This is a genomic window from Bacteroides sp. NSJ-48, assembly GCF_014287405.1.
GTDB classification, from domain to species: domain Bacteria; phylum Bacteroidota; class Bacteroidia; order Bacteroidales; family Bacteroidaceae; genus Bacteroides; species Bacteroides stercoris.
In genome coordinates, this window is sequence record NZ_JACOOD010000006.1 from 1 (window position 1) to 57,671 (window position 57,671).

At 46.0% G+C, this 57,671-nt stretch carries 41 protein-coding genes (1 of these 41 running past the window's edge); 12 read left to right on the forward strand and 29 right to left on the reverse strand.

Annotated elements, in window-relative coordinates:
* The 13 genes from H8S52_RS04205 to H8S52_RS04265 all read right to left on the reverse strand — a co-directional run.
* Positions 1-380, reverse strand: a 380-nt coding sequence (locus tag H8S52_RS04205) for an SDR family NAD(P)-dependent oxidoreductase (RefSeq protein WP_186909347.1), incomplete at its 3' end; no start/stop codon positions are given.
* Positions 381-491: 111 nt separating this feature from the next.
* The gene (locus H8S52_RS04210; RefSeq protein WP_186909348.1) at positions 492-1,148 is read right to left on the reverse strand and encodes a WbqC family protein; all 657 of its coding nucleotides are present in this window, start codon (positions 1,146-1,148) and stop codon (positions 492-494) included.
* A gap of 88 nt (positions 1,149-1,236) precedes the next feature.
* Complete coding sequence (gene lepB / locus H8S52_RS04215) at positions 1,237-2,175, reverse strand: signal peptidase I (protein WP_186909349.1); 939 nt, start codon at positions 2,173-2,175, stop codon at positions 1,237-1,239.
* 34 nt (positions 2,176-2,209) lie between these two features.
* A complete protein-coding gene (locus tag H8S52_RS04220) occupies positions 2,210-3,694 on the reverse strand; it encodes a S26 family signal peptidase (RefSeq protein ID WP_186909350.1) in 1,485 nt (494 codons plus the stop codon).
* 6 nt (positions 3,695-3,700) lie between these two features.
* The gene (gene dapB / locus H8S52_RS04225; protein ID WP_186909351.1) at positions 3,701-4,465 is read right to left on the reverse strand and encodes a 4-hydroxy-tetrahydrodipicolinate reductase; all 765 of its coding nucleotides are present in this window, start codon (positions 4,463-4,465) and stop codon (positions 3,701-3,703) included.
* A 453-nt stretch (positions 4,466-4,918) separates the two neighbouring features.
* Positions 4,919-6,994 (reverse strand): BACON domain-containing protein, encoded by a 2,076-nt coding sequence (locus tag H8S52_RS04230; protein ID WP_186909352.1) that lies wholly within the window; start codon positions 6,992-6,994, stop codon positions 4,919-4,921.
* 16 nt (positions 6,995-7,010) lie between these two features.
* Positions 7,011-7,724, reverse strand: a complete 714-nt coding sequence (locus H8S52_RS04235; protein ID WP_186909353.1) for a hypothetical protein — start codon at positions 7,722-7,724, stop codon at positions 7,011-7,013.
* A gap of 452 nt (positions 7,725-8,176) precedes the next feature.
* Positions 8,177-9,544, reverse strand: coding sequence for a MobV family relaxase (mobV, locus tag H8S52_RS04240; protein WP_186909354.1), 1,368 nt, complete (start codon positions 9,542-9,544; stop codon positions 8,177-8,179).
* Positions 9,545-9,731: 187 nt separating this feature from the next.
* A complete protein-coding gene (locus tag H8S52_RS04245; RefSeq protein ID WP_122115295.1) occupies positions 9,732-10,694 on the reverse strand; it encodes a toprim domain-containing protein in 963 nt (320 codons plus the stop codon).
* Between the two features lie 209 nt (positions 10,695-10,903).
* The gene (locus H8S52_RS04250; protein WP_186909355.1) at positions 10,904-11,980 is read right to left on the reverse strand and encodes an AAA family ATPase; all 1,077 of its coding nucleotides are present in this window, start codon (positions 11,978-11,980) and stop codon (positions 10,904-10,906) included.
* Positions 11,970-12,323, reverse strand: coding sequence for a helix-turn-helix domain-containing protein (locus H8S52_RS04255; RefSeq protein ID WP_186909356.1), 354 nt, complete (start codon positions 12,321-12,323; stop codon positions 11,970-11,972). The genes H8S52_RS04250 and H8S52_RS04255 overlap by 11 nt, the downstream gene beginning before the upstream one ends.
* 256 nt (positions 12,324-12,579) lie before the next feature.
* Entirely contained in the window at positions 12,580-12,984 is a 405-nt protein-coding gene (locus H8S52_RS04260; protein ID WP_057281875.1) for a hypothetical protein, read from the reverse strand.
* A gap of 2 nt (positions 12,985-12,986) precedes the next feature.
* Positions 12,987-14,219: a site-specific integrase gene (locus tag H8S52_RS04265; protein WP_122115298.1), complete on the reverse strand. Its 1,233-nt coding sequence runs from the start codon at positions 14,217-14,219 to the stop codon at positions 12,987-12,989.
* Positions 14,220-14,427: 208 nt separating this feature from the next.
* Here H8S52_RS04265 and H8S52_RS04270 point away from each other — a divergent pair, with 208 nt between their 5' ends.
* From H8S52_RS04270 to H8S52_RS04285, 4 genes are all read left to right on the forward strand, one after another.
* Positions 14,428-15,702 carry a DUF2851 family protein gene (locus tag H8S52_RS04270; RefSeq protein ID WP_117954277.1) on the forward strand — a complete coding sequence of 425 codons (1,275 nt, stop codon included), beginning with the start codon at positions 14,428-14,430 and terminating at the stop codon, positions 15,700-15,702.
* 86 nt (positions 15,703-15,788) lie between these two features.
* Positions 15,789-16,298: a DUF4348 domain-containing protein gene (locus tag H8S52_RS04275; RefSeq protein ID WP_117954279.1), complete on the forward strand. Its 510-nt coding sequence runs from the start codon at positions 15,789-15,791 to the stop codon at positions 16,296-16,298.
* Positions 16,299-16,651: 353 nt separating this feature from the next.
* Positions 16,652-19,738: a chondroitinase family polysaccharide lyase gene (locus H8S52_RS04280; protein WP_186909357.1), complete on the forward strand. Its 3,087-nt coding sequence runs from the start codon at positions 16,652-16,654 to the stop codon at positions 19,736-19,738.
* 23 nt (positions 19,739-19,761) lie between these two features.
* A complete protein-coding gene (locus H8S52_RS04285; RefSeq protein WP_186909358.1) occupies positions 19,762-21,120 on the forward strand; it encodes a sulfatase in 1,359 nt (452 codons plus the stop codon).
* Positions 21,121-21,275: 155 nt separating this feature from the next.
* Here H8S52_RS04285 and H8S52_RS04290 read toward each other — a convergent pair whose 3' ends face one another.
* The 6 genes from H8S52_RS04290 to H8S52_RS04315 all read right to left on the reverse strand — a co-directional run bounded on the left by H8S52_RS04290 (position 21,276) and on the right by H8S52_RS04315 (position 34,100).
* On the reverse strand, positions 21,276-22,229 hold the full coding sequence (locus tag H8S52_RS04290) for a tRNA-dihydrouridine synthase family protein (protein ID WP_117985562.1): 954 nt from the start codon (positions 22,227-22,229) through the stop codon (positions 21,276-21,278).
* An 18-nt stretch (positions 22,230-22,247) separates the two neighbouring features.
* The gene (locus tag H8S52_RS04295; protein WP_117985561.1) at positions 22,248-23,381 is read right to left on the reverse strand and encodes a glycoside hydrolase family protein; all 1,134 of its coding nucleotides are present in this window, start codon (positions 23,379-23,381) and stop codon (positions 22,248-22,250) included.
* A gap of 188 nt (positions 23,382-23,569) precedes the next feature.
* Positions 23,570-25,075, reverse strand: a complete 1,506-nt coding sequence (locus H8S52_RS04300) for a RagB/SusD family nutrient uptake outer membrane protein (RefSeq protein WP_186909359.1) — start codon at positions 25,073-25,075, stop codon at positions 23,570-23,572.
* A 27-nt stretch (positions 25,076-25,102) separates the two neighbouring features.
* Positions 25,103-28,195, reverse strand: coding sequence for a TonB-dependent receptor (locus H8S52_RS04305; RefSeq protein ID WP_117985560.1), 3,093 nt, complete (start codon positions 28,193-28,195; stop codon positions 25,103-25,105).
* Positions 28,196-28,369: 174 nt separating this feature from the next.
* A complete protein-coding gene (locus H8S52_RS04310) occupies positions 28,370-29,917 on the reverse strand; it encodes an arylsulfatase (RefSeq protein WP_117954288.1) in 1,548 nt (515 codons plus the stop codon).
* 112 nt (positions 29,918-30,029) lie between these two features.
* Positions 30,030-34,100: a two-component regulator propeller domain-containing protein gene (locus tag H8S52_RS04315; protein WP_186909360.1), complete on the reverse strand. Its 4,071-nt coding sequence runs from the start codon at positions 34,098-34,100 to the stop codon at positions 30,030-30,032.
* Positions 34,101-34,288: 188 nt separating this feature from the next.
* On the opposite strand from H8S52_RS04315, the gene H8S52_RS04320 reads away from it, so the two are divergent.
* Together H8S52_RS04320 and H8S52_RS04325 are read left to right on the forward strand one after the other, a co-directional pair.
* Positions 34,289-35,371 carry a phosphotransferase enzyme family protein gene (locus H8S52_RS04320; protein ID WP_005655911.1) on the forward strand — a complete coding sequence of 361 codons (1,083 nt, stop codon included), beginning with the start codon at positions 34,289-34,291 and terminating at the stop codon, positions 35,369-35,371.
* A gap of 23 nt (positions 35,372-35,394) precedes the next feature.
* The gene (locus tag H8S52_RS04325; protein ID WP_175455998.1) at positions 35,395-36,096 is read left to right on the forward strand and encodes a carbohydrate-binding family 9-like protein; all 702 of its coding nucleotides are present in this window, start codon (positions 35,395-35,397) and stop codon (positions 36,094-36,096) included.
* Between the two features lie 112 nt (positions 36,097-36,208).
* Here the strand turns inward: H8S52_RS04325 and lpxA are convergent, their stop codons facing one another.
* The 4 genes from lpxA to H8S52_RS04345 form a co-directional block, all read right to left on the reverse strand.
* A complete protein-coding gene (gene lpxA / locus H8S52_RS04330; RefSeq protein WP_005655915.1) occupies positions 36,209-36,976 on the reverse strand; it encodes an acyl-ACP--UDP-N-acetylglucosamine O-acyltransferase in 768 nt (255 codons plus the stop codon).
* 91 nt (positions 36,977-37,067) lie between these two features.
* Positions 37,068-38,447: a TolC family protein gene (locus tag H8S52_RS04335; RefSeq protein ID WP_005655916.1), complete on the reverse strand. Its 1,380-nt coding sequence runs from the start codon at positions 38,445-38,447 to the stop codon at positions 37,068-37,070.
* A gap of 94 nt (positions 38,448-38,541) precedes the next feature.
* Positions 38,542-41,958: an efflux RND transporter permease subunit gene (locus H8S52_RS04340; protein WP_022103940.1), complete on the reverse strand. Its 3,417-nt coding sequence runs from the start codon at positions 41,956-41,958 to the stop codon at positions 38,542-38,544.
* Positions 41,959-41,986: 28 nt separating this feature from the next.
* Positions 41,987-43,162: an efflux RND transporter periplasmic adaptor subunit gene (locus H8S52_RS04345; RefSeq protein WP_186909361.1), complete on the reverse strand. Its 1,176-nt coding sequence runs from the start codon at positions 43,160-43,162 to the stop codon at positions 41,987-41,989.
* A 257-nt stretch (positions 43,163-43,419) separates the two neighbouring features.
* Between H8S52_RS04345 and H8S52_RS04350 the strand changes: the two genes are divergently transcribed.
* Positions 43,420-45,384, forward strand: a complete 1,965-nt coding sequence (locus H8S52_RS04350) for an Ig-like domain-containing protein (RefSeq protein WP_186909362.1) — start codon at positions 43,420-43,422, stop codon at positions 45,382-45,384.
* Complete coding sequence (locus tag H8S52_RS04355) at positions 45,305-46,213, forward strand: DUF3108 domain-containing protein (RefSeq protein ID WP_117906517.1); 909 nt, start codon at positions 45,305-45,307, stop codon at positions 46,211-46,213. The genes H8S52_RS04350 and H8S52_RS04355 overlap by 80 nt, the downstream gene beginning before the upstream one ends.
* On the opposite strand, the gene H8S52_RS04360 is transcribed toward H8S52_RS04355, so the two are convergent.
* Positions 46,203-46,607: a PaaI family thioesterase gene (locus tag H8S52_RS04360; RefSeq protein WP_186909363.1), complete on the reverse strand. Its 405-nt coding sequence runs from the start codon at positions 46,605-46,607 to the stop codon at positions 46,203-46,205. The genes H8S52_RS04355 and H8S52_RS04360 overlap by 11 nt on opposite strands.
* A gap of 165 nt (positions 46,608-46,772) precedes the next feature.
* Here H8S52_RS04360 and H8S52_RS04365 point away from each other — a divergent pair, with 165 nt between their 5' ends.
* Complete coding sequence (locus H8S52_RS04365; RefSeq protein ID WP_016661046.1) at positions 46,773-47,972, forward strand: glycoside hydrolase family 88 protein; 1,200 nt, start codon at positions 46,773-46,775, stop codon at positions 47,970-47,972.
* Positions 47,969-49,519, forward strand: coding sequence for a sulfatase (locus tag H8S52_RS04370; protein ID WP_186909364.1), 1,551 nt, complete (start codon positions 47,969-47,971; stop codon positions 49,517-49,519). Before H8S52_RS04365 ends, H8S52_RS04370 begins: the two co-directional genes overlap by 4 nt.
* A 121-nt stretch (positions 49,520-49,640) precedes the next feature.
* On the opposite strand, the gene cysS is transcribed toward H8S52_RS04370, so the two are convergent.
* Positions 49,641-51,116 carry a cysteine--tRNA ligase gene (gene cysS, locus H8S52_RS04375; protein ID WP_186909365.1) on the reverse strand — a complete coding sequence of 492 codons (1,476 nt, stop codon included), beginning with the start codon at positions 51,114-51,116 and terminating at the stop codon, positions 49,641-49,643.
* Positions 51,117-51,187: 71 nt separating this feature from the next.
* Positions 51,188-52,009, reverse strand: coding sequence for a Cof-type HAD-IIB family hydrolase (locus H8S52_RS04380; protein ID WP_186909366.1), 822 nt, complete (start codon positions 52,007-52,009; stop codon positions 51,188-51,190).
* A 73-nt stretch (positions 52,010-52,082) separates the two neighbouring features.
* Here H8S52_RS04380 and mnmA point away from each other — a divergent pair, with 73 nt between their 5' ends.
* Positions 52,083-53,135, forward strand: a complete 1,053-nt coding sequence (gene mnmA, locus H8S52_RS04385) for a tRNA 2-thiouridine(34) synthase MnmA (RefSeq protein ID WP_186909367.1) — start codon at positions 52,083-52,085, stop codon at positions 53,133-53,135.
* On the opposite strand, the gene H8S52_RS04390 is transcribed toward mnmA, so the two are convergent.
* Positions 53,125-54,642: a GH3 auxin-responsive promoter family protein gene (locus H8S52_RS04390; protein WP_016661050.1), complete on the reverse strand. Its 1,518-nt coding sequence runs from the start codon at positions 54,640-54,642 to the stop codon at positions 53,125-53,127. The genes mnmA and H8S52_RS04390 overlap by 11 nt on opposite strands.
* A 129-nt stretch (positions 54,643-54,771) precedes the next feature.
* Between H8S52_RS04390 and H8S52_RS04395 the strand changes: the two genes are divergently transcribed.
* Positions 54,772-55,782, forward strand: coding sequence for an ATP-dependent 6-phosphofructokinase (locus tag H8S52_RS04395; protein ID WP_005655933.1), 1,011 nt, complete (start codon positions 54,772-54,774; stop codon positions 55,780-55,782).
* Here the strand turns inward: H8S52_RS04395 and rnc are convergent.
* Together rnc and fabF are read right to left on the reverse strand one after the other, a co-directional pair.
* Positions 55,741-56,688 carry a ribonuclease III gene (rnc, locus tag H8S52_RS04400; RefSeq protein ID WP_117954303.1) on the reverse strand — a complete coding sequence of 316 codons (948 nt, stop codon included), beginning with the start codon at positions 56,686-56,688 and terminating at the stop codon, positions 55,741-55,743. The genes H8S52_RS04395 and rnc overlap by 42 nt on opposite strands.
* 7 nt (positions 56,689-56,695) lie before the next feature.
* Positions 56,696-57,671, reverse strand: partial view of a beta-ketoacyl-ACP synthase II gene (fabF, locus tag H8S52_RS04405; RefSeq protein ID WP_117906511.1) — the 3' portion only. Its footprint extends 287 nt past the window's final position; only the last 976 of its 1,263 coding nucleotides appear in the window; its start codon lies off the right edge, out of view; the stop codon is at positions 56,696-56,698.

The window sequence follows — 57,671 nt, forward strand, 5'->3', positions numbered from 1 at the left end:
GTACCGAAGAGGTTCAGGTCTACCACTTTGCGGAATGCGTCCACATCGAGGTCGAGCACGGTCTTGTCCGGAGCGATGGTAGCGCCCGGCATGTTGCCGCCTGCGGCGTTCAGCAGCACGTCGATAGTGCCGAAGCGTTTGAGGATGGCTTTCTTGTTTTCTTCCAGCACTTCCTTGTTCAGTACGTCGGTTACGAGAAACAGGGCTTCGGACTTTCGGTTAAGCTCGGCTTCCAGTTCCCTGCCTGCTTCTTCCACACGGTCCAGAATTACGATTTTAGCTCCTTGCTCGGCCAGATAGTTGGCGATGTTTTTTCCTAAAATGCCACAACCGCCTGTTATGACGATTACTTTGTCTTTAATGTCGAATAAGTTTTTCATGATTTATGTATTTAGTTATACAGATGTGTATTCTTTAGGTTTGTATGGCAAAGATATGGAATTAATACTTCTCTTATTGTTAGAAAAGTCTCAGAATTTATATAATTTGTATCAGGTGATGGGATTGGAATGAACAGATGAATTGCTTTGTTGCAATATCAATAAGCTTTCCGGTCCCATATTGAACAGCAAATCGATAATGCTGAGGTTGGGCAGGAAGCCGAGTTTTTCGTGAAATACCTGGTAGTAGGGTTGCGGAAAAAAATCCGTATCTTCCAAGCGGAAGTCCTTCTTAGGATGAATGCGTTCACGAAAATCTACTTCGTTGGGTGTAAATATAGCTTTGTACTCTGAGGTACGTTCTATAGTTGGCTGTATGTCTATCAGGGAGCAGACGAGGTGGCAAAGTTCTTCGTTGAAATCGGCTAAAAACTCATATTTCTTTTCATAAAAAGGGCGGAAATCATCTTTGTAATATTCAAAGAAAGGTGTATGGTTGTATGCCGATTCAATGGCATTCCAGTGCAGATGACGCCAGTTGCCGTGGTCGGAGATACGGATATCACGCATCGGGCATTTCGGCGTGTCGGGCTTGACTGTGGGAATGGAAAGGGCAAGTTCGCCGTCGGGCGCAGCAATGGTGCAACGGTTACGATACGTCTGTTTGGTATAATGGTCGTGCTGTTCGATATATATTTGGTCGTATGCCAACAGTTTGGTATAGTATTCAACCGGAGCCAGATAGGCGGAAGAAAGATAGACGGTCATTTGAATTGAGCATTTAAGAATTAAAAATTAAAAAATAAGAACCGGCAGGAGTTACTGCCTGGTACTTTATCATTTGGTTGTTTGATTATCACTTTATTCTTCTCCATATCCTGTCCCAGCGATACCCGTTGAAAAATCCCGTATCCTGCTCCTTTGAGAACCAGATGACGGCGGCCTTTCCGATGACATGGTCTTTGGGGACAAGTCCGAACAAGCGGGAGTCTGACAGGTTTATCGAGTTGTTGGCACCCACCCAATAGTAATCTTTCATAAAGTAACAATGCTGTACAGGTTTTCCTTCTATGTATAGTGTATCATTTTTGATGTCTGCCCGTTTCCTTTCATGCAACACCAATGTGTTGCGCAGCAGTGTCATGTTCCAGGGATATACACGTACGGCTTTCCCTTTGCCGGGGATGATGAGAGGTTTCGGTACGTCAACCGAGTCTTCTTTATCGGCAGGCTCTATCCAGTTGTTTGTTCCTAAAGCCTGTTCCAACAGATAATACTCGTACCTGCTGAAGCTGCGTACGTTTTTTGCCGTATCCTGTCCCAATAATACGTTGGGGCGGATAGAAAGGATAGTGAGCAGTGAGTCTAACTGCTTCTCTTTCTTCCGGGGATATGTATAAAGGAACTTCTGGTCGGGAGCGTTTTTTTCCGAAGGAATTACGGAGAAAAGAGAATCTACCCACAAAGTATCTCCCGGTACTCCCAGGCAACGGCCGATGTATACTTCTCTCTGGTCGATTGCTGTTTGTGAGAGGTTGGCTGGGTTATTGAATACAAGAATGTCATCCTTACGTACTGGTTTGTCGCCCCAACGGTGATACCCCCATAAGCTTATGAAAGGCAACCGTAGTCCGTAGCTCCATTTGTTTACCAGAATACGTTCACCGCGGTACAGTGAGTTTTCCATTCCTGTGGAAGGAATCAGATAGGAAGTTGCAACGCAACTCCGGAGCAATATCACTGTAAGTATTACTCCGGTCAGGGTAGCTGCAATCTTCCAATTCCTTCTCCGCATAGTGTGTATTGATCGCTAACTTCCGGTCACTGTATTAATGTACCCACTTGAAGATGCGGTTCCAACGGATTTTTCCATCAAACCAACCACGGTCTTTATCTAATGAGAGCCAGACAACGATAGGCTTACCTACTACGTGGTCTTCCGGTACGAAGCCCCAGTAGCGGGAGTCAAGGGAATTATGGCGGTTGTCGCCCATCATCCAATAGTAGTCCAGCTTGAAGGTGTAGGTGTCTGTTTTCTGTTCGTTGATGTAGATGCCGTCCGGTTTTTGTTCCAGTGTATTGCCTTCATAAGCTACGATGCAACGTTCGTAAATGGGCAGGTTATCTTTGTTCAGGGTAATGGTCGCACCTTTTTCCGGTATCCAGACTGGACCGTAATTATCCCGTGTCCACTTTGTATAGAGGTTTTGCGGATACATTTGTCCTGAAAGGTTTTCCGGTTCCATGACGATGCGGCTGACCAGTTTTTTATTGCCGGCGAGCGTATCGTACATTTTTTGGGTGAGGGGCAGGTGATACACCGGAGTCAGTCTGCCTTGAGCATCGCGGCGGTCCAATCCCATCTGCATAAGTCCTTCTTCATAAGTGAAGTCATCGGTCATCAGTATCTGGTCGTCGTTACTGATGCCCAATTCGCGAAACATCTCTTCCGGTATGTACGGGCCGGTGGTCTGTACGAAATAGTTGAGCTGCATCTCCTCCGGATTCTCGATGGCTTTTCCATCGATGTACACTTGTGTATCTTTGATTTGCAGGGTATCTCCCGGCAGGCCGACGCAGCGTTTTACATAGTTCTCGCGGCGGTCGACCGGACGTACCACAATATCACCGTACATTTGCGGATTGGTACGAATCAGATTACGGCCGGCATTGTAATAAAGGTCGTAGACGGTACGCTGCTGGTCGCGCGTCAGACTGTCCATATTGATTTTATTGGGATATACGCGCTGTCCTTCCCTGTAAGCCAGGTTGTAAAAATCTTCTTGCTGTCTGTTAAGCGCTACCGTATCACCCGCAGGAAAGTTGAACACGACAATGTCATTCAGTTTTACTTTTCCGAAACCCGGTACGCGTTTGTATTTCCATTGCGGCCATTCAATGTACGATTTGGTGTTGAATATCGGCAAAGTGTGTTGTGCCAACGGCATGGAAAGCGGTGTGTTCGGTACACGCGGACCGTAGCTCATTTTACTTACATACAGAAAGTCACCCACCAGCAATGATTTTTCCAGCGAAGACGAAGGTATCTGATAGTTCTGGAATATGTAGATATTCACAAAATAAACAGCCACCAAGGCGAATACAATGGCGTCTACCCAACTCATAATGCCACGTACAGCCGGATTCTTGGATTTTTTCCAGAAACTCCAAGGTATCTTCTTGCTGATGTAGATGTCAAATATGAAAGGAAGAACAATCAGTCCCCACCAACTTTTCACCCAGACAAGGAACATCAGGTAAAGCAGGGTAACTATGCCGAATTTGACCCATTGGGCACGTGTTGCTTTTCTCATAATACTTTAGTCTTTTAAAAATGGAAATAAATCGCTCATGCCTAAGAAACCTTGTTTGTCGGCTGTATATTCTGCTGCCAACACAGCTCCCAAAGCAAAGCCGCTGCGGGTCTTGGCGTCATGGGTAATGGTGATGCTGTCTGCCTCTGAATCGTAGCGGATGCTGTGAATGCCCAGTACTTCTCCCTCGCGGATAGAGCTGACCGGCAGTTCGTTGGCAGCGCATTCGACAGAGCCTGACACGGTTCCATCCGGTGCTTGCAAGGTACCTTTTACCCAGCGGCTTTTGCGGTCGAGATTATCCAGAATACCTTCGGCCAGGGTAATGGCAGTGCCGCTTGGAGCATCCAGCTTGTGTATATGGTGAGTTTCGCTCATTGCTACGTCGTAAGCAGGGAATTGGTTCATGATCTTCGCCAGATATTTGTTGACGGCCGAGAATATGGCTACTCCCAGACTGAAATTAGATGACCAGAACAGGGTTTTTCCACCTTCGGAACAAAGCTTTCTTACCTCTTCACCATGTTCTTCCAGCCAGCCTGTACTGCCCGAAACCAATTTTACGTCTGCTTTGAAAGCTTTCATATAATTGTTGTAGGCTGCCGTCGGATTGGTAAATTCTATGGCGACATCGGCACTTTTGAATGCGGCCGATTCAAAATCCTCTTGGTTATTCACATCGATGATGCTGACAATTTCGTGTCCGCGGCTTAAGGCAATCTTTTCAATTTCCTTACCCATTTTTCCGTAACCGATTAATGCGATTTTCATTGTTTCTTTGGTTTTTATTCAGTTTATCAACGAACTATATGTCGCAAAGGTAATCTTTTTCTTACATTTGCGCACAACATTAACGATAAGTTAATATATTGTAGTCCTTTATGTTTTACTTAATTATCTGATTTACTTTATTTTACCATTTAAAAGATAGGATAATATAAATAATAGAACATACAATTTACATACAAATGGTGTATCTAAAAGAAAATAGGAATAAATATTTGCATTATAAAAGTGGATGTTTAGTAAATGCTCCTAAAAAATAAGATAACATATAAAGATACAAAAAAGCCAACTAATTTACAATACTTTAAGTATTAATTAGTTGGCTTTTTATACTATTTACCGAATATCTATAAAAACGAAACAAAATAAGGTGTTATTCTCTTTTACCTTCCAATATATTTTCTTTTCCGTCTGACAAACTTTAATCATTAGAAAAATCTAGTGTCTTATATGTTCATACTCTCCGTCTTGCTGGATAATTGTACAGGTCTGCATCACATTTCCTTTCGTGTCTTTCAGGTATAGGTGGGCAGTGCGGTCCGTACTGGTAGTGTTTTCGGCTATTGGGATGCTTATCTTCCATTGGTATACAGTGACGTGGTTGCCGCTGTATTGCTCGTTTTTTTCTCCCTGTTCGATTTTTTCCACCGTCATCCAGTTACAGTCGGTCGATATAATTGGTTGGTGATTGGCATAGATAATGAATACTGCTTCAGGATGCCTACCGGATGACATAGAGTGACCGTAGCCATCCGCATCGTTCCAGCCTCCCGAATTTCCGTTGAGTTCCATCCTCAAGTAGTCGTAATAAAACACCTCGTCTGGGTCGTTGTGGCTGTAGACGATTTCATGGCAGGCTATGTAGAAATTGCGCTCCATAAAGCGCGACTTGCACTCGTAGGTGTATTGAATGCCCATCCCGTGTCCGGAGGATTCAGGCACTTCTTTCACGAACACGTTCCATATATTTTCCGGCAGGTGGGCTAGGAAATCAATTCTCTTGCCGTCTATCACGAGAAACTGATCGTAGAAACGTGCTTTGAGTGTCAATCTTGCCACCCAGCCTTCTGCCGATGATTCTACCAATTTTCTCTTTTGGTGAGTAGTGTCTATAAAGTACCATCCGGTGGGCAGAGATGTCTTTTCCCATTGGTCTTGAATGGCCTTGGCCTCTGGGTTATTGACGTTATCATCGTATAGTTTACTGACAACATAGTTCTCCCACTCTCCCGGGGCTGAACCAGTATAGCCATCATCGAACTCTTCTCCCCAGTGCAACGTGGAGACATCCGGTATGGTAGTAGTATGGTAAAATACCCAAAGGCTGTCGTTCACGTTTTGCGTATATTCGTCCCAAAAGATATTTCCCCAATCCGCTTTGCCCGGATAGAGGTCTACCGGATCAATAAATGCAGATGATTCCACTGTATGTCCTAAATCCACAAATCTGTCTGTATAGACTTTCCCATTGGTATAATGTCTTTCCCGTTCCACATAGGCATAGTAAAGTAATGGCAGATTGTCATGTGCTTCCTCCCATATATATCCCGTGCGGTAAATTACCGTATCAAGTACCGGAACGTAGGCGGTCTGCCTTACCAGTATGTCTTGCGATATTCCCGTGTCCTTTCCTTTGATGGTGATGGTTGCCTCCCGTCCGACTGAGTCGCTCTCATTGGGGGAGATGTCAAAAAACAAGTCCTTTTCCACCAGTCCGCGGGTACGCCCTTGCACCTGCTTTATCCAGTCGGCGGAAACCGTCACCTCCAAATCAAGATTGGTCTGCACCTTGAAATCCAGCGCACCGCCTACGGCATCCACTTCGTATTCATTCTTCGCCACCACAATCGCACCCTTATAGGCCTGATACACCTTCACTGTGTCTGCCAGTGTAGCGTCCGTCTTTCCACGGAATACAACTTCCGTCTGCCTCGGGTCATAACTGCTGTTGGCCGCAATGGTAAGCATATGGCTGTGGGTGGTGACGGCACGTGTGTTTCCTCCGTCCGTTATCCAGTCTACGCTGTCGGGTATCAGCACTTCGTATTCCATGGTGCTCGTGATGTCAAGCGTGACGGTCTGTTCTTCCGAACCTGCCACAATCTCCCTTTGCTCAAGCGTGATGAAGTTGGAATAGTCCTGCGTGACGGTAACCGTTTCCGTTTGGCTGCCGCTTCTGATGGTTACTTCGGCGGTTCTTGTCTCTCCGGTGGCGTTCGGTTCTGCGGTGATGGTTATTGTCGCATCCCCTGCAGCACCGCTTGTCGGATGCACTTTCAGCCATGAGGCGGAACGGGCTGCTGTCGTTTCCGTAACGGACACGCTCCATGCCTGAGGAGCGTTGAAAGAAAAAGTGGTGCTGCCTCCGTCTTTTTGTAACGTAGGCTGTGTGTCCTCGGTGGAAGGAATAGTGATGGGCATGTCGGATTCCTTGTCATCGCTACATCCCTGCCCGAACAGCAGGTATGCGACAAGCCCGGAACAGATGAATAATTTTGATTTTAAATTTCCCATATCCTTTTATTTTAAGTTAGTTATATCGTGAATATACACTATCGCTGATGTATTTTCGGCACAGACTCGGGCCCAGTCGGTTGATGACTGTGCGGTATTCCTCTTTCTTGTACATATCATCAAAGAAACCGCATTCTTTCAGCCAGTCTATATATTCTTGCCCTCTGTTTGAATGTTCCATGTGGAAGAATATTATCTGGTTAATTAGATAGGAAAATAACTGGCTGTCGTTCATGCTACACTGTATGATTTTAGTATACTCCATTTTTTTACTTTTACATAAATCTTTCTGTAGTAGGATGGTCTGCATTTCATGATAAAGGTACTTGAAGCATCTGTTAAAGTTCTCGAAGTCTTTTATCTGTCTTTGAAACCTTTGCCATATATGTTCATTAAGACGGCACGGAGATATAGGATGCATGCTGCTGAACCGCCCTGTATTATGGTCAAAGAAATGGAAGAAATTCGTGAACACATCTTCATCCTTTTTTATGTCTGACAACCATGCTTCAAAGCGGTTATTTACCCGTGTCTTGCTCAGGTTGTTGCCGAACAGGGAGAGCTGATTGCTCATGAGTTGTGCGAATAGTGAATCAAAAGATGTAATTCTTTTTAGTTCATGAGATTGCCGATAGGCTTTATATGCCATACGGAATGCTTTCCAGGTGGCAAGAGCTGTTATGGCAGTGGCAAAAGTATTGATAATGCTAATGATATCAATCGTTGGCATATGGAACTTCGTTTAATAAAATGACAAAGGTTGAATATAAAGGCAAGTGAAACGGGTCGTTTCCTTTAGGAAATAGTCGGACAAAGAAGCCGGATGCCGCAAGATATACATACTGTGAGTCCTCCATGCTCTTCCCAGTCCCTTGGAAGATTTCTATTTAAACGTGAAGCGTGGAACTGCATGCCACGTCTTAAATTGGAGGTCCTGAGAAAACCTTTGATGACAGATATGGTTATAGCAGCCCACGCTATATGCGTGAGAACCACTATGCCGTTCTTGTCATCTTTGAAAATTTCTCAGGTTTCCAATTACAAGATAAGCATAACGCTTCTTCAAATTCTAAAATGTCTTGGAGGGAGTTTTCTCTCTCCAAATGCAAAAATATGAAAAATGCAGGAAGTGCAATAATATTTCCTGCATTTTTTATGTTGGCACATAAGTATTTATAATCGTTACAGTTTGAATCCCTTGTTTTTCCGTTGCGGTTGCTGTATCGTTGGCCGTATCCGTCGGAGCAGCCTCTCGAACTGCTCCCTGAACCAGTCGAGGATATTCTTCCCGTTGATGCGCAGGACAAAGCGTTTCCCTCTCTCTCCCTGCTCTATTCCCATCTGCGCAGTGGCACCTGTCACGGAGAGGGCTCTCTTGTGTTCCTCGGAGTAAAGGTTCCCGCTGTACTCCAACGGCTGGAACGTGAAAAGCCGGTCCGTCTGCTCGGGCGTGAAGCCTGCCGAACGGCAGTACCTCTCCATGCGCATCGCGTCGGCGAAAAGAGGAAACCAGCCGCACGCACGCTCCGTCCATTTTTGCAGATATGCAGTCCGCTCCTTTTCCCTTTCCAGTTTTTGGATGTAGTCGGTCTGCACCGTGGCAAGTTCCCTGCCGTGCTGTGCCCGCTGCCGTTGCAGACTGGCCTGCAAGTCCTCTATGCTCTCTTCACGGGCGGCTATTTCGTTTTGCAAGTTGCGGTTGTCCGCCTCCAGCTCCCTGATTTTCCCACTGCCCAAAAGAGAACCCATCTTCGCTATGATGGCGGTCTTTGCCTCCATCTTGACCGCCTCCAACTTTTGCGTGTTGATTTCCTTTCTGGCCGTTTCCAGCCGTTTTTCCGCCTCTTCCTGCTCGGCTTGGAGTTGTCGCACGTTCTCTTCCAGTTCGTCCGTCTGCCGCCTCAAATCGCGGTAATACTGGGCGGTGGAGACATGCCGGGCTTCCGAACCTCTTATCCCGCGTTGCAGGCCGTATTTCACCATGACTCTGGCATAGTCGTCGTGGTAGGCAATCAGTCTGGTGCGGTTCAACACGTCGTCGGCACACAGCCGGGCGGCATTCGCCTTCTTGCGGTAGGTTCGCCCTCCCTCCTGCGGCTTCTTCTGCCCCGCCTTCCTGCGCTCTCCCGTCACTATCGGTACGAGCGTGGCGTGTATGTGCGGCGTGTGCTCGTCCATGTGCAGCACCGCCGAGACCACGTTCTCCCGCCCGAAGGTCCTGTACAGCCAGTCCATGCTGTCCCGGCACCAGTCGTCCAGTCTTCCGGCTTTCTCTATTTCCATCATGTCCTCATGTGTTCCTGAGAGCATGACACGGATGGCGCGTACCTGGTCGTGGGTGATTTTCCTTCTGATGCCCGCACTGCTGATGCGGGCGGCAATCGCATCGTCACGCTCCCTGATGCCTTCGGGCATCCGGACGAGCTCGCGGTTCAGGTGCGTGCGCGTAGGGTTGACGTTCGGTGCTATCACCCTGCGCTCGATATGGTCGGATATCCGGCTGTCGGATGCCCCCTTCGCTTTTCTGAAATCGAGTGAGAAATATCCCATTGTAAAGTCTTTTTAAGTTTGACAATTCCGCCTGCCGTGCGGATATGCCTCACGGCGAACGGGGTGTGCAGAGGGGCCGGCCCCTCGCCTCAATAGGGCGTTTTTAGCTGCGCTTGCGCTGCGTGAAGAAAACGCCCTATTGAGCTATGGCTTTTCACTGTGCAAAAAGCCTGCGGGATGCGTGCGGTTACATTCCGATGCCTTTCCCCTTTTTCTTGCCAGGCTGCTGCACCCACTGTACTTGCTTTGCCTGCCGTACCGGGTTCGCCTGCTGTGACAACTTTTTTCCGTTCAGGTAGTCGTTCAGGTCCTTGTACCCGCTGTACACATGTGACGCGTCGCGGACACGCAAACCGTACTCTCTTTGGATTTCGCGCAGGGCTTCCAGCCCGGCGCGGTCGTTGTCAAGGAAGCAGTGTATCCGCTCATAATCCCCCAGCGGCCGCAGGGCTTTGGAAAGGTTGGAAACCGAGTTCAGCACGATACAGTCCTGTCCGTCAAAGGCGGGGCGGTCGGGATGCCTCTCCTGCCGCAGCGTGAGGAAGGATAGGTAGTCCATGAAACCTTCGAAGAGGCAGCAGGTTTCCCCCGGTTCCGTTTGCCGTATGTGGGTGATGTCTTTCGGGGCTATGCAGCCCTTGAAGAACTTGTTGCGTATCTCGTAGCCTCCCGAACGGTTGGGAAAACCGACGGCAAAGTAGGGTTTGCCGTCGGTCAGATAGTGCACCTCCCTGCATTCTCTTTTTGCCAGTTCCGTATTTATCCCCCTTTCCCGCAGATAGGAGAATAAGGCGGGGGAAGAAAGCGGCATTACTTCCAACTGCCGGAAGCTTGGTTGTGATAATGTCTGCCCGCCAAAAGAGAAAGAGACGGGGCGCACGTGCGGTGCCTGCCTTGCTATCATTTCCAGAAGGTAGGACACATGGTCGGATGCGTAGAGTTCCGCCGCCAGTGCGATGATGTTGCCGCCTTTCCCGGTGGCAAAGTCGTACCAGAGGTTACGTTCGGTGTTCACCTTGAACGAGGCCTCGGTTTCCTCCCTCAACGGTGACTTGTACCATAGGTTGCCGCCCTGCCGTCTTACGGGTGAGTACCCCAGACTGTGCAGGTATTCGGCTATGCTGATTTGTTTCGCTGTCTGAATGTCCATACGTGTAAGTGTTTGAATGAATGACTGTTTTTGTTTTTTCGCCCGCACCTTCTTATATAAGGTACGGCATATACATGGCTTCACTTAAATGCTCGTATATATAGGATACGGGTATTAAGTGAAGCGGTTGCGTGATGTCCGCGTACCGCTTCGCTTTTCCCTTATATATAGGCACCGTGAATAAAGTGAAGCGTTTTTCCGCAGCCGGTTTAATAATGGAAATCGGGCATGAAGGTGTATTTCCTGCCGTTCTCCTGCACTATCATCCGCTTGCTCCGTAGCGTGGTGATGAGTGATACCGCCTTGTGGTGGTTCAGCTTCACGCCGACGGCGGCATAGGCATTTATCAGCGCGTCCTCCAGTTCCTTGTAGCCGTATTCGCTTTTCAGTGCGAATGCCGCCTCCAGAGCGATGCGGTGCTGTTGCTCCGTGATGTGCCTGTACGCGTCGAACGGCTCCTGCTGCGGTCTTCCGGCCTTCCTCTCCTGCGGGGCATAGTTCTCCACCAGTTCGGGAAGTGCCCTGTCATTGATGCGGAAGGCGAACGGCTCGAAGTCCATCGCCCGGATGTGCATGGCCGACACCCGGCTGATGTCGCTGTCGTTCTTGTCCTTCTCCACCAGCAGCACCGTCTCGGCCTTGTTGTTCAGCTCCGTGCCGATATGCCCTCTTGCGTTCTCGTCGCCCTTGTTCTGGTGCAGTATCGTGTGGATGTGTACCTGGCGGTCGTCCGTCCACTGCATCAGCTTGGAGATGATGCGTGTGGATTCGCCGGGGCTGTTGATGTCGTACACCATGTCGCGGATGCCGTCTATCACGACAAGCCCCAGTTCCGGGGTGTTGTAGATGGCCTGCTCCACAGCTGCGATGCGTTCTTTCGGGGTGTACTTGCGAAGGGCGAGAAATTCGAGGTGCTCGCTGTCCCGGTCGGTCGGCAGTCCCGCCATGCGCAGGATGCGTTCCATCACCTTGAGACAATGATAGGGGCTTTGTTCGGTATCGACATAGAGGATTTTCCGCTTGTCTTTGGGCAGTTCCGCCGAGTACAGCAGTACCGTGCCGTTCTTCAACGCCGCCGCGACGATGGCGGAGACGTTGAACGTCTTCTTGCTTTTCGCCTTGCCGATGGACGCGCTGAAATTGCCAAGTGTGCCGACGACAGTGCCGTTCGCCTTCAGTATCTCGGGGGCCTTCTCACATTTCATGCCGATGCTCAGCCGTGAGGCCTGCCAGATGATGATGGCGTTCTCACGGGTCACTTCTTCTATACGCTCGTTACTTTCCATGGCTGCGGAGTTTTCGGTTTGCGCTTCTGACGATGGCGAGTGCCGCTTCGCCCTTGTCGTTCACACGTCTTGCGAGGCTTTCAGCCCATGACAGCAGCTCCCTGCGGGAGAACAGCAGCTTGTTCCCGTACTTGCGGAACGGCACATCCCCCTTGGCGGTCAGCTTGTAGAGGCGGGCCTTTGAAATCAGGAACCCGTGCTGTTCGAGCACCCCCACAGCCGCATCCGGCGTGAGGTTGTCGGGTTCGTTTTTCGGCAGGGTCAGCCCCGCCAGTGTCTGCGAGACGCTCTCGCTCACGATTGCCCGGAGTTCCTCGGGCGTGGTAAGAATAATCTGGTTCATGTCCTTCCTTTCTTTTTGGGTGTTTTACTATGGCTGTCGTCACAGCCGTTCCAACCGGTTGTGGCGCAAAGGAAGAATAAAGGAAAGCGAATATCAAACCGCAAATAACTTAACACGGATATGACTTTTATGGACGTTTCATGACTTTGGGTGACACTGCGTGGGGCGGGTAAAAAGAGAAACGGTGCAATAGGCGGACATAATCCTCCAATGGCACCGTTTTGCACACATATGTCAAGTGATTCGGAATGTACTATTATTTCACACCCTTTAACTTTCCGAGTTGGGAAATGACTTCTTCTATTACGAAATATTTCTCTCCCGGTATCCCGATGTCGGAGCGCGATATGAAGCCCAGCTCCTCCCACCGGGCTATGGTCTGGCGGCTCACGCCCGCCATTTTTGCCAGTACGCTCTGGCCTATCATCTCCCTGCCGAGGATGGCGGGATACCTGTACTTGCGGGTGGCGTGGCTGAACCTTATGCGTTCGATGACCGCCTCCACATTGTTTATGGTGGGCCGTACCCGCTCCTGCACGCGTATCACGGCCTCCGTTATCTCATATCCGGCAAGCCCGGGATGTCCGGAAAGCTCCTCCCATATGGCACCGAAACATTTGAGGTGCCGTATCTTTATCTCTCTGGTCTTCTTTCTTGGCATGGTCAGTCGAATTTGGTAAGTAACTGCGCGTTCTTCATCCGTTCGTCCCGCTCGAAACTGGCAAGGTAGTTCTCCGTTATGGCAAGGTTGGAGTGCCCCAGACTTTCGGATATGTAGGAGATGTTCGTCCCGCTGCGCTTGAGCACGGTGGCGAACGAGTGCCGGGCCGAATACGTGGTCACGGGGGGCAGCCCCACCGCCTCGGCTATCCTGCCCAATACCTTGTTGCATTTCTGTATGACCGTATCGACAAGGTGCTTGGTGGCGAAGCCGTCTTCCTTCCCCGTGGCGAACTTGAAGATGAGCGTGCCGGGGTTTCCGTCATCGGGGTTGCCCCAGCGGTCCATGATTTTCCGCATCTCGGGAGTGAGCACCGCACGTATGGTACGCACTTGCTTGGAAGTGTTCATCGTCTTTGCCCTGACAAAACAGATTTCACCGCCCACGATGTTCCCGTAAGTAAGATAGAGCATGTCCCGGAAGTTGATGCCGTTGCAGAGGTAGGAGAAGAACCACATGTCCCGGTAAAGTTCGGTTTCCTCCCTCCCGTCGGTATAGGTGACGAGCCTCTTTATCTGTTCCAGCGTGAGTGCCAGCTTCCTGCCCTCGGCTGAGGGTATCTCGAACCTGTTCCTGCCGAACGGGAAGTGCGCCTCCTTTATTATGCCGTCCGCCTTTGCCCGGTTCATTATCGCCTTGAGCATCTTGAAATAGACGCTGAGCGTGGACTTGCTTTTCTTTTGGCCCGTCCAGAATCTTCCGCAGCGGTTCAGCCAGTCCACCGTGACGGCAGAAAACGGAATGTCTTTCCCTGCAAACTCCTCCACCGCCGTCAGCAGTGCATGATAGCTGCGGTACGTACCCGCCTGCCCGTTACGTTTCAACTCTTCCGTCTTCGCCTTTATCGCGGCGTTCACTGTCGCGGTGGAGCATCTGCCCAGCCGGACACTCAAAAGGTCAAACGCGAAATCTCCACGTTCGGCGAGTGCCTCCACCTGCCCCTTGATGATTGAGAAGCTGTTCTCTATGTTCGAGCGTGCCTCCGTGAGCCTGCGGCTCTTGCTTTCCGCAAGGTTCGCCCAATCCTCCTTTGACAGCTCCTGCCCCGTGGAATAGTATTTCTGCCTGCGGTTGTGTATGACTTGTATCTTCACGGGGAACAAGCCGCTTTTCTTCGCCCTGCGTGCGTCCAGTACCGACAGCACCGAAATTCCGTCCTTTGAATACTTGTACATAATCTGCCGTTTTTGATGGTTCTTTACTTGGTCTGTATGCAAATATATGTGCATACGATTTGCATACAAAAATAGAGATTATCGGAAAACGATGCAAATTATTTGGAGAGAAAATTTGCTAAAATACGCTATAATACAGTGATTTGCGTATGTAGGTAAAATGGTGGAAAATAAATAAAAATGGGCTTATTTTAACGAAGCGTTAACAATGGAACAATTGCTGCATTACGTTTGGAAGCATAAGATATTTCCTTTAATGCCACTCCAGACAACCTCCGGACAGCCGGTCGAAGTGATAGATCCCGGTTTGCCGAATACTGATGCAGGCCCCGATTTCTTTAACGCAAAACTGAAAATAAACGGTACGCTTTGGGTGGGTAACGTTGAGTTGCATACGCAGGCTTCGGACTGGTTTCGTCACGGACATAACCGGGATACGGTTTACGATAATGTTATTCTGCATGTGGTGGGCGAGTCGGATTGCGAGGTGTACTATGCCAACGGCGGTATTGTTCCCCAGCTACTGTTGCACTGTCCGGACAATGTCCGCCGGCGTTATGACGAATTACGTCAGACGGAAATATACCCTCCTTGTTATTCTATTCTTGCTTCCTTACCGAAACTGACGGTCCATTCCTGGTTATCGGCTTTGCAGGTAGAGCGTTTTGAACAAAAGGCACAGGCCATTGCCGCACGTCTGGAGCGTTGCAACAATCATTGGGAAGATGTATTCTTTATTACCCTTGCCCGTAATTTTGGTTTCGGTCTGAATGGCGATGCTTTTGAAGCGTGGGCCGGTCATCTGCCTTTCCGTGCGGTAGACAAGCATCGGGATAGCCTTTTTCAGGTAGAGGCGTTCTTTTTGGGACAGGCCGGGCTTTTGGAAGAAGATTGGCAGGAGGATTGTTACTACCGGGAACTTCAGAAAGAGTTTCATTATTTGCAGCGCAAGTTTGAATTATCTGCTCCAGTGAGCAGTGACCGGTGGCGTTTTTTACGTTTGCGTCCCGGCAATTTCCCCCATGTGCGTCTGGCACAGCTTGCCTGGCTGTATCATAAGGAACAATCTTTGTTTTCACGAGTTATGGCGGCCGAAACTGCGGAAGATATAAAGAAGATAATATCCGCACGGACTTCGCCCTATTGGGAGACACATTTTACGTTTAAAAAAAGCTCACCCCATCAAGAAAAGCGTTTGGGAGAGAATGCTTTGAACCTTATTCTTATCAACACCGTTATCCCTTTTCTGTATGCTTACGGAATGCACAGAGCAGATGAACGGCTTTGTGACCGTGCCACTTGTTTTCTTGAAGCATTGAAAGCCGAGAACAATCATGTCACCCGTTTGTGGAGTGGAGCCGGACTTCCCGTTTATACTGCGGTCGACTCACAGGCTTTGCTTCAGCTTCAAAAGGAATATTGCGACAGGAAGGACTGTTTGCGCTGCCGCTTCGGTTATGAGTATCTGAGGAATAAGAAGTAACAGGTGTAAATTCCCGCCGGCTTTTCATTGTAAATTTCCGGCTTGTCGTATATTTGCACTTTAAATCGGAATAACTCGTATCTATTATGAAAGCTATTAATTTTGTTGTTTGTCTGTGCATGGCGTTTATGCTCTCAACTTTCAACAGTCTGGCAGCCGGAGAGGATTTCAAGTCATTTCTCCATAAGTTTACATCCAGTGCTTCATTTCAGTATTCACGTATCAAGTTTCCTTTGAAATCGCCTATCGTATTGTTGCAGGATGACGGCGAGACAGAGCAGACTTTTCCTTTTACCCGTGATAAATGGGCGTTGCTGGATAGTGAAACCTTGAAAGAAGGACGTATCACAGAAGAAGAAGGAGGAGTTTACATCTCACGTTTTACCCGGGATGAACCTGCCTATAAAGAATTTGAGGCGGGGTATGACGAGTCGGAGCCCTCGCTCCGCGTTGTGTTTGAGCTGATAGACGGTAATTGGTATGTGACCGACTGCTATAATGATTGGTATAATCTCGACCTGCCTATCGGGGAGCTGGAAGAGACTGTCCATACAATGCAGGAGGAGAATAAAAGCTTTGAGGAACTTCATCCTTAGACTCCTTATCATACAAAGAAAAAACTGTTCAACCGTATACTGAAGCGTATTTAGTATACGATTCAAATGGATTCAGTGTACGACTGAATAGACTCTTATTTATATATGTTGATAATCGGCGGGTTGTAAAATTGGATTTAGGTGGTTATAAATCATAACAAATGTTGCTGGCGCAGTTCTATGCACCACTTAACTTCTTCATGGGTAAAGCGTTGGTTTACGAAGTTGTTCTGTTCTGTATCTTGTATAAAGCGTTATAACATTTTTAGACCTCTTCTGTACGATTTATGTCGCTCTTTTTTCTGAAAGAGGACTTTCTTTGTAAACGGTATAGTAACCTTAAATGAACAAATATGATGCAATTTAGTAAATGGACAATGGGAGTAGGGATGCTCCTCGGAACTTTGTTACCGGTAAGTGCAGAAGCCCAGGTAGTGAAGAATGACAAACTGCTTTCTTTTGAAGACCCGCAAATACCGGTATTTATTTCGGGAACGGATTCCCGTTTGGAAATCAGTGATGAACATTATAAAGATGGTTTGCATAGCTTGAGTTGGACTTTTAATCCGGGAGCTGTGCTTTCTATCAAAAAGGATTTGAAATTCGAGAAGAAAGACCCTACCGGAAAAGATACCTATCTTTCCGCTTTCATTGTATGGGTGTACAATGAGCAAGCACAGGATAAGAAAATAGAGTTTGAATTTTTAAAAGATGGAAAGAAATGCACTTCTTTCCCATTTGGAATCAACTTTACCGGTTGGCGTGCAGCATGGGTGTGCTATGAACGTGATATGGTGGGGACGCCGGAAGAGGGGATGAATGAAATCCGTATTATTGCTCCCGATACAAAAGGGAAGTTATATTTAGATCATATTATACCCGCCAGTAAGGTGGATGCCCGCCAGCAAACGGCTGACGTGCAAGTTCCTTTTGTGAATAAGGGAACTACCAATCATTGGCTTGTTATTTACGAACATTCTTTGTGGAAGCCGGATATACCCTTGACTGCCGTTAGCGAAACACAGAAACAGGAAATGCGGAAAATAGAAAAACGCTTCAGGGATATGCTCTATACACCCGGAAGGTTGTCAGATAAGGAAATGACGGCTATACGTAAACAGTATGACTACTATAAGATTACGTACAAAAACGGGAAAGTGAGCGGTCTGCCCATCTTCATGGTGCGTCAGGCGGAAGCTTACGAACGTATGATACCGAATTGGGATAAGGATATGTTTACCAAGCTGGGTATGGAAATGGACAAGTATTTCAAACTGATGAAGCGTATTGCCATAGCCTATAACAATGCAGCGGATGTTGCTGCGCAGGATGAATTGAAGCAAAAGTTCCTTGCCATGTACGGCCATATTACCGACCAAGGTGTGGCTTACGGCAGTTGTTGGGGAAACATCCATCATTACGGTTACAGTATGCGCGGACTCTATGTAGCCTATTTCCTGATGAAGGAAGTACTGAATGAAGCCGGCAAGCTGAATGAAGCCGAACGCACGCTGCGCTGGTATGCCATCACTAACGAGGTTTATCCTAAACCTACCGTAAACGGCATTGATATAGATTCTTTCAATACGCAGACTCAGGGACGTATGGCCAGTATCCTGATTATGGAGGATACTCCGGAAAAGCTGCAATATCTGCGTTCTTTCTCGCGTTGGTTGGATTATGGATGCCGTCCGGCTCAAGGCTTGTCGGGTTCTTTCAAGAAAGATGGAGCTTGTTTTCATCATCGTAATAACTATCCCGCCTATGCTGTCGGTGGGTTGGATGGAGCCACGAATATGATTTATTTATTGAGTGGAACAGAGTTCAAGGTGTCTGAACTGGCGCATTCCACTGTTAAGAACGTACTGCTCACGATGCGGTTTTATTGTAATTTGAAGCAATGGTCTCTTTCCATGTCAGGTCGTCATCCTAACGGAAAAGGAGAACTGATTCCCATTCAATATGCTACTATGGCTATTGCAGGAACGCCGGACGGTAAGCAGGAATATGATGCCGACATGGCTGCTGCTTATCTGCGTTTGATGGCTTATGTCAATAGGTCCGATGAAGATGCTCCTGATTATCTTCCGAAGGCTTCCACTCGTCAAGAGTTGGAGATGAAGAAACTGCTTGAAGCACAGGGATTCCGCCCCGAACCCGATCCGCAAGGCAACCTTGCATTGGGTTACGGTTGTGTTTCCGTACAGCGTCGGGATAATTGGGCGGCTGTAGTGCGTGGACATTCCCGTTATCTATGGGCTGCCGAACACTATCTTCCCGCCAATTTCTACGGTCGTTATCTGGCACATGGCAGTATGCAGATATTAACGGGTAAACCCGATGAAATGGTGACTTTTACTACTAGTGGTTGGCAAGAAAACGGTTTCGACTGGAATCGCATTCCGGGGGTGACGAGTATTCATCTGCCTTTTGAGCAATTGCGCGCCAAGGTATTGAATGTGGATGTTTACTCAGGTATGGAAGAAATGCTTTATTCCGATGAGGCTTTTGCCGGTGGGCTGTCCCAGGCCCGTCTGAATGGTAACTTCGGTATGAAGCTGCATGAGCATGACAAATATAACGGCTCTCACCGTGCCCGTAAGTCTTTCCACTTCTTTGACGGTACGATAGTATGTTTGGGTACGGACATTGAGAACACGAATACAGAGTATCCTACCGAGACGACTGTTTTCCAATTAGCAGCTATTACTCCTGAGAATCATAAATACTGGGATGGTTACAAGAGTGACGGACAGACTTATATTGATCCGAATGGGGTAGGGTACTATCTTTCCAAATCCTCTATGAGAAGTGCGAAATATGAAAAGAATTTCCCGCAGGTTACAGTCGGTGAACGAAGTACAAAGCCGACTTCGGGCGATTGGGTTTTCTTGACGCTGCAACATGGTAAGGCTCCGAGAGGCGCTTCTTATGAATATGCCGTATTGCCCCGTACGGACGCTGCTTCCCTGAAAGCATTTGCGAAGAAGCCTTCCTATAAAGTTCTTCAGCAGGATCGTAATGCCCACATAGTCCGTTCTTTGACGGATAATCTTACCTCTTATGTTTTGTTTGAAACTCCTCAAACGCTTCCTGCAGACGGGCTGTTACAGAAGGCGGATACTTCCTGTCTGGTTATGATTCGCGAAGATAGAGGCAAACTGTTACTGACTGTTTCCCAGCCGGATTTGGCATTGTACCGCGGTCCGAGTGATGAGGCTTTTGATAAGGATGGAAAACGGATTGAACGGAGTATCTATTCCCGTCCGTGGATTGATAACGAGAGTGGAGAAGTTCCCGTGACTGTTACATTGAAAGGTTGGTGGAAAGTAGCAGAAACACCGTATTGCAAACTTGTTTCGGCAGATAAGAAACAAACAGTGTTGCGTTTTACGTGTAAGGATGCTGCAAGCTTTGATGTAGAGTTGTTGCGTAAATAGGTTTTGATTAAATCTTTTTTGTCATGACGGAATTAAAGAATATCATGTTTTGTGCAACTGCCTTTGCCCCCTCTTTATTGGGGGCAAAGGAGCTGCCTAATATTATTTATATCGTAACCGACCAGCAGACGGCTTCTGCCATGAGTTGTATGGGAAATGCAGATGTACACACACCGAATATGGATCGTTTGGCACAGGCGGGTATTTTATTTAAAAATGCTTATTGCTCCGCTCCGTTAAGCGGTCCTTCCAGGGCATCCATGTTTACGGGACATACTTCCCACGAAGTCGGACTCTCCCGAAACAACGTTCCTATGGCCGATTCTTTGCGTACTGCCAGTTTAGGCTGGTTAATGCAACGTGCCGGTTATGAGTGTGCTTATGGTGGAAAATGGCATGTACATACCCCTTCCATGCCCAATGGTGAGTTCGGCTTTTCTACCATTCATCCGCATAATGATAATGGCTTGGCTGAAGCTTCTGTTGCTTTCCTTGAGCAGAAACATTCCAAACCCTTTTTCCTTGTAGTGGGTTTTGATAATCCCCATAATATCTGTGAGTATGCGCGCAGTCAGAACTTGCCATTTGGCAATTTGCCCGAACTTCCTCAAGATGAATGGCCCGGACTTCCTTCAAATTTTGCCCGTAATCCTTATGATGCCGATGTAATAGATTATGAACAGACATTGAACTATTCGGCTTATCCCACCCGTCATTATTCTCCTGATGATTGGCGGCGTTATCGCAGCCTTTACTTCCGGCTGGTGGAAAAGGTGGATGCCGAGATTGGTAAGATTGTCGATGCAATTGATAAACAGGATTTGTGGAAGAATACGGTAGTTATCTTTACAAGCGATCATGGTGATGGTATGGGTGCGCATCATTGGAACCAGAAATCGGCTTTGTATGAAGAAGTAGTGAATGTACCTTTGATAGTTACCCTTCCCGGAAAGAAGAATGCCGGCAAAGAAATGCCCCAACTTATTAATGAAGGTGTCGATTTCTTTGCTTCCGTATGTGACTGGGCGGGAATTTCCCTTCCTGGAGGTTTACATGGCGTCTCTTTTAGGTCTTTGGTGGAAAAAGCTGATCCTCAACAGGTACACCAGCCTTATATTGTCAGTGAGACTACATTTGATAAAGGAGTTGCTCGAGGTTGGGCCTTGCGTACTCCGCGTTATAAATATGTATTGTATGATAAAGGGCTGTATCGTGAGCAGCTTTATGACATGCTGAATGACCGCGGAGAAATGAGGAACTTGGCTATAGAGAAAAAATATCGGCAAATTCTCTTACAACATCGTGCTTATTTGAATGAGTGGATGAAACTGCATCATGTAGTTCAAATACGTCCTGAGGTGCATTTAATTCCGGATATGTAAATCGGAAAGTGTGTTAAAATGTGATAATCTTACATCCTGTCATTAACTTTGCTTAGAATGTTCTTTCATTTCTGTCATTAAATCATCCTTGGAAGAAGTTAGGCCGATAATGACCGAAAAGCATTTTGACACACTTTCTTTCTCTGTTTTTATTCTTATTGGTATGAAGATAGCAAATCGTTTACTGCTATCCGGTAATTGGTTAGTTTACTGGTTTTATGTATAGTTTTTTTAGCTTTACGGTTACCGTTGGGCAGCAGATATTCCCAAAAGTTCTTCATTTTCATCAATAACTGTGTTTCACCGCCTTGTAACTGTTCTTCATAGCTGTTGTATATCGCTGTATGTAGCTGTTTTACTTTGGATAGCATTTCATCAGGAGACAGCTTTCTGCTTTGCTGGTATTCCCAAGCTAAAGCCGGATTGGCAAGCAGACCGCGCCCTATTACAACTCCTGCCAATCTCGGAAAACGTTCGGTAACGGTCTGTATATCTTCTATTGTATGCAGGTCTCCATTATACAACAAGGGTTTATCGCATCCATGATAAAAAGCCTCAAATCCGTTTAAATCTACCTCTCCTTTATATTGCTGTTTCCCTAAACGCGGATGCAGGATGATGTGGGATAGGGGAAGTGTGTTCAGTAACGGTAGGAGTGCAAGGCATTCATTGGCGTTTTCCCAGCCTAATCTGAGCTTGACTGAGAAACGGATTTGAGGATATTTTTCTGTGGCGGCGGTCAGTAATTCTTTTATTTCTTCGGGATACGGCAACATTCCTGCTCCGTTATGCCGTTTGGCCAGCATGGGGAAAGGACACCCCAGATTGATGTCTGCTTCCTGATAATTATGCTTGATAAAAAGGGATACAATCTGTTCCAACATGATTGGTTGGGGTGCAATCAGTTGGGGGATCAGGTGTATATTCCGATTGTTTTCCGGGTTTATATCGCGTATGTCTTTTCGGCGGATTTCACCGTGTTCCACACGTACAAAAGGAGAATAATAGGTGTCGATACCGCCGAAGATACAAGCATGTGCTTGTCGGTAAGCAGCATCTGTATATCCTTGAAGAGGAGCGAAATGGATAGGCAATAAATTCTTGTTCATAACCGCAAAGATACGTTTTTATTCTTTATCTTTTATAGGAATAACCATATTCCAAGAGTGTGATGCATTCTCGAATCCGCCGGGACCATCCATAGTGGCAAAGAAAATGTAAGTAGGTTTGCCGTTTTCAAAGAAAATAAAGGGGCGTTCCAGTTGCCCTTGCATCTCCACTTTTCCGTCTTCCCATTCTATGGTACGGGAATAGGCTTTGGGAGCTTTGTCTACTGTCCACTGGATACCGTTTTCAGAGTGTGCCATAACACCACCGCCCCGTTCTCCTGTAAATTTGGCTACATGGTCTTTGAATAGGATGTGATAGCCTTCGGTGTCTTTCCATAGGAAAGGGTCTTCGGCTTCACCTTGTCCGTCTACTTCAAAGATAGGCTGATTGTTGTTCAATACATGGTAAGGACCTTCTATTGCAGGAGCATAGGCTATTCCGAGACTCATTGCCGAATGTTCGTAATTGTTAGTGTAATGGCGCCCTTTGAAGATCATGAGAACTGAACCGTCTTCCTGTATGATTGGAGAAGGATTTGAGGTAAGGAAACTATAGAATGTACCCGGTTGGGTTTTGAGTATCGGTTCGTCCAGACGTTTCCAGGGACCATATGGAGAATCGGCTACAGCCAGTCCGATGCGCTTATTGGCGCGGGCAACGGTGCACCAGGGGCTGTCTAAAGTGAGCTGCGCGTATGTCGGTTCGGCAAACGGGTGTGTAGATCCCATATAAATGAGATAATATTTACCGTTTTGTTTCAATATGCGCGGATTGTGTGTAGCACGCCCGTCCCAATACTGTGCACCGCGTGTGGGAAGTGCGATATCACTGAAACGATAAGGTCCTTGCGGTATATCGGACACAGCATGTACAATTTCAGACGCGACCATCCATCCCGGATGAAATGGTAATTTCTTGGGAAACCGGGATACGAACATGTGATATTTACCGTCATCTCCCTTTACTATTGAGCTGCCCCATACCCAATAACCTTCGGATGCAAAGGCAGGGGTGCGTGGGGCTTTATCCAGGCGGTGAAACAAACGGTTTTCCGACTGCTGCTTTAACTCAACCAGGTTTTCTATTTTTTGCGCAAATGCTGTCAGAAGAATGAAAATATTAAAGAAAAGTATCAGCTTATATCTTTTCATGAATGTGATAATGTTATAGCGTTAATTGGATGTGAACAAAGATACAGGTTTTTCGTATACCGGGTATATTGTTTATAAGAAAAAGAGAGAAGAATCTCACGATCCTTCCCTCTTTACATGTTAAATTGATTAAGGTCTGTTTATCAGATTATTGATAATAAAAATAAGGTTAGAAGTTTTGTGGTATATTAATATCCTGCATTATTGGTCCAGCCGGCAAGGTCTACCTGTTGATAAGGTACCGGGAAATGGTAATGGTGATTTGTGTTGAAAGTGGAAGCATCCCATTCTTCAGCACGCACCTCTTTTACTTTTTCCAAACGTACCAGTTCGAACCAGCGTTTCATTTCTGCAAAGAATTCCCAACCGCGTTCGTTGGATACGGCTGTTAAGAATGCGGTAGGTTCGGTTGTTGTGGTCAGTTCTATTTGCCTGTCTTGATAACCGGCGCGTTTCTGTACCTCCTGGATAGCATTCAGGGCATCTTGGTTCACAGAGTTTGTAGCACGGGTAGAAGCTTCGGCGTACATTAAAAGAACTTCTGCATAGCGGTAAATACAAGTTATACCGTTTGATTGTGCACTTTTACCGGGGGCTCCTTCGTCATAATCATAGTACTTGGAGATGGCGGGAAGTTTGTCTGCACTTTCGGTATATGGGATAATCTCTCCGCTTTTTATTTTCCATTCTGTCATATAGTTCCATTCTTTGCGGTCATCATTGGGATACGCCTTGAAGAAATCTTCATTGCCGTAATAGTCTGCCCATCCTGCATTAGGAGAATAATCGCTCGGATAGTAAGATTTACCGTAGTTACTTGCTATCTTATGTTTGGCACTATGCTGCAGGGCAAACATTACTTCGTTGGTTTCTGTTTTCTTGTCTTCTTTCCATAAATCGGAATATTCGGCTGTCAGTACAAGACCGGCTTGGGCCTTATTGTCCATGATTTCTTTGGCTTGGGCTGCTGCCAGACCGTAATATTCGGTTCCTTTGTTTAACGGCCATCCTGCCATTGTCATATAAGCATCTGCCAAGCATGCTTTTGCGGCCCATTTTGAGGGAGTGCTGTTGCCGCTACGTCCTTTGTTGGGTAACCATTCGGTAGCTGTAGTCAGACTGGGAATAATCGCTTTATCGTATATTTCGGCAACTGATGTTCTCGGCATGGTGATGGTTGCCTCATCGTTTTCCAGTAATAAAGGCACATCGCCATACAGACGGGTCAGATAGAAATAGGAAAGACCGCGCATGAAATAGGCTTCGCCCAATACTTCTTTAAATGCTTTGGCTTCTTTTTCGTTGGTGGGGATAGTAGTTCCCTTGATAATTTTGTTGGAACTGCTGATGACCTTATAGAACAGGGTCCAAGTAGTTGAGAAGTCAGCATCATTAGCTGTAAGATTCGGAGTCAGTCTGCTATAATAAGCCAGTTCGTTATTGGCCTTGGCTGCACGGTAGGTAATATCATCCGCACATACATTGATGCGTTGCAGACGGCTGTTGAATCCGTAATTTCCTTGCCATAAATCGCTGTAAAGGGCGTCTGCCGCTTTTTCAAGGCTTGCTTGGTCTACCGTATTCCAGTATTCTTCTTCTGTGATAAAGGATTCGGGTTCTTGTGTGAGGTCTACGCAAGAGGTCGTCAGTAATAAACTTCCGGCAACTGCTGTTAAATATATTAATTTCTTCATGTTGTTCTTATTTAAATAGGTTATTCATTAGAATGAGAAATTCAGACCGATTAAATAATTGCGGCTGTTAGGATAGGCTCCCCAATCAACACCTTGTACCAAAGGACTACCCATAGTAGCTTCCGGGTCCAGACCGGAGTATTTGGTGATGTGGAACGGATTCTGTACGGAGGCATATACACGCAGGTTGTTGATACCCAATGAACGGCAGGTTGCTTCAGGAAGAGTATAACCTAATGTGATGCTTTTCATCTTGATGAAACTTCCGTTTTCAACGAAACGCGTGCTGAAGAAGTCTTTATTTTCAGTTCCGCCTTTCACGAATCCCGGTATATCTGTATTGGTGTTGGTCGGTGTCCAACGGTTCAGCAACTCGCGCATAGGGGTTACGCCTGCCATTTGTTGGCTCTTAATCAGGTTATATCCCATTTGGTGAGTGGCATTGTAGATGTCAAATCCATGGAAACCTACTACGAAGAACGAGAAGTCAAAGTTCTTATAATTGAATGTATTGTTCCAGCCCCAGTTGAATGTCGGTTGTCCGCATCCGATAATGCCTTGGTCTGCATCATTGTATACGCCGTCTTTGTTGACATCTACATATTTGGAGTTACCCGGTTTTACTTTGTACACTTCTCCGTTGGTTTTGCCGTTTGTTTGACCATTGGCATCTATGAATGGAGCATTTACATCATCCTCCTGCCATACTCCTGCGAATGTGTATCCCCAGAATGAACCTAATTTCTCTCCTTCAATCATTTGGAATATCTGGTTTTGGAAGTTTCCGGCCTGTTGTTGGCGGTGGTTAGCTGTCGGAATCTTGTTGAACGTACCTTTGTTGTGAGATAATGTCAGGTCTGTGTGCCAGCTGAATTCTTTATCACTGAAAGGATCTGCACTGATTGTAAACTCAACACCTGTATTCTTGATTTCACCTGCGTTATCAAGGATGGCAGTATATCCCATGTGTGAGGGACGTGCCACTTCCAGCAAAATATCTTTTGACAATTTGCTATACCAGTCTGCTGTTAAGCGTACGCGACCGTTCAGAATACCGAAATCAACTCCGACATTGAACTGGTCGTTGCGTTCCCATTTTAGGAAAGGAGCAGCCGGTCGGTCTATCTTATAGGCGGTAGAAGAACTCCCGTTTGGAGTAGTAACGGTAACAGGCGTCATTTTGGAATAGATACGATAAGCCTCTACAGCTTGGTTTCCTACGGAGCCGTATCCTAAACGGAGTTTCAGTTGGTCGATGAAACTATTCTCCTTCAAGAAATTTTCTTGCTTCAAATCCCATGCCAATGCAGCAGAAGGGAAGTAACTCCATTTATCTTTCAGACGTGAGGAACCATCGGCACGGATAGAGGCGGTAAGCATGTAACGGTTCATGAATACATAGTTGACACGTAACATTCCTGACATAAGGGTATTGATGCTACGGTCGGATGCAATGGCTGCGAGGTTTGAATCGGACCATGCCAGATTATTGACACCGATCATGTCGATATAGTCTAAGTTATATCCTGTACCGGTATGGTTGTAGTTGTTGTCATAAGACTGCTCGAATACGGCAGTTGCATTGATACGGTGATTTTCATTGAATTCCTTTACATAGCTCAAAGTATTGGTATTCAGCCATGAAGTGTTCCAATAGCTACGTGCTTGTCCTTGAGTCAGACTGTTTTTGTAGGAATAATAACTGTCTTCGTTTTCTACCGAAGTATTCAGTCTGTTATCAAAAAGCACGCCTAGTTGAGAGCGGAAACTCAAACCATCCAGAATATCGAACTGGACATAGCCCTGTATGCGGTTATTGATTGTTTTGTTAGAGTTGCTGGATTCCCAGATGTATCCCATAGGATTGTATGCCTTGCCACCATCAAAGAAGCTATTGTTATATTCTCCTTCTTCGTTTTTAGGTTCGATGGTACTTGGAAAGTACATGCTTTGCTGTATCAAGCCATCGTATTCGGTAATACGGGGTTTGCTTGTTTCACGATAGTGACCGTATATGTTCAAACCTGCTTTCAGCCATTTCTTGATTTTGGTATCTACCTTTAAACGCCAGCTGTAGATTTGGCTTCCTGATTCTTTAATGATACCTTGGTCGTCCTGATAACGGAGAGAGGCTAAGAACGTTGTTTTTTCACCACCACCGGCAATGGAAAGTTCATAGTTCTGAGTAACTGCCGGGCTGCGGAAAATTTCTCTTGAATAGTCAAATCCTGCCTTGCCGGATTTGAATGCTTCGAGTTGTTCCGGACTGTAAAAATGATTATCACCATAGCCAAAGTATTCTTTACCGTAATCGTTTACCAAGTTGGCATATTCGTACGGAGAGAGGTTATCGGGGTATTTGGCAACGGTTTTAATATTGGCAAATGCGTTGAAAGAGACAGTTAGCTTATCCTTTTCAGGATTTTTGGTCGTTACCAGGATAACACCGTTGGCACCGCGTGAACCGTATACAGCTGTTGCTGAAGCGTCTTTTAATACCTCAATGGAGGCGATGTCTGCAGGGTTCAATGACTGGAGAGAACCACCGATGAATCCGTCAATTACAACAAGCGGTCCTGTTTCTGCCGTAATGGAGTTGATACCACGGACGCGGATGGTGTTGTCGCCGCTGGGGTCACCGGAACCTGAGAGTACGGATACACCGGCCATACGTCCTTGCAAGGCATCGGATACATTACCTGTCGGGGTACTTTTTAATGCATCGGCTGTCTTTACGGAAGCTACCGCACCGGTCAAGTCGCTTTTACGTTGAACGCCATAGCCTACTACCACCACTTCTTGTAATAATTGGCTGTCTTCACTTAGCGTTACGTTAATATGCGTTTTGCCGGCTACTGCTATTTTTTGGGTCTGATAACCGATATAAGAGAATACGAGAGTCGCATTGGACGGTACGTTGGGAAGTGTGTAATTTCCGTCAATGTCTGTAATACATCCATTGCTGGTTCCTTCCACTTGTATGGAGGCACCAATCACAGGACCTAAATTGTCACTTACTGTACCTGTTACTGTAATGTTTTGTGCATTAGCTTGTGTGGCGAATAGCACAAAGAGCAACATAATACCTAATGTCTTGAATAGATTAGATTTCTGTTTCATAAATATTAATTTAATTGGTTATTTAAAAAAAGGCTTTTATCAGTCTTGTTCAAAATCGGAAAATCTCTTCGCAAAAGTATAGGCTAATAAAGGTAGAGATATTCACTAATTGTCCGCAAATAATCTGATATTGTACATTATCTGCGGACAATCGGTGTTCTGCCTGGTCCTTATTTACTTGGTTTTTGCAGCTTTTACTTTTTCCAACAGAATAGCCAGCTCTTTTACTTTATCTGGGTGATTTCCAGCCAAATTCTCTTTTTCGGAAGGGTCTACAGATAAGTCGTAAAGTTGTGGCTGGGGATTGTTTCCCGTTTCCATTTTAGTCCAATGTTCCAAAGCCGGTTTGTCACTCGGTTCGATGTATTTCCAGTTATTCTGAATGATGGATAGAGTATTATTCAGGTTCTGTTGTACCACATAGTCGCACCCGATGGTGTCCGTGCCAAGGAAGTTGTTGAGTTGGTCACGGCTGTCAGGGGCAACACCTGTAGGAAGTGCATGATTCAGCAGGGTTGCAAATGAAGCATATACATCAATCATGGAGAATGGAGCCTGTTGTTTGCCCGGTTTGATACCCTTCGGCCAGCGTACGATAAATGGAATACGGGTTCCGGCATCGAATGCGCTATACTTGCCGCCCCGGTAATGTTTCATGGGGGTGTGGCCGTTCAGCAATTCAAAGGCCTGGTCTTGATAACCGTCATCAATGACAGGACCGTTGTCGCTGCATAATACGAAGATTGTATTATCAGCAATATCCAGACTATCGAGGGTGTGCATGATCTCGCCGACTGTCCAGTCCAGTTGTAAAATAACGTCACCACGCGGTCCTAAACCGCTTTTCCCTGCAAAACGCGGATGAGGGACTCGGGGAACGTGTACATCTTGTGTACCCATATACAGGAAGAAAGGTTCGTTTTTATGTGCAACGATAAAATCTTTGGCTTTTCCGGTAATGATATCTGCAATATCTTCATCCACCCAAAGAGCAGATTTGCCACCGGTCATCCAGCCGATACGGGGGATACCGTTGATAATGGTATTATTATGCCCCTGACTGGGTTTCATCTTTACCAATTCAGGATTTTCAAGTCCTGTAGGCCAGTCGCCCACTTTGTGTTGGTAGCTGACAGTAATGGGATCTTGGGGATCAAGCCCTACAACATGGGCATTTTCTACGAACACACAAGGAACCCTGTCTACTGTGGCAGGAATGATAAATTCATAGTTGAAGCCTATGTCTTGAGTATTCGGCCTGATTTCGCGATTGAAGTCCGTGCCACCTTTAGGACCTAACCCCAAATGCCATTTGCCGACGGCTCCGGTGTAATAGCCTTCCTCCTTGAACATATCGGCCATTGTGACACAAGCTGTATCAATAATCAGTTCGGAATTACCCGGTGCAATGCCTGTGTTCTCTTGCCGCCAGGGATACATACCTGTAAGCAGTCCGAAGCGGGAAGGGGTACTTGTGGAAGAGGTGGCATATGCATTGGTGAATTGCATACCCTGACCGGCAAGGCGGTCTATATTCGGGGTACTGATTTTAGTGGCGCCGTAGCAGCTGAGGTCGCCGATGCCCAAGTCGTCAGCGATCAGGTAGATAACATTAGGCTTTTGTGGTTGGTCACTCTTGGCTTCTTGTTTAGACGGATTGCCACATCCTATCAAAAGGACCGTACTTGGAAGATACGGTAGAAGATTAGATAAATATTTCATAGTCTTTGGACTTTAAAGTTTTATTCCAAGTCCAAAGATATGCGCTATCTTCCGGTCTGTGTGTATAAAAGAGTACACACGGAATCATAAAAAGTACAAAAGTGCAGAATTCTTATTTTTCATTTACTGCTTCTTCCTCGTCTTTATCAGCTTCCTCTCCTTTGCGATAAGCCAGCGGACTGACATGGTAGATGTCCTTAAAGCACTTGCTGAAGTAGCGTGAGGAACTGAATCCTATCTTATCGGAAATTTCCGTAATGTTCAGTTCCGGGTTATTGCGCAACATCAAAGCACCTTTCTTCAAACGGATAGTCAGTATAAATTCGTTTGGGGTTTGTCCTGTAATGGCTTTTAGTTTGGTGAATAGGTTGGTGCGCGCCATTGCCATTTCTCTGGCAAAGACATTGACATTGAATTCTGTGTCGTCCAGGTGTTGTTCGATGATGGACATGGCACGGTCCAGAATGTCTTTGTCAATCGGATTGGTAGCAAGCATATGTGCAGCCGTTTGCGGTTGCTTGCTGAATTTTTCCTGTAAGAGGATGCGTGAATTCACCAGGTTGTTGCAGCGGGATATCAGTAAGTTTGTATTGAACGGTTTGGTTATGTAATCGTCCGCGCCGATCCGCAATCCTTCGATATTCAATTCAATGGCGGTGCGTGCAGTCAATAACACTACGGGGATATGGCAGGTGTTGAAATCCGTTTTTATGAGTTTGCATAGTTCTGTACCCGACATTTTGGGCATGACCACATCGCTTACCACAATGCAGGGCATTTCACTGCGTACCAGTTCCCAGCCTTCTTCTCCGTTGGCTGCCATCAATATCTGATAGAATGGCTTAAAGATGTTGGCAAGCATTTCGCGTATGGACTCATTATCCTCTACAATCAATAGTTTGGCATCCGGAATACGTTTGATGGGAGCATCTTCTTCCAGTTCGGTTTTCAGGAAAGCATCTGCTTCGGATTTGGAAATTTCAATCTGATGTACGCAATCCGGATTCCGGTTGATTTGTTCTTCTGTAAAGAATTCGTTATCCAAGCGCAGTGTAACGATAAAGCTCGTACCTTTGCCAAGTTCGCTTTCTACACGGATGGAGCCATGATGTAATTCTATAATACCTTTGGTCAAAGCCAGTCCTATACCGGTGCCGCTCTTGCCGGCATCAGTAGAACCGGTCGGTTCTATCTGATAAAAGCGGTCGAATATCTTATCTATCTCCTTTGCATCGATACCGCTTCCCGTATCTTTTACACAAATTATAACGTTATTCCGTTCTTCCTTTACACTGAGCGTAATGGTATCTTCTTTTTCCGTATGCTTGATAGCATTGGATAAGAGGTTATTGATAACTTTCTGCATTTGCTTCTGGTCGTACCATACTTCGAGTTCGTCAGTCTCTTTTTCAAAATTGAAGTTGATTTGTTTGGCACTGGCATATTCAAGGAACAGCAGATAGTTTTCATACAGAAAATTCACGATGTTGTGCGGACTGACTTTAATCTTCATATGGCCCTGTTCCTGCTTGCGGAAGTCGAGTAATTCGGTTATTAGCTCGCGTAGCTGGATACTGTTTTTATAAATGCCCAATATCTTGTTGTAGATGGCAGGTGTGAAGTTCTGTAATTGCAGCAAGGTTTCTACCTGAGCCACGATAAGAGTCAGAGGAGTGCGGAACTCATGCGAGATGTTGGTGAAGAAGCGCAATTTGGATTGGTTCAGCGCTTCTACATCCTGAATATGTTTCTGTTCGTATTTCAAAGATTCGCGTAGTTTGATTTTTGATTTGTAGGCGCGTATCAGATACCACAGAACCGCTCCCGTTATGATAATATATATGAAGTAGGCAAGTGTTGTTTTGTAGTACGGCGGCAATACATGAATGGTGAGCTGTGCTTGCGGACAAAGGTTTTCGTCTTTTCCTTCCGGCTTGATGAGCAATGTGTAAGTGCCTGCATTCAAATTGGTGTAAGTAATGGTATGCAGCCCGCGTGTGCTTGTCCATTCATTGGAAAAGCCTTCCAGTCTGTAAATAATATCGTCTTTGTTGGCAGGTATGTAATTGGATGTGGCAAACTCTATACTGAACATACTTTGGTCTGCATTGAGGGTTATCTCTCCGGTGTGGCATAAAGAGTGCTGCAAGATGCCGGTTTTATCTCCTACAGAGATTTCCCTACCGTTGACGATGAGCCGTGAGAGGATAATCTTATAAGGTTTTGGGGTAAAGTTCAGTTCCATTTCATGGAAAGAAATCATGCCTTGTATGCCTCCCAGAAATATTTCACCGTCGCAGGTGACACAGAGTGCATTTTCGTTGACGGCTGTCAACGGGAAACCGTTTTCAGCACTGTAATTATTAAAAGTCTTATTTTTGTAGTTGAAGATGGAGAACCCTTCGTTGGTGATGAGCAGTAATTTGCCGCTGCTGGGAGATTCTTGCGTTTCATAAATGCAGTCACTGGCCAGACCGTTCCTTTCCTTGTCGAAATTTTCAAAATCATTGCTTGCGGGGCGATATAAGTCCAGACCGCTACCCGAGGTGGAGAACCACAGGTTGCCTTTGCTATCTTGCGTTATATTGTTCACATTGTTATTGCTGAGGCTGTTCGGGTTGGTGGCATCATGGCGGTAGTTTGTCAACTTGCGAGTATCAAAACGATAGCTGAATACCCCCTCTCCGGTGGCAGCAATCCATAATGTGCCTTCCGAATCGAATGTGACATCCGCTATCATTTTAATGGATTTTCCCTCTTTGCTATCTTTGAACAGCTGTTGGCATTGTCCGTTAGCGGGGTTAAAGAGGCATACTCCATTTTGTGTGGCTACAATCAGCAGGCTTTTGTAGGGAATGATATCGCGGATAATGTCCGACGGCAGAGTGGCCGGATTACCTTCTTCCATACGGTAATGGGTAAAATGCCCTGAACGTATATCCAGTTTGTTGAGACCGCCCAAATGAGTGCCTATCCATATAATTTCTTTATCGGCATCATAATAAAGCGCTTTTACATTATTATGCGAAATGCTGTTGCGTCCTTCCTGCGGACGATACCATTTGAACTCGCGTGTGCGGCGGTTATAATAATTCAGCCCACCGCCTTCGGTTCCTATCCACAGATTGCCGTCTTTATCCTCAATGGTGCGTCCCACAACCGGGTTGCTCAGTCCTTTCTTCTCGTTGGAAGAGTAGGAATAACGGGTGTAGATTTCATATTCCGGATTGAAGTAGTTGACGCCGCCGAAATAGGTTCCCAGCCAAAGTGTACCTTGGTTATCTTTTACGATACACCAGATGGAAGAGTGGGTGAGTCCGTCGGCTTGTGTGTCATTGGCTGTATGGTTCTGGAATAATCCGGTTATTTTATTGTATCGGTTTAATCCGTTGAAGGTACCTATCCATATATTGCCCAGATTGTCCTCACAGCAGGCCCTGACGAAATTGGAGGAGAGACTGTGTGTGTCTTTGGCATTGTATTTGAAGTTTTCTATTGTTCCGTCTGCTTTTACACGGAACAGTCCTTCTTCCCAACTGCCAATCCACAATTCACTTTCGCTGTCCTGATAAAAACTGGTAATATTTCCTTTCTGAATGGGATGCGTCAGTTCTTTTTTGTCAATATTTAGGCAGTATACGCCGTTGGTTGTTGTTCCCAGCCATAGTACGTCCTTATTGATGTGTATACAGACTATTTCCAGATTTCGGTCCGGGAGTTGATAATAAAGGTCGAAATTTCCAGTTTCCTCGTTATAACGGTATATTTCATTCTTTTTGCCGATAAAAAGTCCGTCATTGTAATAGATGCTGTTGATGTTGCCTTGTATTAACGTAGTGAATTTTTGGGTGGCAAGGTTGAATTCCGCCACTCCTTCGGTGCAGAGCAGATATATTTTCCCGTTATGATTGCCCGTAATGCGGGATACGGTATTGCAGAAAAGACTGTTGGGATTGTTCTTCTGTAGCTTGTAGGTCTGTATGTCGTCTCCGTTGTAGCGGTTCAACCCTTCTCGTGTACCAATCCATAAGATACCGTTTTCATCAACATATAAGCTGTTTACGGAAAACTGAGATAATCCGTCATCGGTGGTAAGGTGATTAAAGGTTATGTTCTGCCCATATACATTTGCGAAAGCCGCACTCGCTAAAATAAAGAATAATCTGATGATAAGCTTCTGCACGTTGAGTTATTTTTAAGGTTTGATGAACAAATATAGAAATATTTTGTACAAAGATTCTCATTTATTATTTGGATTTTGCGGCTATGTTTGTTTAAATGTATATTTTTGGATGTTCATCGGACAATAATAAACTTACTATATGTAATAAAGAGCGTATATTTGTATCATAAATTAATTTATTTATTATCATGAAAGACCTTTTATCTATCGTATCTCATTTTCAATTGCAGGGTACAGTTCAAGAAATCAATCCTTTAGGGGCCGGTCTTATTAATGACACCTATAAAGTAAGCACTCTCGAGGCTGATGCCCCCGATTATGTATTACAGCGTATCAATCATGCCATTTTCCAAAATGTAGAAATGTTGCAGGCCAATATCAATGCCGTAACCACTCATATCCGTAAGAAACTGGAAGAGAAAGGCGAGAAAGACATTGAACGTAAGGTGCTGCATTTCTTTCCTGCCGATACAGGAAAAACTTATTGGCATGATGGTGAGAGCTATTGGCGTGTTATGGCGTTTATTCCCAATGCAAGGACATACGAAACGGTTAACCCCGAATATTCGTATTATGCAGGCGTAGCTTTCGGTAATTTCCAGGCAATGCTTGCCGATATTCCCGATAAACTGGGCGAGACGATTCCCGACTTCCATAATATGGAATTCCGTTTGAAACAGCTTCGCGATGCTGTGGCGGCCGATGCTGCCGGACGTGTAAAGGAAGTACGGTATTTTCTGGATGAGATAGAGCGCCGTGCAGAGGAAATGTGCAAAGCGGAGCGCCTGCATCGTGAAGGCAAGTTACCCAAGCGGGTTTGCCATTGCGATACGAAAGTCAATAATATGATGTTTGACGAAAGTGGCAATGTACTTTGTGTCATCGACCTCGATACCGTAATGCCCAGTTTCGTCTTTTCCGACTTTGGCGATTTCCTGCGTTCGGGAGCCAATACTGGTTTGGAAGATGATAAAGACCTTGCGAATGTGAATTTCAATATGGAAATATTCAAGGCATTCACAAAAGGCTATCTGGAATCGGCCAAATCTTTCCTGCTGCCGGTAGAGATAGAGAACCTGCCCTATGCGGCTGCTCTGTTCCCTTATATGCAGTGCGTGCGTTTCCTGGCCGACTATATCAATGGCGATACTTATTATAAAATTCAATATCCGGAACATAACCTGGTGCGCACAAAGGCTCAATTCAAATTGCTTCAAAGTGTAGAAGAACATACTCCGGAAATGCAGAAATTCATAGCTTCATGCATTTGAAAAGGTGTATAATGGCGGCGATGATGGGTTGCTGTGTCTTACCCTTATTCGCATTAACTCCTAAAAATAAGATGATGAAAGAACTGGATGTCAAGAAAGTGAGTATGGCAAATATACCGGTAGAAGCGGTGCCTGCTCTTTTGGATGAAGAAAAAGTGGCTTTTCAGCCGGTTAATACAGTGAATTGGGCGGCATATCCATACTGTCCGGACGTAAAGTTTCGTATTGCTTATACGGACAATGCTATCCTGATTCATTATAAAGTGAAAGAAGCCAGCGTACGCGCAGTAGCGGGCAAAGACAACGGGCCGGTTTGGGAAGATGCCTGTGTGGAGTTCTTTTCCATTCCTGCCGGAGACGGAGTATATTATAACATGGAATGTAACTGTGTTGGAAGACTGCTTATCGGTGCGGGAGCAGGACGCTCCAACCGTCAACATGCACCGCAGGAAGTGCTTGATAAAGTGCAGCGTTGGTCTTCTTTGGGGCAGGAAGATTTTGAGGAACGGATAGGAGATTGCAGTTGGGAAGTAGCTTTGGTGATACCTTATTCCGCTTTCTTTATGCATAATATCACCTCATTGGACGGTAAGGCCATCCGTGCCAATTTCTATAAATGCGGTGATAAGTTGCAGACTCCTCATTTCCTGTCATGGAATCCCATTGATTTGGAAAAGCCGAACTTCCATTGTCCGGAATTTTTCGGGATGTTGCGTTTCAAGTAGGTATGAGGGTTATAATACTCTGAATAGCAATAAAACCGGTATATAAAATATAGGCTTGCAGATGTCTTATTCACAGGACTTCTGCAAGCCTTTTTTCTTATTATGCCGAGGTTTACTTTACAATACCTTTTGAGTTACGGATAAAGTTGATGATATTATGTATCTCATCACTCATCGGAACCTGATCTTCAATCTTCTGTAAAGCGTCCTGTATGCTGAAATTCCCTTGATATACCAGGCGGTAAGCATTGACTATATGGCGCAAAATACGCTCGGTAACCTGATGCTTATGCTGAAGTACCACCGCATTGATACCGTGATATTCTGCCGGATTGCCGTTCATTATAACATAAGGCGGTACATCTTTTGAGATGCGGCAACCTGCCTGAATCAATACCCAACTGCCTATGTGGCAATTCTGATGTAGGATAACATTACTGCTCAGGATTGTACAGTCGTCTATGTGGCAGTCGCCAGCTACCGTACTCTTAATTCCCAGTACGCAGTGATTGCCTACTTGTACGTCGTGGCAGAGGTGAACACCGTCCATTAGATAGTTACTATCGCCAATGCGCGTACATCCGCTTTCGTGTGTAGCGCGGCTGATAACCACATTTTCACGAATGTCGTTGTTGTCACCGATAATCAACCGACTTGCTTCGCCTGTGTAATGAAAATCTTGTGGTTCACTACCCAGTACGGCACCATGGTGTACTTTATTTCCTTTACCTAAACGCGTACCCTTGAGGATACTTGCATTTGACATAATCACGCAGTCGTCACCGATTTCCACATCTCCTTCGATGTAAGCGAAAGGCTGAATGGTTACATTCTTACCGATTTTTGCGGTAGAATCTACAGATGCTAATGGACTAATCATAGTAATTAGTTATGAGTTATAAATTATAAGTTATGAGTTATGGGAGATGAGCCGTCAAGAATAACTTATAACCCATAACCCGTAACTGATATTATTCTCTTCCTCCGCCCAATGCTTGATACAGGCTGATTACAGACTGCATGCGGTCGAAGGTGTCGGCCACTTCCGAAAGCTGTGCGCTGAGGTAAGACTGTTCGGCGGACAAGACTTCCAAATAGGTTGACGTGCCTAAGTTAAACAATTCTTTTGTATCTTCCGCAGCTTTGCGGGCAGAATTCACTTGAATTTCACGTGAAATGGCTTTATCCGAGGTCATTTGATATTGATACAAAGCATTGCTTACTTCATTTCCGGCCTTGAGCAGTGTGGTCTGGAACTGGATTTTGGCTTGTTCTTCCTGTGCCTTTGCTTGTTTCAACCGGGCAATGTTGGCACCGCGGTAGAACAGAGGTTGTGTGAGCGAACCGATAGCGGATGCCAGCAGCTTTCCTGGATTGATGATAGCGGAACCTGCACTGTTGGTCCAACCGGCAGAACCGCTTAAGGTGATTTGCGGATAGAAAGCTGCACGTGCGCTGTTGGTGTCGTAGTAGCTTGCTGCCAGTGACATTTCAGCAGCTTTTACATCGGGACGGTTGGACAGCAGTTGCAAAGGAATACCAGTAGAGAATTCGGCAGGTAACTGTTGCTGTTCCAATGTACCGCGTGCAATGCTCTGTGCAGGTTGGTTCAGCATCAGGCATAGTGCGTTTTCCGTTTCACGGATGCTTTGACGTATATCGGGCAGAGAAGCCAGTACTTGTGCATAGGCGGTACGGCTTTGCTCTACGGCTGCACTGTTAGCCATAGCAGCCTCTTTCATTGCTTCTACGGTTTCAAGGTTGCGTTTCAGGATGTCACAGGTGCTTTCGCTTATTTGCAACTGGCGGTCGAGCATTAGCAGCGTATAGTACATATTGGCTACGTTTGCAATCACTTGTGTCTGTACAGCCTGTTCATAGAACTGTGTCTGTTTCAGTGAGACTTGAGCCTTACGCTTGGGGTTCAGCAACTGACCGAACAGATCTATCTGCCAGCTTGCTGTCACAGGAAGTGAATACGTCTGTGTGGCTTTACCTTTGTCGAAGCTGCTTACTGTTCCTTGCGGAGAGAGAGCCAGCATGGGGGCATAAGCCAGACGTGCGGACATCAGTGCTGCCTGAGCCTGCTTTACGGTGAGTGCAGCGCTGCGAAGGTCGGCATTGTTGGTCAATGCCTGTTCGATAAGTGTCTGTAACTGTGCATCCGTAAACACTTCTTTCCAGGGCAGATTACCGAAATTGGCAGTATCTGCGGCAAGTGTATCGCCACCGGCAATGGTGTCCCGATATAGGCCTTCCACTGTAATATCTTCGGGTCTGTCGTATGATTTGTAGATATGGCAACTGCTCAATAAAGCAGTTGCGCACATCAGAATTATTATTTTCTTCATGATAAACTATATTTTAGTGTTTAGCGGTTAGTGTTTAATAATTAGTAATTTGCTTGTGGATGTCCACTATCCATTAATCGTTAAACGCTAATCACTATTTTGTATATTGTTCAATCTCAGGTTCTGCATCCGAGTTATCCACATCTTCCCATTCCATCGGTTTAACCTTCTCCTGGAGATATTGGAAAGCAACGAACAGGGCAGGTACGATGAATATCTGCAGAATCATACCGATTAACATACCGCCGATAGCCGAAGTTCCCAGTGTACGGTTACCGTTGGCTCCTGCACCGGAAGCAAACATCAACGGGAGCAGACCGACAATCATTGCCAGAGAAGTCATCAGGATAGGACGCAGACGGGCGGCGGCACCCAGCACGGCAGCCCATGTAATGCTCATACCCATTTTGCGGCGGTCGAGGGCGAACTCTACGATCAGGATGGCGTTCTTGGCCAACAGACCCATCAGCATGATAAGTGCAATCTGCATGTAGATGTCGTTAGACATGGTTCCCAAAATCATTTTCAATGCAGGAATGTTACCCAATGAACCGATGCCGCTGACAAACAGGAAGCTACCCAACAATCCGAATGGTACGGAGAGCAATACGGAGAGTGGAAGAATATAACTTTCATATTGCGCACTCAACAACAGGTAAACGAATACGAAACAGAGCACAAAAATCAAACCGGTTGTGCTACCGCTGGTTTCGGCTTCCTCACGTGCCATACCGCCGAGTTCGTAGGCAAAACCGGCAGGCAGGTTCTCTTTGGCCACTTCTGCAATGGCAGCAAGTGCCTGACCGGATGTATAACCGCTGGCAGGAGCCACCATTACTTTCATAGATGTGTAAAGGTTGAAACGGCTGATGATATCCGGACCGTATACTTTCTTGACGGATACGAACTGGGTGATGGGAGCCATCTCATTACCATTACGCACCTTGATGCTGGAGAGTGATTCCAGATTTTTGGTTGCATTCGGTTCTGCCTGAATCATGACACGGTACATTTTACCGAAGCTGTTGAAGTTAGAAGCGTAAAGTCCACCGAAATATCCCTGCATGGTGCTGAGGATGTCGCTTGGGCTGAGACCTGCTTTCTTACAGGCAGCCGCATCGATATCCAACATATATTGTGGGAAATTAGGGTTGAAACTGGTCTTTGCGGAGTTGATTTCCGGACGTGCTTCCAGTGCGGCAGTATAGTCGTTTACTACATCGAAGAAGTGGTTCAGGTCGCCACCGGTTTTATCCTGCATGTTCAGTTCGATGTCGCTGGATGCCGAATAACCCGGAATCATAGGCGGAGCAAAGAACAGTACCTGTGCTTCCTTGATGATTTTTTGCGCACGCATGAAAAGTGTGGCGTAAACTACCGTTGAATTCTGCATAGTGGAACGTTCTTCCCAATTTTTCAGCTTGATAATGAGCGAACCGTAGGAAGGTCCCTGACCACCGATGAAGCTGAAACCGGAAATTACCGTACGCGATTCTACCGCAGGGTCGGCTGCAACAAGACTGTCTACACGGTTCAGCACTTCCATGGCACGTTCTTGTGAAGTACCGGGGGGAAGCGTTACTACACCCATGATGGTACCGGTGTCTTCGTTGGGCACCATACCTGTCGGTGTGATGTTCATAAACACCATCAACAGTACAATGGAGCCTACCACAATACCGCCGGAGAGCCATTTCTTCTGGATAAAGCGGAGCACTTGTTTCTTGTATTTACCCAGGATGGAGTCGTAGGATGCGTTGAAAGAGTGTTTGAACTTATCCGTAGTCATACCTGCTAATGCCAATACGCTGATAACAATCATTACCAGACAGAGTACAGGATGGTTCTCAAAGCTGAACAAACCGAAAATCATACCCAAGATGGCGATTGTAGTAAAGAGCAGTGTAAGGCCGGGACGCATCATTCTGCCAATAGAATCCACGTAACGGGCTATCATGATTTTACGTGCCTCTTTAGTTGCGACACCGATGCGCTCTTTCATGGTGGCATCACTGTTGTGCGGTTTCAGGAAGATGGCACACAAGGCCGGACTCAGCGTCAAGGCGTTCAATGCGGAGAAACCGATGGCGATGGCCATTGTAAGACCGAACTGGCGGTAGAATGTACCGGCTGTACCACCCATGAAACTTACCGGCACAAACACGGACATCATCACCAATGTAATGGAAATGATAGCGCCGCCCAGTTCGCTCATGGCGTCGATAGATGCAGTCCGTGCCGATTTATATCCCTGGTCGAGCTTGGCATGGACACCTTCGACGACGACTATGGCGTCATCCACTACAATTGCGATGGCAAGCACCATAGCCGAGAGTGTCAGCAGGTTGATACTGAAGCCGATCAGTTGCAGTACGAAGAAAGTAGCAATCAAAGCTACCGGAATGGCAATGGCGGGAATCAGCGTAGAGCGCATGTCTTGCAGGAAGATATACACCACGATGAACACGAGGATGAACGCCTCAATCAACGTTTTGATTACTTCATGGATAGAAGCGAACAGGAAGTCGTTGGCGCTTTGGGCGATATTGATTTTCAAACCGGAAGGCAGCGTTTCGGATGCTTTTCCAAGTACTTCTTCCAGGTCACTGATAGTCTGCGTAGCATTGGTTCCTGCCATCTGGTATACGATACAGGATACTGCCTTATGGCCGTTTACCGTATTATTGAAGTTGTAGGACAGACGTCCGAGTTCAATATCGGCAATGTCTTTCAAACGGAGAACTTCACCGTTCTCAAGGGCTTTGATTACGATATTCTCAAATTCTTCCGGCTGTTGGAGACGGCCTTTGTAGCGGATGGTGTATTGGAAGCTTTGATTGCCGCGTTCACCAAACTGTCCGGGAGCCGCTTCGATATTTTGTTCGGCCAGTGCACCGGCTACATCGTTAGGAATCAACTTGTATTGTGCCATCACATCCGGTTTCAGCCAGATACGCATGGAGTAGTCCTGACCGAGCACGGTGGCATCACCCACACCGTTTACACGCTTTACTTCCGGAATAAGGTTGATGTTGGCATAGTTCTCAAGGAATTCGATGTCGTACTGGTCTTTCTCATCGTAAATGGAGAATACCATCAACATGGATGTCTGTCGCTTCTGCGTAGTCACACCGACTTTGGTTACCTCGGCCGGCAGCAAACCCTGAGCCATGGAAACGCGGTTCTGTACGTTAACGGCTGCCATATCCGGGTCTGTACCCTGTTTGAAGTAAATGGAAATTTCGGCGGAACCGTTATTAGATGCACTGGAAGTCATGTACATCATGTTCTCCACACCGTTGATTTGGTCTTCCAGCGGCGCAATGACAGAGTTCAACACCGTTTGGGCGTTGGCACCCTGGTAAGTGGCGCGTACCGATACCGTCGGTGGTGCAATGTCCGGATATTGGGTGATAGGCAGCGTTGCCAGACCAATAAGTCCCAGGATTACTATCAGGATGGAGATTACCGTAGATAGTACCGGACGATTAATAAATCTATCTAATTTCATGTTACTTAATGATTAGGGGCGTTAAATGTTAATTGAACGCAGTTTGGATATTACCTTCTTTTTGGTCTTTGAGGGCTTTCTGATATTCAGCCTCTTTCTTTTCAGGAGTGATAGGGGTGATGCTTTGTCCGTCTTTCAGGTTCTGTACGCCTTCTATCACGATTTTATCACCGGCCTTCAAGCCGTCTGTAACGTAAAAATATTTGCCATCGTTCAGGCTGAATACCTGTATTTCGGTATTTTTCAGTGTGTTGTCAGGTTGTGCAACAAATACGAATTTCTTGTCCTGTATTTCTGTGGTGGCCGATTGCGGAATCATGATTACATTCTCCATCGGATTGGGGAATACTACGTTTCCTGTACCTCCGCTACGCAGGATGTTGTGTTTGTTGGGGAAGAGGGCACGCATGTTTACTGCACCTGTAGTCTGGTCGATAACGCCGCTGATGGTTTCTACGCGACCACTGTCGGCATACATGGTTCCGTCAATCAGTTGCAGTTGTACCTGAGGCATCTTTGCCAGAATATCCTTGATGCTTCCGCCTTCGCGTATCAGTGACAGGAGCTGTCTTTCGGTCATGGAGAAATAAGCGAACATTTCGGAGATGTCGGCAACTGTGGTCAGCGGGGTGGCCATGGAGGGGCTTACCAAACTACCTACACGATAGGGGATAGTACCTACAATACCATCGCTGGGGCTTGTTACATTGGTGTATGACAGGTTGTTTTGAGCATTGACCAGTTGCGCTTCCGCCTGTGCCAATTGTGCTTTGGTTTGTGCCAGCTGGTTTTCGGCCATTTGCAGGTCGTAATCGCTGATGATGTTCTTTTGGTTCAACGTGCGTTTGTTGCTTACCGTAAGTTCTTGTGTGTTTACAGCGGCTTTTGCTGTTTCAACCGCAGCCTTGGCCGAATTTACTGCAGCCTGGTATTGTACAGGGTCAATGCTGAACAATACTTGTCCTTTGCGTACAACGGAACCCTCGTCCACATGTAGCTTGGTGATAAAACCGCTTACCATCGGGCGGATTTCCACATCTTGTTTACCTTTAATAGTAGCCGGATAACTGTTTGTCAGGTTGGCAGTGGTCGTTTCTACTGTAATCACTGCAAATTCGGGTGCTTTTCCCGTGCTTTTGTCACCTTGTCCACAACTGCTTAGCAGTGCCAGGCAACATGCCAATAATACTAATCTACTCTTCATACTCTTTTATTCTCTGTATAATTTTATTCTAGTTAATCCGAAGCTTTTGTGTGTAAATCATAGAAGAAGGATAACGGTGAAAACTAAATTATAATGTTTAGTTTTCGGTCGCAAAATTATTCTTTTCTCCGTATATAAGGTATGAATTTCCTTCTTTTTTAACTATGTTTTATATATACTTGAAGGAAATATTTGTTTTTTGATTAAAATACTGTAAAGCATACTGCTAATTACAGGATAACCTTTATTTTTGCATCATGTTAGATTGCAAGCATCATACTAAGATGAAACCGTTTGTACGTCGGTTATTAGGGGCAGCTGTAAGTGTGGCTGTTTTATATTCCTGTGCCAGTGTGGGCCGTCTGGAGGGTGGTCCGATTGATGAGGAACCGCCTCGTTTTGTCACCGGTTCTCCCTTACCGGGTGCACTCCATAACAAAAAGAGTAAAATCTCTATTGAGTTCGATGAGTTTATCAAATTGGAGAAAGCCAATGAAAAAGTGGTTATTTCACCTCCTCAAGTGCAGCAACCGGAAATAAAGGCAAACGGTAAAAGGGTAGTGGTTAATCTGCAAGATACGTTAAAGGCTAACACTACGTACACTATCGATTTTGCCGATGCGATTCAGGACAATAATGAAGGAAATCCGATGCAGGGGTTTACCTATACATTTTCTACCGGAGCAGAGCTTGATTCAATGGCCATTGCCGGTACGTTGCTTGATGCATCGAATTTGGAACCGGTAAAGGGAGTGCTGGTAGGGTTGCATGCCAATTTAGCCGATTCGGCATTTACAACGTTGCCTTTCGACCGTGTAGGCCGTACAGATAGCCGTGGACAGTTTTCCATTCGTGGAGTCTCTCCTGGCAAATATCGTATTTATGCTTTAATGGATGCCGACCAGAATTTTAAATTTTCCCAGCCTACGGAGGTCATAGCTTTTAATGACTCCGTTATTATCCCTTCCATGGAAAGGCGTATGCGCCAGGATACCTTGTGGCGAGACTCTTTGACCATAGATACGATTGTAGAGAGACAATATACCCATTTCCTGCCGGATGATGTGCTGTTGCGCAGTTTCAAGGAAAAAACCTTCTCGCAGCGTCTTATGAAAACGGAACGTCTTACTTCGGAAAAATTCTCTTTTTATTTTACGGCTCCTGCCGACAGTCTGCCGCTGATGAAAGGGTTGAATTTCGATGAAAAGGATGCTTTTGTCATTGAGCAGACTACCGGGAGAAACGATACGATTCACTATTGGATCAAAGATTCTTTGCTTTATCAGCAAGATACATTGAGGATGAGCTTGAGTTATTTGTATACAGATACTTTGAATCAGTTAGTTCCCCGGACAGATACTTTGAGAATTGTATCGAAAGTAAGCTGGAAGAAACTGCAGGAAAAGAAACTGGAAGAGAAGGAGAAAGCCGAGAAGGAGAAGAAGAAAAGAAGGAAAAAGGGTGAAGAAGAGTCGGAACCGACTCCTTTCCTTGCAATGGATGTGTATGCGCCTTCGGCAATGGATGTATACGACTATATCACATTGAGCTTTACGGAACCGATAGCCGGCTTTAATGATACTGCCTTGCATGTAAGGCAAAAGGTCGATACGCTATGGCAGGATGTGCCGTTTGACTTTATGCGGGATTCGTTGGATTTGAAACGTTACAATCTGTATGCAGACTGGAAACCGGGTGAAAGTTACGTTTTTGAAGTGGACTCGACCGCTTTTCACGGGTTGTACGGTTTATTTACCGATAAAGTGAAGAAGGAGTTTACTGTAAAGAAATTGGAAGAGTACGGACAGATATTTTTCAACATTACCGGAGCTGATTCTACAGCATTTGTAGAATTGCTGGATGCTCAGGACAAGGTAGTACGTACTGTTCCGGTTGTAGAGGGGAAAGCGGATTTTTATTATTTGAATCCGGGTAAATATGGAGCCCGGCTCATTAATGATACAAATGGGAATGGTGTATGGGATACCGGTGATTATGCTGCCAGGCGCCAACCCGAAATGGTTTATTACTATCCGCAGGTATTGGAATTTAAGGCCAATTTTGATTTGATTCAGGACTGGAACGTAAAAGAAAAACCGTTGGATAAGCAAAAACCGGATGAACTGAAAAAACAAAAGCCAGATGAAGACAAGAAAAAGAAGAAAAGCCAGAATAACCGCAACAACAGCAACCGTAACAGCGGTAGGGGATATAGTTATTAAAAGGCAGCGGGCGGCAGGATTGTTTTTGCTGGCCGGACTTCTGTGTCTGTGCAGCATAATGCCTGTGCAGGCTCAATGCGTGGCTAAGAACGAAGCGTTTCAGTCGGGCGAGCATGTTATGTACGATTTGTATTTCAACTGGAAATTTATCTGGAAGAAAGTAGGGTTGGCAAGCTTGACTACTAATGCTACTACTTACCGCTTCCAGCCGGCCTACCGTTTCAATCTTCTTTCTGTGGGCAGCAAGAAAACGGATTTTTTCTTTAAAATGCGCGATACGCTGACTTGCTATGTCAGCGATAAACTGGAACCGCTTTATTTTCGTAAAGCAGCCGAGGAGGGAAAACGCTATACGGTCGACGAGGCATGGTTCTCGTATGATGACGGTATAGCTACCGTAAAGCAGAGGCGTACCTGGCATAATCCCGTGCGTGAACCGCAGGAGATGGAGTACAGCGACAGCCGCTGTATCTTTGATATGCTGAGTATTTTGGCGCAAGCCCGTTCTTATAACCCTAAAGACTACAAGATAGGCGAGAAGATACTTTTCCCTATGGCAACAGGGCGCAGAGTGGAGGAGCAAACCTTGATTTATCGCGGAAAGGAAGATATAGAAGCGAATAATGATACAATTTATCGCTGCCTTGTATTCTCTTTCGTGGAATACAAGAAGGGAAAAGAGAAGGAGGTGATTACTTTCTTCATTTCTGATGATAAGAACCACCTTCCCATACGCTTGGATATGTATTTGAATTTCGGTTCGGCAAAAGCCTTCCTCAAAAGTGTAAGGGGCAATCGTTACCCGATGACTTCCGTTGTTACAAAGTAAACGGCAGTGCGTCTCCTTTTCTGAAGATACTTGACTCGAATGTGGCTACCAGCTCTCCGTTCTGGTTGGTGATGTCAATCTGATAATGTCCGGTAGTACGTCCGATGTACCGTTCGCGGGCTTCGGCATATAATATGTCGCCCGGACCGCTGCTACGCAGGAAAGTTATATTGGAAGACAGTGAGAAAGCCAGTATGCCGTGAGAATTGGCTGCCGCTGCCAGGGCGAGGTCGGCCAGTGTAAAGAGTACTCCGCCTTGGGTGCGATTTCCGGCATTGAGATGTGTTTCCGTAATTACCAGACGGGCTTTGCTGTATCCTTCTTTTATTTCTATCAGTTCTACACCTGTTTTTTCGGCAAAACTGTCTTTCTTGAAAAATTCTTGCGGCGTCATGTCGTTTTGGTAATAAATGATTAATACTAAGGAGAAATCTGATGTTTTGGACACAAATGTAATATTTTAGCTTTTAATTGGATAATTTAGGTGGGTTATTTTCGAAAGCTTGCGCTACTTTTGTCTTCGAAAAAATAGACATAATTAATAAATAAATCCCTTATTATGAAAACGACTCTTACTACATTGGGTATTTCCCTTCTTGTTTTAGCAGGTTGTGCAGGACAAAAACAGACTGCAAATGATTTCATTCAGGAGAATATTGATAATGCGGTGGCACAGGAAACACTTCAGACAGACATTATCGAAAAATCTGGCAAAATTCTTAATCCGCGTACCATTAATAAGGATGGTAGCATTCACTACGTTCCTATCGATGACTGGTGCTCTGGTTTCTTTCCTGGTAATATTTGGTATACGTACGAACTGACCGGTGATAAAAAGTGGTTACCGCTGGCAGAGAAGTATACTGAAGCATTGGATTCCGTACAATATCTTACTTGGCATCATGATGTAGGCTTTATGATTGGTTCCAGCTATCTGAACGGATATCGTTTTGCCAATAAGGAAGAGTACAAGCCCGTAATTATCCAGACTGCTAAATCATTGTCTACCCGTTTTCGTCCGGGTGCAGGCGTTATCCAGTCTTGGGATGCCGACAAAGGCTGGCAGGCCGAACGCGGATGGAAATGTCCGGTTATCATTGACAATATGATGAATTTGGAGCTGCTGTTCGAAGCCACTAAACTTTCGGGCGACTCTACTTTCTATAATGTGGCTAAGAAACATGCTGACACGACTATGGCCAACCACTTCCGTGCGGACAACAGTTGCTACCACGTGGTGGATTATGATCCCGAGACTGGTGAGGTGCGCAAAAAACAAACAGCGCAGGGCTACGCCGATGAATCGTCTTGGGCTCGCGGACAGGCATGGGCTTTGTACGGTTATACAATGTGTTATCGTTATACTCATGATGCCAAATATCTGGCACAGGCAGAGAAAGTGTATAACTTTATTTTCGGAAACAAGAACCTTCCCGAAGATTTGGTTCCTTACTGGGACTTCGATGCTCCGAAGATTCCGAACGAGCCTCGTGACGCTTCTGCCGCAGCATGTACAGCTTCTGCCCTCTACGAACTGAGTACCTATGTTACCGATAAGGGGTATAAGGAAACGGCCGACAGAATTATGGAAAGCCTTGCTTCTCCGGCTTACCGTGCAGAGGTAGGGACAAACGGGAACTTTATCCTGATGCACTCGGTTGGCAGCATTCCTCACGGTGCAGAAATCGATGTTCCGCTGAACTATGCCGATTATTATTTCCTGGAAGCTTTGAAGCGTAAAAGAGATTTGGAAAAATGAAAAGTCAATTGAATATATTGTTAGGTGGTTTAGGCTTGTTCGCCTTGCAGGGTTGTAAAACTCCGCAGGCAGAGCAGGCCCAACAGCCGAATGTTATTTATGTTTTTCCCGACCAGTTCCGCAATCAGGCAATGGAGTTCTGGGGGCAGGAAGGTTTTCGGGAGAAAGTGAATTTCCGGAATGATCCGGTGCATACTCCTCGTCTGAATGATTTTGCGAGAGAGTCTTTGGTACTGACCTCTGCCATGAGCAATTGCCCGTTGAGCAGTCCTCACCGGGGTTCGTTACTGACAGGCATGTATCCCAACAAGAGTGGTATTCCTTTGAACTGTAATTCGAACCGTCCTATCAGTTCGTTGCGTGAAGATGTAGACTGTGTGAGCGATGTATTCAGCAATGCGGGATACGACTGTGCGTATTTCGGTAAACTGCATGCAGACTTCCCGACCCCCAATGACCCCCAGCGCCCGGGAAAATATGTGGAAGACCGCATACCTGCATGGGATGCTTATACACCGAAAGACCGTCGTCACGGATTTAACTATTGGTATGCTTACGGAACTTTTGATGAACATAAGAATCCGCATTATTGGGATACGGACGGTAAACGGCATGATCCGCGCGAATGGTCTCCGCTGCACGAGTCAGGTAAAGTTATTTCTTATCTGAAGAATGAGGGAAATGTACGCGACCCGAAGAAACCGTTCTTTATCATGGTGGGCATGAATCCGCCGCATAGTCCTTATCGTTCGTTGGACGACTGTATGGAACAGGACTTCAACTTATACAAGGATCAGCCGTTGGACAGCTTGCTGATTCGCCCCAATGCCGATTCTAAAATGGCAAAGGCGGAGAGTGTACGTTACTATTTCGCTTCCGTTACAGGTGTTGACCGTGCTTTCGGGCAGATACTCGATGCGTTGAAAGAACTGGGATTGGATAAAAACACAATCGTAGTCTTCTCTTCCGACCACGGTGAGACTATGTGCAGCCAGCACACGGACGATCCGAAGAATTCTCCTTTTGCCGAGTCGATGAATGTGCCTTTCCTGGTTCGCTTCCCCGACAAGATTCAACCCCGTCTGGATGATTTGATGCTTTCTTCTCCGGATATTATGCCTACTTTGTTGGGGTTGGCGGGTCTTTCCGATTCTATTCCGGCAAATGTGCAGGGACACAATTATGCTCCGCTGTTCTTTAATGAAAAAGCTGATATAGTGCGTCCTGCAGGAGCTCTTTATATTCAGAACGTAGACGGTAAGAAAGATGAAGACGGTAAGGTCCGTTCCTATTTCCCATCGTCACGCGGCTTTAAATCGGCCCGTTACACATTGGCTCTTTATGTAGACCGTGATAATCACAAGCTTGTAAAGAGTTTCTTGTTTGATGATGAGAAAGATCCGTATCAGATGAATAATCTTCCGTTAGAGAAGAATAAGGAAATAGTAGATGAGCTGTGTGCAGAGATGGGAAAAGTCTTGAAAGAGATTGATGACCCCTGGTACAGAGAGCGTATCTTGTCTGACATGATACCATACGATAAATAAAAACTATTGTTTTTAAAAAGAATTACCCCTGCTACATATGATTGTGGCAGGGGTAATTTTTTGGAGGATATGATGCACCTCTTTCTTTCGTTTATAGGAAACGGTTATAACCGTTTTGAGTTTACTTGTTTAATTTCCACTCACATCCGTCTTTGGTGTCCTTGATGGCAAAGCCTAATGCAGTCAGTTCATCACGGATTTTGTCGGATGTAGCCCAGTCCTTGTTGGCTTTGGCTTTTATGCGTTCTTCCAGTAGCATATCCACTACTTTGCCAAAAGCGGCTTCGCGTTCTTCATTGGAGGTGTTCTCCTCTTTCAGTCCCAATATATCGAAGCAGAAGAGATGGAAGGTCTCTTTCAGCTCTTTCAGGTCTTCGGCTGTAATGGTGTCATTGCCTGCAATGATATTGTTTATCATTCTGGCACCATCGAAGAGGTGGGCTATTACAATCGGAGAATTCAAATCATCGTTCATGGCTTCATAGCATTCGGCACGTAATGTTTTCACGTTTACCGTAGAAGCTTTGCCTGGAACAATCTTTTCCAGTCCGTGTACAGCATCCATAAGCCTTGCCAGACCTTTTTCTGCAGCTTGCAGAGCTTCATTGCTGAAATCTACCGTACTGCGATAGTGGGCCTGGAGAATGAAGAAACGGATGGTCATCGGGCTGTAAGCTTGTGTCAGCGTTTTGTTGGAGCCGGTGAAGAACTCATCCAATGTGATGAAGTTACCGAGGCTTTTACCCATTTTCTGTCCGTTGATGGTTATCATGTTGTTATGCATCCAGTAATGCACCATGTCATCGCCTTGCGATGCTACGGATTGTGCAATCTCACATTCGTGGTGCGGGAAGATAAGGTCCATACCGCCACCGTGAATGTCGAAATGTTTACCCAGATATTTCTTTCCCATTGCCGTACATTCGGCGTGCCAGCCGGGGAAGCCGTCACTCCATGGGCTTGGCCAGCGCATGATATGTTCCGGTTGGGCACGTTTCCACAGTGCAAAGTCGGCGGGATTGTGTTTTTCCTCCTGGCCGTCCAGTTCACGCGTAGTGTTTAGTACATCGTCCAGATTACGTCCTGACAGTTTGCCGTAGTGGTGGTCTTTGTTGTATTTGGCTACATCAAAGTAAATGGAGCCTTCACTTTCGTAAGCGTAGCCGTTCTCCAGTATCTCTTTTACGAGCTCTATCTGTTCGATGATATGTCCCGAGGCATGCGGTTCGATGCTGGGAGAAAGCACGTTTAATGCTTCCATTGCCTTGTGATAACGGTTTATATAATACTGTGCCACTTCCATGGGCTCCAGTTGTTCCAGGCGGGCTTTCTTTGCAATTTTGTCTTCACCGTCGTCTGCATCATGCTCCAAATGGCCTACATCGGTAATATTGCGGACATAGCGCACTTTATAGCCAATGTGTGTAAGATAGCGGAAAAGTAAATCGAAAGTAATGGCAGGACGTGCGTGTCCCAGGTGGGCATCACCGTAAACGGTCGGTCCGCAGACATACATACCTACATGAGGAGCATGCAGAGGTACGAATAACTCCTTTTTTCTATTTAAGGTGTTGTAAATGGTCAGTTGTTGTTCCATAACGTTTGATAATTAGTTCTTTTTGGAAAGGCAAAGGTATAACAAATATTTGTAAATTAGGACTATCTGTTTTAAAAAGCGTGCAGGAAGTATCGTTCTACGGCGATGGCTACTCCATCTTCGTCATTACTTGGAGCAATGTAGTCCGCAGCAGCTTTCACGGGTTCCTGCGCATTGTCCATTGCTATGCCCAGTCCGGCGTATTTTATCATGCTGAGATCATTGTAACCGTCGCCCATGACTGCCACTTCTTCGCGGGTGATACCCAGCTTTTCCGATAATACGGCGATCGAACGTGCTTTGTCTATGCCCAAAGGAACGAGTTCCAGAAAATAAGGTTCCGAACGGTATACGCTGATTTGCCTTTGCAGACGAAGGCTCAGTTCGGCTTCTGTTTTCATAAGTTGTTCCGGTTCACCTACAATGAGACATTTGGGTAGGGGAAGGGGAATTTCCTGCAGGAAGTTCTCTACGCGGCGTACCTGCATTTTGTTGAGGAATGCTTCTTTCTGTACGTACGGGTCGTTGGGATTTTCGGTGAGTATGCACTCGTTGTCGTATGTGAGGATTGTTTGCCGGTTATCGGTTGCAGTCTGGTACAGGATAGGCAGTACATCGTCGGGAAGCAGGTTTTTATACAGTAGTTCACCGGTGCTCCAGTCTATGATTTCTCCGCCGTTATAAGAAAGAATATAGCCGTTGTTTTCTTTCATTTGCAATTGTTCCGCCAAAGGAACAATGCCGTAGGTAGGACGGCCTGATGCCAGTACCAGGCGTACGCCGCTTTGCTGTAGCCGTAACAGGGTACGGAGATTGCGCGGAGAGATTTCTTTCTTCGAATTGGTCAGCGTTCCGTCCAGGTCGAGGACGAGCAGTCGATAGTCTTGTTTCATGGTTTGAATTTGATTGTTTTTTTGAAAGTGGCAAAGATAGGGTTTTCTCAGGATGAAATACTATTTTTGCAGTATGAAGTCAAAAGAACGTGTATTATTGGGAATGAGCGGCGGTACGGACAGTTCCGTGGCTGCCATGAAGTTACAGGAAGCCGGCTATGAAGTAACGGGAGTCACTTTCCGTTTTTACGAAGTGGGTGGAAAAACGGAATATCTGGAAGATGCGCGGGCGCTGGCAGGACGGTTGGGTATTGAGCATATTACATACGATGCAAGGGAGCTTTTCCGTGAACGCATTATCCGTTACTTTATAGATGAATATCTGGCGGGGCATACCCCCGTTCCCTGTACCCTCTGCAATAATGAGCTGAAGTGGAAACTTTTGGCGGAAATAGCCGATGAAAAGGGGATTTATTGGATTTCTACCGGACATTACGTACGTAAACTCTTTTTAGAGGACAACTATTACATTGCTCCGGCTGTTGACAGAGACAAGGACCAGACTTTCTTTTTATGGGGCTTGAAGCAGGATATCTTGCAACGGATGTTACTCCCGATGGGAGATATGACAAAAGAGGATGCGCGTGCTTATGCCGCTGAACGTGGGTTTATGCGTGTCGCCACTAAAAAAGACAGTATAGGAGTGTGTTTCTGTCCGTTGGATTACCGTTCTTTCCTGAAGCGTGAGGTTCCTATGGAGCAACTGCCGGGCAGAGGGCATTTTCTCGATGAAAAGGGGAATGTATTAGGATGGCATGAAGGATACCCTTTCTATACGATAGGTCAACGGCGTGGACTGGGCATTCATCTGAATAGGGCTGTATTTGTGAAGGAAGTCAGAATGGAAACCAACGAGGTGGTACTTGCACCACTTGCCTCCTTATATAGGAATGAAATGCATCTTAAAGATTGGAACCTTATCAGTGCACATCGGGTATTGGGAGCGGAAACGGTTATCGTAAAGATACGCTATCGCAAGCAGGCAAACCGCTGTATGGTTGCTCAGGAGGAGAACGGATATCTGCGGGTTTCGCTATTGGAACCGTTGGAGTCTATCGCCCCGGGGCAAGCCGCCGCCTTTTATGATGCAGACGGCTTGTTGTTGGGCGGTGGTATTATTCTTTGAAGTTGAGCTTCAGCATCTCTTCCATGTATTCTCTTGTATTGCTGAGGCGCGGTATCTTATGCTGTCCGCCAAGCTTGCCTTTATTGTCCAGCCAATCGTGGAACAGATTTCTGCGGGCAACGATTATCTCCAGAGGTTGCAAAGCCAGGTCATTCTGCCGTTTGGCTTCATAGTCGGAATTCACTTCTTTGAGGGTGTCATCCAGTATTTTGGCAAATTTATCCAGGTCATCTGGCATTTTGGCAAATTCAATCAGCCATTGATGGCGGCATTTGGCATGTTCGTCCATGAAGACGGGAGCGGCGGAATAGTCTACAATCTGTGCTCCCGTGGCAGCACAGGCTTTGCTTAAACCTTTTTCCGCATTGTCCACGATAAGTTCTTCGCCAAAGGCATTGATGAAATGCTTTGTGCGGCCGGTAATGACGAATTTGTACGGGCGGTTATTGGTGAACTTCACGGTATCTCCAATCATATACCGCCACAGTCCGGCAGAAGTGGAGATGACCATTGCGTAGTTCTTGTTGAGTTCTACTTCTTCCAGACAGCAGATACGCGGATTTTCCTTGCCGACATCTTCCAAAGGTATGAATTCATAGAAAACACCGTAATCAATCATCAGCAGCATAGCCGGATCGTTCGGGTCGTTCTGTGTGCCGAAATAGCCTTCGGAGGCATTATATGTCTCGACATAGTGCATCTTGGAACTTTTGATGACTTGTCTGTATTGTTCCCGATAAGGAGTAAAAGCCACTCCGCCATGGAAGAATACTTCCAGATTGGGCCATACTTCTTCCAATGACTGTTTTCCGGTTTTTTCAAGTATATGTTTGACAAGTACCAGCATCCAGGACGGCACACCCGAAAGATTGGTGACATTGGCATGGATTGTACTGTTGGCTATGGCCTCCATCTTAGGTTCGAACTCGCTCATCAAGGCAATTTCCTTGCTTGGCACACGGATATAGTTGACCAGCGGGTGTACATTCTGTATCAGAATGGCGGATAAATCACCTACCAGGCTATGGTTGGAGTTCAGGTTGGGGCTGTGGCTACCGCCGAGAATCAATCCTTTTCCGGAAAAAAAACGGCTTTCGGGATTGATTCCCAAATAGATGGCAACAGCATCTTTCCCGCCTTGATAATGAGTGTCTTGCAGAGACTCTTTGCTGACCGGAAGGAATTTGCTTTTATCGTTGGTCGTTCCCGAAGACTTGGCAAACCAGCGTATTTCCGATGGCCAGAGCAGATTTTGCTCACCGGCACGCAAGCGGGCTACATAAGGTTTGATTTCTTCGTAAGTCTGTATGGGAAGGCGTTTTTTGAAATCTTCATAAGTACGAATAGAGGCATAGTCATATTTCTTTCCCCATTCCGTATTGGCGGCCATGCGTACCAAACGTTTCAGGACACCTGCCTGCAACTCACCTGCATGTTCGGTGTACAGTTCGATTTCTTTCAAGCGGGGGGCGAAGTATACTTTATTCAGAAGTTTTGTAATATTCATCGTTCTTATCGAAATCTGTTTAAGTGTGCAAAATTAATCTTATTTATCGGCATCTCTATCTTTTTTCTCTTTTTTTTCTATCTTTACGTCCGTATAGGTGAAAAGAACCGTAATTTAAACTAAAACATCATGAGAATCGGTATTTTGACTTCAGGCGGGGATTGCCCCGGTATCAATGCGACTATCCGCGGCGTTTGCAAAACAGCTATCAATCATTATGGAATGGAAGTAATAGGTATTCATAGCGGTTTTCAAGGATTATTGACAAAAGATGTGGAGTCGTTTACGGACAAGTCTCTGTCCGGGTTATTGAACTTGGGCGGTACGATGTTGGGTACTTCCCGTGAAAAGCCGTTCAAGAAAAACGGGGTGGTATCCGATGTAAATAAGCCTGCTTTGATAGAACGGAATGTTAAGGAACTGGGGCTGGACTGTATTGTCTGTATCGGCGGTAACGGTACGCAGAAAACGGCTGCTAAGTTGGCTGCCATGGGCTTGAATATAGTTTCCGTACCTAAAACCATTGATAATGATATTTGGGGGACTGATTTTTCTTTCGGCTTTGACTCTGCCGTTAGTATTGCTACGGATGCCATAGACCGGTTACACTCTACCGCCAGTTCGCACAAGCGGGTGATGGTGATAGAAGTGATGGGGCATAAAGCCGGCTGGATTGCGTTGTACTCTGGTATGGCTGGTGGCGGTGATGTGATTTTGATTCCCGAACTTTCTTATAATATTCATAATATAGGTGATACGATTTTGAACCGTCTGAAGAAGGGAAAACCTTATTCCATCGTTGTGGTTGCCGAGGGAATTCAGACGGACGGCAAGAAACGTGCAGCCGAATATATCGCACAGGAGATTGAATACGAAACGGGTATCGAAACCCGTGAAACGGTTTTGGGGTATATCCAGCGGGGTGGTTCGCCTACGCCTTTTGACCGTAATTTGTCGACCCGCATGGGAGGGCATGCTACGGAGTTGATTGCAGGCGGACAGTTTGGACGTATGGTAACGCTGAAAGGGAATGAAATATCTTCCGCTCCTTTGGGGGAGATAGCCGGAAAGCTCAAATTAGTGACCGAAGACCATGATTTAGTCGTTCAGGGCAAGCGTATGGGGATTTGTTTCGGATGATTTGACTGTATCTTGTGCAGTATCCGTAGGTTCCGTATAATCTGTAGCTTCAAGAACTTCTGATGTCTCTACAGCAGAAGTCTCTTCTGCGACAATTTGGGTTTCCTCTGTTGCCATATTTTCCTTTGCCGCGTGGTTCTGTATCTTGGCTGTTTCAATAGCTTCTTTGAAGGCTTCGTCACTCTTGATTTTCTTCAATGCCATTTGTGCGGCATTTTGCTGTGACTCCTTTTTGGAATAGCCTGTGCCAGTACCGGCAGAAAGGCTCTCTATGCGGACTTCTGTATGGAACATCGGGTTGTAATCCTGGTCGAGGAATTGCTCTATCAACTCAAAGGAAACCTCCATTTTGGTTTTCTGGCTCCATTCGATAAGTTTGGATTTGAAGTTGACTTCCTTGCGCGACATCTTGTCGAGGTCGATGTAGTTCTTGAGGATTTTTTTCTCCATGAACTGCTTGCAGCGTTCATAGCCTTGGTCCAAGTAGATAGCTCCGATAAATGCCTCAAAAGCATTGCCGTACATATAGCTGTTGTGCGATGAAGAACGGGTGGAATATTTGACAAGTTTGTCCAGTCCTATCTCCACAGCCAGTTTGTTTAGAGTTTCCCGTTGCACGATTTTAGAACGGGTATTGGTAAGAAAGCCTTCCCTGCGTCCTTCAAAGTGCTTATATACTATATCACCGACAATGGCATCCAAAATGGCGTCGCCTAAAAATTCCAGTCGCTCGTTGTTTAACGGACGTCCTTTTTCGGAACGGATGGAAGTGGATTTGTGAAGCAGTGCTTGCTCATAGAACCGGATGTTACGGGGAAAGAATCCGAGTATCTTATAAAAACAAAAATAAGACTCTCTGTCCTTATGGAATAAGAGCCTTATTTTATCTATTTGATTACGTAACACGACCGTATTATTCTGCGTATTTCTTGAAAATAACACATGCGTTATGACCGCCGAATCCAAACGTGTTGGACAAAGCTACATTCACTTCACGCTTCTGAGCCTTGTTGAACGTAAAGTTCAGGTCATAGTCGATGTTTTCGTCGTTATCACCCTCTTCGTGGTTGATAGTCGGAGGAATAATGCCATTTTTGATGGCAAGAATACTTGCGATGGCTTCCACCGCACCGGCAGCACCCAATAAGTGGCCTGTCATGGATTTGGTTGAACTGATGTTCAACTCATAAGCATGCTTGCCGAATACTTCCTGGATAGCTTTCACTTCCGAAATATCACCAACAGGAGTAGATGTACCATGAACGTTGATGTAATCTACTTCTTCGGGTTTCATTTCTGCATCTTCCAATGCGTTTCTCATTACCAGTTTGGCTCCCAGACCTTCCGGGTGGGAAGCTGTCAGGTGATGCGCATCGGCAGACATACCTACGCCGGCAACCTCTGCATAAATCTTGGCACCACGTGCTTTGGCGTGTTCCAGTTCTTCAAGAACCAGACAGCCGCCGCCTTCACCCATGATGAAACCGTCGCGGCTTGCGCTGAACGGGCGGGATGCAGTCTCCGGAGAGTCATTGCGGGTAGATAAAGCGTGCATAGCGTTGAAACCACCTACACCGCAGGCTGCGATAGCAGCTTCCGAACCACCGCTGATGATGGCATTTGCCTTACCCAAACGGATGAGGTTGAATGCATCGGCAATGGCATTGGTAGAAGTGGCGCATGCAGAACAAGTCGCATAGTTAGGACCATGAAAACCGTACAGGATAGAAATTTGTCCGGCGGCAATATCCGAAATCATCTTGGGGATGAAGAACGGATTGAACTTAGGACCATTTTCTTTATGGAGGGCATAGTTACCTGCTTCTTCTTCAAATGTACGGATTCCACCAATACCGGCGCCGAAGATGACACCGATCTTGTTCAAATCC

Bases quoted from the DNA above. Each gene is read 5' to 3' on its own strand.
- H8S52_RS04335 (WP_005655916.1), bottom strand. From the start codon at position 38,447: ATGAAGAAAATAATAATTCTGATGTGCGCAACTGCTTTATTGAGCAGT.
- H8S52_RS04395 (WP_005655933.1), top strand. From the start codon at position 54,772: ATGAGAATCGGTATTTTGACTTCAGGCGGGGATTGCCCCGGTATCAAT.
- H8S52_RS04360 (WP_186909363.1), bottom strand. From the start codon at position 46,607: ATGACGCCGCAAGAATTTTTCAAGAAAGACAGTTTTGCCGAAAAAACA.
- H8S52_RS04255 (WP_186909356.1), bottom strand. From the start codon at position 12,323: ATGAACCAGATTATTCTTACCACGCCCGAGGAACTCCGGGCAATCGTG.
- lpxA (WP_005655915.1), bottom strand. From the start codon at position 36,976: ATGATTAGTCCATTAGCATCTGTAGATTCTACCGCAAAAATCGGTAAG.
- H8S52_RS04290 (WP_117985562.1), bottom strand. From the start codon at position 22,229: ATGAACAAGAATTTATTGCCTATCCATTTCGCTCCTCTTCAAGGATAT.
- H8S52_RS04380 (WP_186909366.1), bottom strand. From the start codon at position 52,009: ATGAAACAAGACTATCGACTGCTCGTCCTCGACCTGGACGGAACGCTG.
- H8S52_RS04270 (WP_117954277.1), top strand. From the start codon at position 14,428: ATGGAACAATTGCTGCATTACGTTTGGAAGCATAAGATATTTCCTTTA.
- H8S52_RS04310 (WP_117954288.1), bottom strand. From the start codon at position 29,917: ATGAAATATTTATCTAATCTTCTACCGTATCTTCCAAGTACGGTCCTT.
- H8S52_RS04325 (WP_175455998.1), top strand. From the start codon at position 35,395: ATGGGTTGCTGTGTCTTACCCTTATTCGCATTAACTCCTAAAAATAAG.
- H8S52_RS04275 (WP_117954279.1), top strand. From the start codon at position 15,789: ATGAAAGCTATTAATTTTGTTGTTTGTCTGTGCATGGCGTTTATGCTC.
- cysS (WP_186909365.1), bottom strand. From the start codon at position 51,116: ATGGAACAACAACTGACCATTTACAACACCTTAAATAGAAAAAAGGAG.
- H8S52_RS04210 (WP_186909348.1), bottom strand. From the start codon at position 1,148: ATGACCGTCTATCTTTCTTCCGCCTATCTGGCTCCGGTTGAATACTAT.
- dapB (WP_186909351.1), bottom strand. From the start codon at position 4,465: ATGAAAATCGCATTAATCGGTTACGGAAAAATGGGTAAGGAAATTGAA.
- H8S52_RS04300 (WP_186909359.1), bottom strand. From the start codon at position 25,075: ATGAAGAAATTAATATATTTAACAGCAGTTGCCGGAAGTTTATTACTG.
- H8S52_RS04340 (WP_022103940.1), bottom strand. From the start codon at position 41,958: ATGAAATTAGATAGATTTATTAATCGTCCGGTACTATCTACGGTAATC.
- mobV (WP_186909354.1), bottom strand. From the start codon at position 9,544: ATGGGATATTTCTCACTCGATTTCAGAAAAGCGAAGGGGGCATCCGAC.
- mnmA (WP_186909367.1), top strand. From the start codon at position 52,083: ATGAAGTCAAAAGAACGTGTATTATTGGGAATGAGCGGCGGTACGGAC.
- H8S52_RS04250 (WP_186909355.1), bottom strand. From the start codon at position 11,980: ATGGAAAGTAACGAGCGTATAGAAGAAGTGACCCGTGAGAACGCCATC.
- H8S52_RS04220 (WP_186909350.1), bottom strand. From the start codon at position 3,694: ATGAGAAAAGCAACACGTGCCCAATGGGTCAAATTCGGCATAGTTACC.
- H8S52_RS04355 (WP_117906517.1), top strand. From the start codon at position 45,305: ATGAAGACAAGAAAAAGAAGAAAAGCCAGAATAACCGCAACAACAGCA.
- H8S52_RS04350 (WP_186909362.1), top strand. From the start codon at position 43,420: ATGTTAGATTGCAAGCATCATACTAAGATGAAACCGTTTGTACGTCGG.
- H8S52_RS04320 (WP_005655911.1), top strand. From the start codon at position 34,289: ATGAAAGACCTTTTATCTATCGTATCTCATTTTCAATTGCAGGGTACA.
- H8S52_RS04305 (WP_117985560.1), bottom strand. From the start codon at position 28,195: ATGAAACAGAAATCTAATCTATTCAAGACATTAGGTATTATGTTGCTC.
- H8S52_RS04285 (WP_186909358.1), top strand. From the start codon at position 19,762: ATGACGGAATTAAAGAATATCATGTTTTGTGCAACTGCCTTTGCCCCC.
- H8S52_RS04370 (WP_186909364.1), top strand. From the start codon at position 47,969: ATGAAAAGTCAATTGAATATATTGTTAGGTGGTTTAGGCTTGTTCGCC.
- H8S52_RS04390 (WP_016661050.1), bottom strand. From the start codon at position 54,642: ATGAATATTACAAAACTTCTGAATAAAGTATACTTCGCCCCCCGCTTG.
- H8S52_RS04235 (WP_186909353.1), bottom strand. From the start codon at position 7,724: ATGCCAACGATTGATATCATTAGCATTATCAATACTTTTGCCACTGCC.
- H8S52_RS04245 (WP_122115295.1), bottom strand. From the start codon at position 10,694: ATGGACATTCAGACAGCGAAACAAATCAGCATAGCCGAATACCTGCAC.
- H8S52_RS04295 (WP_117985561.1), bottom strand. From the start codon at position 23,381: ATGAAAAGATATAAGCTGATACTTTTCTTTAATATTTTCATTCTTCTG.
- H8S52_RS04365 (WP_016661046.1), top strand. From the start codon at position 46,773: ATGAAAACGACTCTTACTACATTGGGTATTTCCCTTCTTGTTTTAGCA.
- lepB (WP_186909349.1), bottom strand. From the start codon at position 2,175: ATGCGGAGAAGGAATTGGAAGATTGCAGCTACCCTGACCGGAGTAATA.
- H8S52_RS04260 (WP_057281875.1), bottom strand. From the start codon at position 12,984: ATGCCAAGAAAGAAGACCAGAGAGATAAAGATACGGCACCTCAAATGT.
- H8S52_RS04265 (WP_122115298.1), bottom strand. From the start codon at position 14,219: ATGTACAAGTATTCAAAGGACGGAATTTCGGTGCTGTCGGTACTGGAC.
- H8S52_RS04230 (WP_186909352.1), bottom strand. From the start codon at position 6,994: ATGGGAAATTTAAAATCAAAATTATTCATCTGTTCCGGGCTTGTCGCA.
- H8S52_RS04345 (WP_186909361.1), bottom strand. From the start codon at position 43,162: ATGAAGAGTAGATTAGTATTATTGGCATGTTGCCTGGCACTGCTAAGC.
- H8S52_RS04280 (WP_186909357.1), top strand. From the start codon at position 16,652: ATGATGCAATTTAGTAAATGGACAATGGGAGTAGGGATGCTCCTCGGA.